The sequence below is a fragment of the Pseudomonas sp. P1.8 genome (assembly GCF_001269805.1).
Lineage (GTDB): Bacteria > Pseudomonadota > Gammaproteobacteria > Pseudomonadales > Pseudomonadaceae > Aquipseudomonas.
This window is the reverse complement of sequence record NZ_LHVM01000001.1, coordinates 1-55860: the sequence shown is the minus strand read 5'-3', so window position 1 is coordinate 55860 and position 55860 is coordinate 1. Positions and strand designations below refer to the sequence as shown.

Below are 55860 nucleotides of genomic sequence, written 5' to 3'. Positions count from 1 at the left end.
TTGGTCTTTATGACCAATGGGTGCCTGCGTTCGGCGCGCTGTTCCGTCAGGCCGACGGTGATTGGCAGAACTTCTACGCCGCCGTGGAAAAGCTTGGCGCGGTGCCGCTCAACGAGCGCAAAGCAGCACTCAAGGCGCTGTCGGGATCAGCAGGCGCCAATCAACCGAAGAACCAGTAGCAAACACCAATTGCACCCAGTACCCCTGCCAACTCCGCCAGCAACGCACAACCGACGGCATGACGCGCCCGCTGGATGCCCACGGCGCCGAAATACACGGCCAGGACATAGAACGTGGTTTCGGTGCTGCCCTGTACGGTTGCCGCCACCAACGCCGGAAAACTGTCCACGCCCGAGGTCTTCATGGTTTCAATCAGCATCGCCCGGGCGGCGCTGCCGGAGAAGGGTTTGACCATGGCGGTTGGTAGCGCATCGACGAATCTCGTATCCCAACCTGCCCATTCCACCAGATGACGAATTCCGTCCAGGCCAAAATCCAGTGCCCCGGACGCACGCAGCACGCCCACCGCACACAACATCGCCACCAGGTACGGCAGCAGATTCTTCGCAACGTCGAAGCCTTCTTTGGCGCCTTCGACGAAGGCCTCGTAGACCTTGACCTTGCGCAGCGCACCAATCAGCAAAAACAGCATGATCAGACCGAACAGCGTCAGGTTGCCGAGGATCGATGACAGACCGGCCAGCGCAGTGGCAGACATCGTGCCCAGAAGTGCCATGAACCCACCGAGGATGAGGGCACCGGGAATCATATAGGCCAGCACTACCGGGTCCCAGATTCGCAGACGCTGCATGAAGGCCACGGACAAAAAGCCGACGATGGTCGAGCAACTGGTGGCCAGCAAAATAGGCAGGAACACCAGCGTCGGGTCCGGCGCGCCTTGTTGCGCGCGGTACATGAAGATGGTCACCGGCAATAGCGTCAGAGAGGACGCGTTAAGCACAAGAAACAGGATTTGCGCGTTACTGGCGATGGTGGCGCTGGGATTGAGTTCCTGCAGCGCCTTCATGGCCTTGAGGCCAATCGGCGTGGCCGCATTGTCCAGGCCCAGGCCATTGGCGGCGAAGTTCAGGGTAATCAGGCCGATGGCCGGGTGACCGGGCGGGACTTCTGGCATCAGGCGCAAAAACAGCGGGCCGAGTGCCTTGGCCAGCCACTCGACGATCCCGGCTTTCTCGGCGATCCGTAGAAAACCGAGCCAGAGGGTGAGGGTGCCGAACAGCAGCACCATCACTTCGACCGACAGCTTGGCCATGGCAAAAATGCTCTCCACCATTGCCGCAAAGATCCCGGCGTTTCCACCGATCAGCCACTGAACCAGCGCCGATATTGCGGCTACAACGAAGAAACCAAGCCACAGGCCATTAAGCATCAGTCAAATCCCCCAAAAGATGCGCGAATGATAGCGGGGTGGCCAGAAACGACAAACCCCGGATTTCTCCGGGGTTTGTCTATGCGCTACACATCTGTAGGAGCCGGCTCGCTGGCGATTGCTGCACCGCGGTGTATCTGTCACACCGCGTTATCGTTCATCGCCAGCAAGCCGGCTCCAACGGAGGGTGTCAGCTCTTGGAAACTTCACCAACCGGCAGTTTTTCCTTGCTGCGCCAGTGCGGCAGGGAGTTCCAGTAGCGCTGGCCCTTTGCATCGTCATACATGCCTTCCCAGCGCGAGATAACCAGTACTGCCAGAGCATTGCCGATCACGTTCAGTGCGGTACGCGCCATGTCCATGATGCGGTCGACACCGGCGATGAATGCCAGGCCTTCCAGCGGGATACCGACACTGCCCAGCGTTGCCAGCAGCACTACGAAGGATACGCCCGGTACACCGGCGATGCCTTTGGAGGTGACCATCAGAGTCAGGACCAGCAACAGTTGCTGGCCGATCGACAGGTCGATGCCGTACAACTGAGCGATAAAGATCGCCGCGATGCTCTGGTACAGGGTCGAACCGTCGAGGTTGAACGAGTAACCGGTCGGGACCACAAAGCTGCAGATGGCTTTCGGTGCGCCATAGGCTTCCATTTTCTCGATCACACGTGGCAGCACGGTCTCGGAGGAGGCGGTGGAGTAGGCCAGTACCAGCTCATCCTTGAAGATGCGCATCAGCTTGAGCACCGAGAAGCCGAACAGGCGTGCGATCAGGCCCAACACCACGAAGGCGAAGAAGGCAATGGCGACGTAAACCAGGATTACCAGTTTGGCCAGCGGCAGCAGGGAAGCGAAACCGAAGTTGGCCACGGTCACCGCGATCAGTGCGAATACGCCGATCGGCGCGTAGTTCATGATCATGTGAGTGACCTTGAACATGCTTTCCGAAACGCCCTGGAACATGGTGACCAGCGGATCGCGCAGCTCTGGCTTGAGGCTCGACAAACCGAGGCCAAACAGCACGGAGAAGAAGATGATCGGCAGCATCTCGCCGCGTGCCATGGCCGCGATGATATTGGACGGGATCAGGTTGAGGATGGTTTCGATGAACGCGTGTTCATGCTGGACCTCCGCCGCCGTCGCCTGGTACTTGGAGATATCCACAGTACCCAGGGTGCTCATGTCGATACCGGCACCTGGATGGAACAGGTTGGCCAGCAGCAGGCCGACGACGATGGCAATGGTGGTGACGACTTCAAAGTAGATGATGGTTTTCAGACCGATGCTACCGAGCTTCTTCGCATCACCCACACCGGCAATACCGACGATCAGCGACGAGATCACGATCGGGATCACAATCATCTTGATCAGACGGATAAAGATATCGCCTGCCGGTTGCAGGATGTTGCTGATCCACCAGGCTTTTTCGGCACTGAAATGGTTGAGCAGCGCACCGATTGCAATCCCCAATACCAGACCGATGAGGATCTGCCAGGCGAGGCTAAGCTTTGCCTTCTTCATATCTTTACCCTTACTTCAGTTTGACTCGGACAGACGCATGGACCTCGAACGCTTGTGGCGAATCGGCCAGTGCATCTGCCCCCGTATAAGGAGCCCCGGAGCGCTTGTTAATGGCTCTCTGGCAGGCGAAAAAAGGCGCAACTATTCCGATGCAAGGAAGCGACGTCTAATGCCGTAAACGCCTACCCCATGCCGAATCGGCATGAGGTTTTTTTACTGAAAGCGACGTCGCAATCGGTTCGAATACGACATTTCGGCAGGCATAAGTGCCGTGAACCGGTCATCACAGAGCAGATAGGTTGTTTTTTGAGCAGTGTATGTGCGTGGTTTTTTCGGCAAAATCCCACGTGAAGACAAGAAAAATCACGGCAAAATAACGCTTATTTTTCTCGATATACGGTCACAGAAATCACTTCGCAAAACACGAAAGCGTTCGCAGTTGACCGGAGGAGAGGAAAAACGAGGGGAAGAATGTCTCAGGTGGATGTTCAAGCAAGCCCTTCGCAAGTCCGTCGATCCTTGATTGACCGGCGAACTTGCGACGCAGCTTTTCCTGACCCGGCCCTCACGCAGGTACTCCCTGTACCCGTAGGTCACTCCGCCCCTGACGCAGGCAGAACGTCCCGACCCCTTGGTCATGCGTCCACCTTCCTCAGGTGGCGCAATAAGAAAGCGGCGGCATGGCCCCTTTCGTGATCAATTTCAGTACCACTTTGGATCTTTTTTCAGCTGTTCCATCAACAAGTCCTGCATGCCTTGGTCCGGCTCGCCGAGAAAGCGGTAGCTGGCGTGCCGTGTCGGCGACTTGTCAGCCGGCAATCCAGCCGGCACCTCAACCAACATCGCATAGGCGTCCTTTTTGTCGAAGTCGACAGCGACAATCAAGCGTTGGTTAAGGCACGTCGTTTGCGACTCGCACAGCGGCCCTACCAGGTACTTTTTGCCATCCTCTTCAACAGCATTCATCTGGTCGGCATCGCCGGACAGGTTCATCACCCATTCCGGCAGGCGTTCTTCCTTCTTCACAACGCCTTGCCAGGTTTCACGGTATTGCGGGTCTGCATTCAACAGCTCATTAACCCGTATCTGGCCGTCGTTGGCCGCTATCGCCATGGCACTACCGCCCAACAGCAGGGCGGCTGCCAGTGTTTTGAACAAGCCGCTCATATCAGCCTCGACCGCGGCGGCCAAAGAAGAAGGAAGCAATGAACATCACCAGGAACACGACAAACAGAATCTTGGCGATACCCGTGGCGGTGCCCGCGATACCACCGAAGCCCAATACGGCAGCGACAATGGCAATGATCAGGAATGTGATTGCCCAGCTCAACATGGTGATTCTCCTTACGCTTCTATTTAAAGGTGTTGCGTTTCCCCGGCGCAGCGAACGCGACAGGTATGTTGCCTAGAACACCCAACGCTCTTGAGGGCGCATTTCATCCACAGGCTGGGCCTGGTCGACGTCCATCATTCGCATTGGGCTACTGTCGGCCTGACTGCTGCTGACAGCGCTGAAATGGGTTTGGGTCGGGTGTTGAAACGTTGTCAGCGCCGCATCCTGCTGCTGGCTCTGCTCCCAGCGCACAAACTGTTGACCGGCGATCAACGTGATCAATAGCGCCAAAACAGCAAACAAGCCTTGCTGGACATACAGCGGCGAAAGGCGCAAGACGGCGGCACGTTGACGGTTCATCCTGAAGCTCCTCCCAATCAAGTCGGGATTCTATGGCGGGCGTTTGTTCTTGAATGCCCTGGTTAATCAGACAGTTGCAGCCTGCATGCCAGCTTCTTTCTTCAAATAAATACCTTATAAATCAACATGTTATGAAATTATCAAAAACGATTTCAGGCGCATCCTGCACGATGGCGCCCGTAGGGTCGTGCGAATTGCACGATCAATCACAACGAAGTCGTAATTTTTTTGGAATTGCGGGAGGGGCGCAGATGTCAGAAATTCACGCAGGGCGTTGTCTGAAACCGGGCTTCTATTAAAAGACCCGAAAAATCAGCTCACAAACTGATCAGTAAGATGAGCGCTACCCTGCCATGGCAGGAATAGCTCAGAATCAACCATGCAACTTGCCCGATTTTTCCGGGACTAAATTCAGATCATTCATTAAGGAGCGTAGGAAAATGGAATCTGCCACTGAGCATCAAGGCCGCATTCTGCTGGTGGACGACGAATCCGCCATCCTGCGAACGTTCCGATATTGCCTTGAAGACGAAGGCTACAGCGTCGCCACCGCCACCAGCGCTGCGCAGGCGGAAACGCTGTTGCAGCGTCAGGTTTTCGATTTGTGTTTTCTCGATTTACGCCTTGGCGAAGACAATGGCCTCGACGTGCTGGCGCAAATGCGCATTCAAGCACCCTGGATGCGAGTCGTGATTGTCACGGCTCACTCGGCCGTCGACACGGCAGTGGACGCCATCCAGGCCGGCGCCGCCGACTATCTGGTCAAGCCGTGCAGCCCGGATCAGTTGCGGCTCGCCACCGCCAAACAACTGGAAGTGCGGCAACTGTCAGCGCGCCTGGAAGCGCTGGAAGGCGAAATACGCAAACCCAAGGACGGACTGGACTCCCACAGTCCGGCAATGAAAGTCGTCCTCGAAACCGCCCGGCAGGTCGCCACCACTGACGCCAATATCTTGATTCTGGGTGAATCCGGTACCGGTAAAGGCGAGCTGTCCCAAGCCATTCACGGCTGGAGCAAGCGGGCGAAAAAATCCTGTGTCACCATCAACTGCCCGTCCCTGACGGCCGAACTCATGGAAAGCGAGCTGTTCGGCCATAGTCGTGGTGCATTCACCGGGGCCAGCGAAAGTACCTTGGGTCGAGTCAATCAAGCTGACGGCGGAACGCTGTTTCTTGATGAGATCGGCGATTTTCCCCTGACATTGCAGCCAAAGTTGCTGCGTTTCATCCAGGACAAGGAATATGAACGCGTCGGTGACCCGGTGACCCGGCGGGCCGATGTGCGCATTCTTGCGGCCACCAACCTCAACCTTGAGGACATGGTACGTGACGGCCGTTTTCGCGAAGACCTCCTGTATCGCCTGAACGTCATCACCCTGCACCTGCCGCCGCTGCGCGAACGCCGCGAAGACATTCTCAACCTGGCGGACCGATTCCTGGCGCGGTTCGTCAAAGAGTATGCACGTCCGGCCCGGGCCTTCAGTGAGGAGGCGCGGGAAGCGCTGCTGAGTTACCGCTGGCCCGGCAATATCCGCGAGCTGCGCAACGTCATAGAACGGGCAAGCATCATCTGCCCGCAAGAACGTGTCGAGATCAGCCACCTGGGCATGGCCGAAACCCCGGTCAACAACGCGCCACGCATCGGTGCGGCGCTCAGCCTGGACGAGTTGGAAAAAGCTCACATCGGCGCAGTCCTTGCCACCGCCGATACACTGGATCAAGCCGCCAAGACCCTGGGAATCGATGCTTCGACGCTGTACCGCAAACGCAAACAGTACAATTTGTGAGCCGTAGCCAATGAAGCTGGCGATGAAATTGAGGACTCGGCTCTTCCTGAGTATTTCCGCACTGATTACCGTAGCGCTACTTGGCCTGTTACTGGGGCTGGTCAGCGTGATGCAGATGGCTGGCAGTCAGGAAGCCGTGATCCGCAATAATTTCGCCACCCTGGATCTGGGCCTCAAACTACGTCAGACACTTGGCGACCAACTGATCATCATGCTCAGCGAGAAACCTGACTCCCTCGCCTTTGAGACCTCAAAGCAGCAATATTTCCGATTGCTTGAACAAGGCATTGCCCAAGAGCCACAAGAGGGTAATGAATATGGGTTCAGAAAAGCCAAAGCGGATTACCTGAACTTCATTCAGGCGTATGAACAGTCGCCGGACACCACGAACATCCTCAGTAGTCACGATGATCTCACCAACAAATTCAATGCGCTGCGCAATGGCCTGATCACCGAACATAAACGCGCCCTGGACAACATCAACAACACTGAACGCCAAGCGCGTGAACGTGCGCTTCTGATTGCCGGGTTGCTCGGGCTGGTGGGGCTGGCGGTGTTGATCATCGGTTTCGTGACAGCCCATGCCATCGCTCGGCGTTTTGGTGAGCCGATCGAAGCCTTGGCCCAGGCGGCGGATAACATTGGTCAGGGGAATTTCGATGTCACGTTGCCGATCTCTTCGGCGGTGGAACTGAATCAACTGACCCGACGTTTCGGGATCATGGCCGAAGCGTTGCGCGACCATCAGGCCACCAACGTAGACGAACTGCTGGCGGGCCAGCAGCGTTTGCAAGCGGTACTCGACAGCATCGACGACGGATTGTTGATGATCGACCGCCAAGGCCGCCTGGAACACCTCAACCCGGTAGCCCAGCGTCAGCTCGGCAGAGATTCCGACCGATTGGGGCAGGGATTGGGTGCGGCGCTGGAACGCCCTGAGCTTGATGAGCAACTGCAACTGGTCTTGCGGGGCGGCACACTGGAGCGGGCGCCTGAAGATTTGAACATCGAGGTCGACGGTGAGACGCGCGTGCTGACCTACAGCCTGACCCCCGTCAGCCATACCCAGGGCCATATTCTCGGTGCGGTGATGGTGCTGCACGACGTGACTGAGCAGCGTGCATTTGAACGGGTGCGGAGCGAATTCGTATTGCGGGCATCCCATGAGTTGCGAACACCCGTCACCGGTATGCACATGGCTTTCGGTCTGTTTCGCGAGCGTGCGCGCTTTGATCCGGATTCCCGGGAGGCCGATCTGTTGGACACGGTCAACGAAGAGATGCAGCGATTGATGCAGCTGATCAATGACCTGCTGAACTTCTCCCGCTACCAGAACGGTTTGCAGAAACTCAGCCTCGCACCCTGCTCCATTGAGGATCTGCTGGAGCAGGCTCAAACACGCTTTGCCGAATCGGCCAGCGAAAAGGAAATCGACCTGCTGGTGGAGGTACAGGGACCTTTGCCTCGATTGCAGGCCGACGAGCCGCAGTTGAATAGGGTACTCGATAACCTGATCGATAACGCACTGCGCCATACAGGATCAGGTGGGCGCATTCGTCTACAGGCCCGGCGTCATGGAGATCGCGTGATCATCAGCGTCGAAGACAATGGCGAAGGTATCGCCTATGGCCAGCAAGGACGGATCTTCGAACCGTTCGTACAGGTCGGGCGCAAGAAGGGCGGTGCCGGGCTCGGTCTGGCCCTTTGCAAGGAGATCGTGCAACTGCATGGCGGGCGGATGGGCGTTTACTCACGGCCGGGGCAGGGAACGCAGTTTTATTTGGCGCTGACCGTCTAGAGCGTCGCTACGCTTCATCATCTAGCCGCCGCCCGTTGCGTCGGCGCCCTCGGGTGATCAACTCAATGAACTGTACCGCGCTCAGGGCATGGGCAAATAGCCAACCCTGACCGAACTTCACGCCCTCGCTGCTGAGCAATGCGGCTTGGGATTCATGCTCGATGCCCTCGGCAATCACCTTCAGGTGCAGTGACTGGGCCATGTGAATGATGTGCGGAGCCACGCCGCTGCTGGCGGCGTCATGGCCCAGGGCATCGATAAAGGCCTTATCGATTTTCAGACAATCCACCGGCAGCGTTTGCAGGTAGGCGAGGCTGCAATAGCCGGTGCCAAAATCATCGATCAACACCTGATGTCCGACATCTCGCAAGGCTTGCAGGTTTTCTCGGGCCACCACCACATCGATCAAACCACGCTCGGTGACTTCAAAGGCAATCTGCCGGGCCGCCACCCGATGCAACGTCAGCAAACGCTCCATGACCTGGCCGATCCGCGGGACCATCACGTCACACGCCGCAAGATTGACCGAGATATACAGCTGCGGATTGGCGCGCAGCAACTGCCCAAGCTGCTCAAGCAAGCGTTGCAGGACGAAGTCGGTCATCTGTCGAATCTGCCCGGTGTTCTCGGCCATTGGAATGAACAGATCGGGACTGGTCAGCGTACCGTCCGGCCTGCGCCAACGCAGCAGGGCTTCAGCGCCGACACAGTTACGGCTGTCGAGGTCGAAAATCGGTTGATACAGCACTTGCAACTCGCCTCGCCGAATCGCACCTGTGAGCTCCGCATCCAGCGACTGGCGCTGACGCACCAGCAGAAATACCAGACATCCCACACATATGCCCAAGGCCAGGCTGGCCGGCAGTAGCCACAACCAGACCGCGGGCACGTGCATGCCTGTACGTGGAGTGATCAGTACCAACTGGTATTCCGGGTTATCGGTCGGCATGCGGTAGATCAGGCGCGTTTGGGTAATTTGCAAGGCATCGCGATTTTTCGGCGGCCAGGCTTCGGTCGGCGGCCAGGCCTGAGAAACACCCAGCACTGGAATTGCCCGTGTGCCATGGTCGAGCACCACCAGCAGACTGCTATCCGGCGACAGATCGACCATATCGGTCAAATGCCCACGCGAGGTCGCAACGCGGAAATTGCCGCGCCCGAGCATTAGCGCGGCACGGTTTTCATCAGGTTCGGTGGTGGTGTTGAGCCAATAACTGTAGGTGGGGCCTTTGATGTCTGGCGGTCGAATCAGCGACAACCCTTCCTGGCGCGGTCGATTGGAGCAAACACGCGAAGCGTCCATGTAAACCGCTTCGTACACGAAACGATAATTGAAACTGACCGCCTGCAAGGTCGCGATCATTTCATCATCGCAACCTCGTAACGGCTGGGCTTCAAGGTCGTCGAGGCTTTCACGCAGTTGCCCGAAAAGCTGTTCCAGGCGAGCGAGAAAGCGTTCGCCCTGAGCGTTCATTTCCTGGCTTTCATTTTGCTCGACCTGATGCAGGGCAACCAACAGGCTGCCCGTCATCAGAAGCGTTGAACTCAAGACAGCCGCCAGCAACCCCAGAAACCAGGGGCGATAGAACCAACTTCGAAAGGTTTCTCGAGCAGCAGGCATTGGGAAATATCCGACGAATTACCAATGAGTTATAGCTGCTGATTGGGAAAGCGCCCGCACCGTCGGGCGGTCGTCATTATTTTGTCTGGTTTAACACCATCAAAAGCGCTGCCGTTTGCGCATCCGGTGTGCCGTCGAAACGGGTAGGGCGAAAACGCATCTGGAACGCTGCAATCACGTGGCGAGTGGCGACGTCCAGCTCACCGGTTTGTGGTGTGGAATAGCCAAATCGGGCCAATTGAGACTGATACCAGCTGATGCTCGGCAACTGTGCGGCGAACTGCAGTTGTTGACGCGCCACTGCCTGTTCGTTGGGCCAGATGCCGATGCCCTCGGCAGCCAGACGTTTCCAGGGAAACAGCGGCCCGGGGTCCAGTTTACGCAGCGGTGCGATGTCACTGTGGCCAATGATGTAGCGAGGGTTGATGGTGTAGCGTTGGCTGATGTCCTTGAGCAGTACGATCAAGGACTGAATCTGATCTTCGCTATACGGATACCAGAGGCGCCCGGTTGGAGTGTCCTTGAAGCCCGGGTTGACGATCTCGATGCCAATGGAACTAGAGTTCAGCCAGGTTCGACCGTCCCACTCACTTTCCCCGGCATGCCAGGCACGCTGGCTCTCGTCTATCAATTTATAAATTGTGGCGCCCTTGTCATCACCGATCAGGTAATGACTGCTGACCTCGCCATGGGTCAACAATTGCAGCGAACGTTCCATTGAGGCATTGGTGTAGTGCACCACCACGAACTGGATCCGGCTGTCGTAGTTGGAAGAAGCGTGACCGGTGTCGAACCGTGGCCCGCTGGCACAGCCGGCCAGCAGGATCAGAGACACAATGAGGGCAAGATATTTCATGGCAAGAGGTAATACGCACGGGACTATAATGCAACAGTGTAACGTACTGCCTCGAGACGCGTTCGCCATTGGTGGCGAATTAAATAAAATGGAACAAATGAACATCAGCCCGCTTCAACGCGATTGCGGCCCGCATTTTTTGCTCGGTATAACGCCTTGTCAGCCCGTTTCAGCACCTGATCGCTATGCTCGCCGACGCGGAATGCTGTCATGCCGATAGAAACCGTGACGGTCACCGGCTCACCCTTGAAGTGAAACGGACAGGCCTCGATGGAAGCACGTAGGCTTTCCAGCCGCGTCAGACCGGCTGCGGGTACCGTGGACGGCATCAACAGGACAAACTCTTCACCGCCGAACCGGGCGATGAAATCCGTACCCCGCAGACGCTTGCGCAATACGCTGGCAATAATTTTCAAAACCTTGTCGCCAGCCAGGTGCCCATAGTTGTCGTTGATGTGCTTGAAATGGTCGAGGTCAAGCATGGCCAGCAACAGCGTATTGCCATGTTGCTGCCACTCTTTGACTTCGTGGTCCAGCCGCTCGCTCCAGGCCGCTCGATTGGGCAGGCCGGTCAACGGGTCAATCAAGGCTTTCTGACGCTGCTCTTCAAGGTGCTCGCGATAGCCCAGGGCTTCCTGCTCCATATGGGCGACACGTTCCGCCAGGCTGTGCAGGCGCGCAGCGACTTCCTGCTCTCGTTCATCACGTTTTTTCTGGTGCTCGTCCATGGTGCCGAGCAGGCCTTCGAGATGGTTTTCCAGCACGTGCTTGAGATCGTCCAGATCTGCCGCTTCTTGCATGCTGCTCTGCAAACCGTCGACCTGTTCGCGAATTTGCGTGTCCATCGCGCGCGCTGCCGAACGGTTGTCGGCGTGGCCGGCGCTGGCCGCTTGCAGATTGCTCTGGAAAGACTCAAGGCGCTCGTTGAGTCGCTGTAAATACGCCTCGAACTCATGCTGACCACTGTCGTTAATGGCCAACATCAACGTAGCGAAATCGTCGAGAATGGGTAGCAACTCGTACCAGTTCAAACCATTTTTCAGACGATTGCGCATGGACTCGGCTTGGGGCCGATGGCGTTCCGGTAACGTCAGGTCATCAAGCAGACCAAGGAGCGTGTCTTCAATATGCCTGGCTACCGAACTGTATGAAGGCTCGGGGGAGTCTGGCAGCGCATAAAGAATGTCGTGCCGGGATGAATCCGCTTCGACAGCAGAGATCTGCGCCGTAGCAGTCGCTGACAGGGGCAAGTCCTGCGAGATCAGTTCATCAGGATTGATCATCGATTCTGCCGCTGGTGAAACAATCTCGGTTATCGGTAGCTCTGAAGGCTCAAAATCTTCGCGGTTCTCAACGTCTGGAACGTCTACAGGCTGGAGCGCACCCTCGACCAAAGGTATTTGCGAAGCCGGCGAGTCAATCGTCTCTACCGTAGCCACCTTGGCATCGGCGATGACCGCAGCAGGTATTCCAGGGTCCTGCGCAGCCGCCTCTTCCGCATCTCGATGGCCAAAGAGTCGTTGCAACAAACCCGGCCGCTCAGGCTCTGTCGGCGCCTCAAGCTGGCTCAGTGCCTTGCCCTGCAACCCGCTCAACTCACTGAGCAGTAATGGGATCTCTCGCGCTTGGCTAACCCGGGCATCCAGTTGTTTGGCGAAATTCTTGAGCGGTCGACTCACTTCCCGTGGCAACGGCAATGTTTGTAACTGAGTGACCAGTGCGGTCAGGGCCGCGCTGGTCTGGTTGATCCGGGTTTCGCGTCGCTGCTCAGAGTCGAGCACGGCCTTCTCCAGACGCGGAATCAGAGCAGCCAGGCCCGCATCCATGTCATCGGTGCGCACCACTTCGCGCATTTCCTTCATGCACTGGTCCACAGCGCGATCGGTACCCTCCGCCGCCAAGGTGCTGCGCACCAGCCCGCGACGCAGCAAGTCGAGTCGCGCGTCCCAGCGATGTTCGAGTTTTTCCTGTTGTTCGATGCTTTTGAGGTATTTCTCTTTCCAGCGCTGTACGTCGTCGCTCATTCAGGGCTTCCGCGAAGGGCAGGACTCAACGCGGGCAATGCATCGGCCGTGAGCGAACCCGGCAGACGAATCTCTACCGCGACCGGCAGGTGATCGGAAATGGGCTGGGCCAGTACCTCGACCTTTTCAAGGGTCAGGGTCGGACTCAGGAGGATATGGTCCAGGCAGCGCTGGGGGCGCCAGCTGGGGAACGTCGCTTCCAGTTGCGGGGCGAGCAGGCCGAGATCGCGCAATGGAGAGCTTTGCAACAGATCACTGGCATGTGTATTCATGTCCCCCATCAGCACCTGGTGCTTATAGCCACCAATGAGCTCGCGGATATAAGCCAACTGCAAACTGCGTGTGCGTGCACCGAGCGCGAGGTGCATCATGACCACCACGAGCGCTTCCGGACCTTCACCGAAGCGCACCAGGATCGCTCCACGGCCTTTTGGCCCCGGTAACGGATGGTCTTCGATGGCCCACGGGCGCAAGCGACTGAGCACGCCATTGCTGTGCTGGCCTAGACGACCGAGATTTCGATTGAGTTGCTGATACCAGTAGGGAAAAGCGCCGAGCTGGGCCAGGTGTTCGACCTGATTGACGTAGCCTGAACGCAGGCTGCCGCCATCGGCTTCCTGCAAGGCCACCAGATCGAAGTCACCGAGCAGATTGCCGATCTTTTGCAGATTGCCGGCCCGACCGGTATGGGGCAGCAGATGTTGCCAGCCCCGCGTCAGGTAATGCCGGTAGCGCTCGGTACTGATGCCGACCTGAATATTGAAACTGAGCAGGCGCAAACGACTGTCTGCGGGCAGGCCCGTCGACTCCAGATGGTGCTCGTTGACCTGCGGATCATGCAGGCCAACGATGCGTTCAGTGCCCCAGCGGCGCATGGGAAGTGATGCCCTTAGTTGGCGGCAGCCTTGTTAGCCGCTCGCTCTTTGTCGACCAGTTTATCGGCCAGTTGCAAGGCTTGTTCGGCACCGCCGGCAGAGCCTACGTCGAAGCGATACTTACCGTTGACGATAATGGTAGGCACGCCGGAAATTTCATATTTCTTGGCAAGTTCCTTGGCTTTGTTGACCTGGCCCTTGATGGCGAAGGAGTCAAAGGTGGCCAGAAACTTTTCCTTGTCTACGCCCTGAGTGGCCAGGAAGTCCGCCATGTCATTCTTGTCAGTCAGTTTTTTGTGTTCTTTCTGAATGGCTTCGAAGACAGCCGCGTGCACCTTGTGCTCGACGCCCATGGCTTCAAGGGTCAGAAACATTTGGCCGTGGGCGTCCCATGGGCCGCCGAACATGGCTGGAATGCGAACGAAGTTCACATCAGAAGGCAGTTTTTCGACCCAGGGATTGATCACCGGCTCGAACGCGTAGCAGTGCGGGCAACCGTACCAGAACAATTCCACCACTTCGATCTTGCCAGGCACGGCAACCGGAACCGGATTGCTCAGTTCGACATAAGGCGCAGCGGGGGCTTCGGCGGCCTGGGCAGTCATGCCGAACAGGCTGGCAGCGGCAAAAACGGCGCTGATGATCAGATTACGCATGCTTCACTCCTGGACAATTTTATCGCCTCGCGCGACCTGTTTTCAGACAGGTCATGGCGGGCTTGAGTTCTGTAGTGTAACGGCAGCGGCCACAAAAAAGGGCGGCCAAAGCCACCCTTTTTATACTTGCCGCAACGGATTAATCGAGCGTTAACGTTGCAAGAGATAATGCAACCGCGTCACGCCCGATTCGCCGGTCTTAGTGCAAGCCCTGGATATAGCTGGACACTGCAGCGATATCTTCGTCGCTCAGGCGCTTGGCGATGGTCTGCATGGTTTTTGCGTCGCCATCGTTGGTACGCCCGCCTTCTTCCTTGCGGAAATCGGTCAGTTGCTTGGCGACGTATTGAGCGTGCTGGCCACCCAGGTGCGGGAAGCCGGCCGCAGCGTTACCTGTGCCGTTTGGCGAGTGGCAGCCGGTGCAGGACGGGAGGCCCTTGGCCATGTCACCACCACGGAACAATGCTTCGCCTCGTGCCACAATTTTCGGGTCCGCGGCACCGACGCTGCCTTTCTGGCTGGCGAAGTAAGCGGCGATGTCCGCCAGATCCTGATCGCTCAGGTTGGTCAGCAGACCGGTCATTTCCAGAACGGTGCGCTTGCCCGACTTGATGTCGTGCAGCTGCTTGGTCAGGTAACGCTCACCCTGGCCCGCCAGTTTTGGAAAGTTTGGCGCCATGCTGTTGCCATCCGGTCCGTGGCAAGCGCCACATACGGCGGCTTTTGCCTGGCCTGCGGTGGCGTCACCGGGTTTTACTGGCTCACCTGCAGCATTGGCAATGCCGGAGATCCCCACGGTCAACAGCAGACTCACGATCAATTTGTTCATCAGCTAATCCAACTACGGCTAAGGGTTAAAGAGTTATGGACCGGGCTTACTCGCTCATCCAGTGGATGATGGCTTGGTAATCCTCGGCACTGCAGTCCATGCACAAACCACGCGGCGGCATCGCCTTGAAACCCTGGGTCACGTGTTGCACCAGCGTCTCCATACCTTTCGCCAACCTCGGCGTCCAAGCTTCCTGATCGCCTTTTTGCGGCGCCATGGGGAGTTGGCCGGAATGACAGGCACCACAAACACGGTTGTACACAGCTTCCGGATCCTGTGTAGCCTGAGCGCCGTAAAGCGGCATCAAGACACCGGCAGCTAGCAGCCATTTCGTCATAAAACGACCTTTTCAGGGTTGAGAGCGTGCTGCGTTCTAATGCGCAATCAAGGTCTGTCGCTCTCGTGAACTTCATCCTACGCTGGGACAAAGCGCACACAAAATCTGCGGCATTATATACTGGCGTCACTGAAACGGAAGCGACACTGCTTGCCGCACCCATTCCTGGCGCCGCCCACATCGGAAATCTCATGCAACTCAAGAATCCCATCCTCGGTCTGTGCCAACAGTCCACCTTCATGCTCAGCGCCGCCAAAGTCGACCAATGTCCGGATGACGAGGGCTTCGAAGTCGCCTTCGCCGGGCGTTCCAACGCCGGCAAGTCGAGTGCACTGAACACCCTGACCCATGCCAGCCTGGCGCGGACCTCGAAAACCCCAGGTCGCACGCAACTGTTGAACTTCTTCAAGCTAGACGATGAACGCCGTCTGGTCGACCTGCCGGGCTACGGTTATGCAAAAGTACCGATCCCGCTCAAGCAACACTGGCAGCGTCACCTGGAAGCCTACCTCGGTGGCCGCGAGAGTTTGAAGGGGTTGATCCTGATGATGGACATCCGCCATCCGATGACCGATTTCGACTTGCTGATGCTCGACTGGGCCGTTGCTGCGGGCATGCCAATGCATATTTTGCTGACCAAAGCGGACAAGCTGACTTATGGCGCCGCCAAGAACACACTGCTCAAAGTCCAGGCTGAAATTCGCAAGGGCTGGGGCGATCTCGTGACCATTCAGCTTTTTTCGGCCCCGAAACGCATGGGCCTGGAAGACGCCTACACTGTATTGGCAGGGTGGATGGAATTGGCGGACAAGGGCGCCGAAACACAAGCCCAGTAAACGTAGGAAACTGCCTGAACCGCGCTCAGGCAGTTTCCTGCGGGCAAAAAAAACCCCGGGCTTCTTATGGGGAGGGGGAAGTTCCGGGGTTCAAGTTCTAGACCGCTAGGGCGGGGTCCAGATATCTGCCAACACTTAACACAACATAGGAGCATCGAAGGGCTTCACCAGCCATTCAGTAACTCTGAGTGCCTGAATCGACAATTAGTTCAGATTATTTTTAATTCGCTTTGGAATAATCCCAAGAACGTTTCGAACTAAACAGCCCTCGCCCCCTCTGCCGCGGCATTTCGCCGCACACAAACGATGATCTCTCTGTAGGAGCGAGCTTGCTCGCGATGGAGTGTCATCCAAGTCAATGTGGCTGATACACCTTCACGAGCAGGCTCGCTCCTACAGGGGGTCGTGGCCTTTTCAGACGGGTTAGTGAGCCTCATCCCAGTTATTTCCGACACCGACTTCCACCAAAAGCGGAACATCCAGCTTCGCCGCTTCACTCATGTGCACGCGAATTTCTTCGCGGACCTGATCGACTAGATCCTCACGCACTTCCAGCACAAGTTCATCGTGCACCTGCAGGATGACTTTGGCGTCCAGGCCCGAGACCGTCAGCCAGTTATCCACCGCAACCATGGCTTTCTTGATGATGTCTGCGGCGGTACCTTGCATTGGCGCGTTGATAGCGGTGCGCTCGGCAGCGGCGCGTTCCTGCGGCTTGTTGGAGTTGATGTCCGGCAGGTACAGCCGGCGCCCAAAGAAGGTTTCCACGAAACCCTGCTCAGCTGCCTGCGCGCGGGTGCGATCCATGTACTGGCGCACGCCGGGATAACGGGCGAAATACGTATCGATGTAAGCCTTGGCGGTTTTGGTATCAACGCCAATGTCCTTGCCGAGCTTTTGCGCACCCATGCCGTAGATCAGGCCGAAGTTGATCGCCTTGGCGCTACGACGCTGGTCGGACGTCACGTTCGCCAGGTCTTCGACCTTGAAGACTTCGGCGGCGGTGGCGGTGTGCACGTCCAGATTGTGGCGGAAGGCGTTCATCAACCCTTCATCCCTGGACAGGTGCGCCATGATCCGCAATTCGATCTGCGAATAGTCCGCTGCCAGCAATTTGTAACCGGTCGGTGCCACGAAAGCTTGACGAATACGACGCCCTTCCGCGGTGCGCACCGGAATGTTTTGCAGGTTCGGATCGCTGGAAGACAACCGCCCGGTAGACGCCACCGCCTGATGGTACGACGTGTGAATCCGCCCGGTACGCGGGTTGATCTGCTCCGGCAAACGGTCGGTGTAAGTGCTCTTCAGCTTGCTCATGGAACGGTATTCCATCAGCACCTTGGGCAGCCGATAGTCGTCCTCGGCCAGTTTGGCCAACACCTCTTCGGCGGTGGACGGCTGGCCCTTGGCGGTTTTCTTCAGCACCGGCAGACCCAGTTTTTCGTAGAGAATCACGCCCAATTGCTTGGGTGATCCAAGGTTGAACTCTTCACCGGCAATCTCGAAGGCTTCACGCTCCAGCGCGACCATCTTGTCCCCCAGCTCGATGCTCTGAATGCCAAGCAGCGCGGCATCAACGAAAGCGCCCTGGCGCTCGATGCGCGCCAGTACCGGCACCAATGGGATTTCGATGTCGGTCAGCACCCTGGCGAGGCTCGGGATCGCAGTGAGTTTTTCGAACAGCGTCTGATGCAGACGCAAGGTGATGTCCGCGTCCTCGGCGGCATAAGGGCCTGCCTGCTCCAGGGCAATCTGATCGAACGTCAGCTGTTTTGCGCCTTTGCCGGCGATGTCCTGAAAACTCACGGTAGTGTGGTCCAGGTATTTCAGCGCCAGGCTGTCCATGTCATGGCGCGTGGCCGTTGAGTTGAGCACGTACGATTCGAGCATGGTGTCGAAAGCGATGCCGCGCACGGTGATGCCGTTGGCTTGATCACCGCCGATGGCGCAGTTGGCCAGGATGTTCATGTCGAACTTGGCGTGCTGGCCGACCTTGAGCTTGTTCGGGTCTTCCAGAATCGGCTTGAGGGCGCGCAGCACGGTGTCGCGATCCAGCTGCTGGGGCACGCCGATGTAGGAGTGGGTCAGCGGGATGTAGGCCGCTTCGTTGGCCTGCACGGCGAAAGACAATCCCACCAGTTGCGCCTGCTGCGCGTCGATGCCGGTGGTTTCGGTGTCAAAGGCGAACAGCTTGGCGTTGTTCAGCTTTTCCAGCCAGACATCGAAACGCGCTTGATCGATAATGGTTTCATAAGCGGCTTCAGCAGCGGCGGCCGATGCCTGGACCTCGGGCTCGCTGAACAGATCGGCGGCCGGCGCAGGCTCGGCAGCTGCACTCAGCTCCAGGCGTTTGGCGTCACGATCAAGGTCGTTCAGCCAGCTCTTGAACTCCAGCAGGGTGTACAACTCGTAGAGTTTCACCGGATCTTCAGGACCCATTTTCAGGTCATCGAGACCAACGTCCAACGGCACGTCGACCTTGATGGTCGCCAGCCGATAGGAAAGGAAAGCCATTTCCTTGTGCTCTTCGAGCTTGGCCGGCAGGGTCTTGGCGCCGCGAATCGGCAGGGTCGGCACGATGTCGAGCTGTGCATAGAGCTCGGTGAGGCCGCCATTCACACCAACCAAAAGGCCCGAAGCGGTCTTCGGGCCGATACCTGGAACACCCGGAATGTTGTCGGAAGAATCGCCCATGAGCGCCAGATAATCGATAATCTGCTCCGGAGCGACGCCGAATTTCTCCTTCACGCCCTCCACGTCCATGCTGCTACCGGTCATGGTATTGACCAAGGTAATGTGGCCGTCGACCAGTTGCGCCATGTCCTTGTCGCCGGTGGAGATGATTACCGGGCGATCGGCGGCCGCGCTGCTGCGGGCCAGGGTACCGATCACGTCATCGGCCTCGACGCCTTCGACGCACAGCAACGGGAACCCGAGGGCGGTCACGCTCTGGTGCAGCGGCTCGATCTGCACGCGCATGTCGTCGGGCATACTCGGACGGTTGGCCTTGTATTCGGCGTACATGTCATCGCGAAAAGTCCCACCCTTGGCGTCGAACACCACGGCGAACGGACTATCCGGATATTGCTTGCGCAGGCTCTTGAGCATGTTCAACACGCCCTTGACCGCGCCGGTCGGCAGGCCTTTGGAAGTGGTCAGCGGTGGCAGCGCGTGAAAAGCGCGGTACAGGTAAGAAGAACCGTCCACCAGGACGAGGGGGGCTTGGCTCATGAGCAGGATCAACCTTTTCGGCGGGTCCGGCGCTAGAATAGCGGGACCGTTGACGACAAAGGGACAAGGTTATCATGCGCACACTAAATCGCCTGTTGCTGGCTGGCTTGTTTGCAATCACACCACTGGCCGTCATGGCGGCGGACGATGCGCCATCGGCGGAACCGGAAGTCACGATCCGCACGGAAGGGGACAAGGTCATTCAGGAGTATCGCCAAAATGGTTTTCTGTATGCGATCAAGGTCACTCCGAAGGGCGCACCACCGTATTTCCTGGTGCGCTCCGACGGGACGGATGCAAACTTTATCCGCTCGGATCAGCCAGATATGCTGATTCCCGCGTGGAAAATCTTTGAGTGGAAGTAGTTTCTTAATTTCAATCGGCGCTGGCCCAACAGCGGCGCCCGTACTGGCAGTTTAAACATGTCTGTGTTCACCCCCCTGGCTCGGCCCGAGCTGGAAGCTTTTCTCGCCCCTTATGGCCTCGGCCGCCTGCTTGATTTCCAGGGGATTGCCGCGGGTAGCGAAAACACCAATTTCTTTATCAGCCTGGAGCAGGGCGAATTTGTCCTGACCCTGGTCGAGCGCGGCCCGGTCCAGGAGATGCCATTCTTCATCGAACTGCTCGACGTCCTGCATGAAGCCGATCTGCCGGTGCCTTACGCCATCCGCACCACCGACGGCGTGGCCTTGCGCGAACTGGCCGGCAAGCCTGCACTGTTGCAACCGCGCCTGGCCGGCAAGCACATCAAACAAGCCAACGCGCAACATTGTGCACAAGTGGGCGAGTTGCTCGGCCACCTGCACCTGGCGACCCAGAAGAACATGATCAAGCGCAAAACCGATCGTGGCCTGGACTGGATGCTCGAGGAGGGCACAGAGTTTCTGTCGCACGTTAATGCCGAGCAAAAAGATCTGCTGCAAAGGGCGCTGGATGAGATCGCGCACCAGAAAGAGAAAATTCTGGCACTGCCACGCGCCAACATCCATGCCGACCTGTTCCGCGACAACGCGATGTTCGAAGGCACGCACCTGACCGGGTTGATCGATTTCTACAACGCCTGTTCGGGCCCGATGCTCTACGACGTGGCGATTGCCTTGAACGACTGGTGTTCGGACGACGACGGTTTGATCGACGGACCGCGAGCGCGGGCCTTGTTGGGCGCTTATGCTGCGCTGCGTCCGTTCACTGCTGCCGAAGCCGAACTGTGGCCGACCATGTTGCGGGTAGCGTGTGTGCGATTCTGGTTGTCGCGCTTGATCGCGGCGGAGTCGTTTGCCGGGCAGGACGTGCTGATTCACGATCCGATGGAGTTCCAGCTGCGGCTGGCGCAGCGGCAGATGGTCAATACCCCGTTGCCTTTCGCACTCTAAAAGCAAAAGATCGAAGCGTTCGGCAGCTCCAGAGATATGCGTAACTCTGTAGCTGCCGGCTTGCTGGCGATGGTCGTTAACGATAACGCGCTTGGCATGGTTAAACACGGTGCCCTTGAGTCCATCGCCAGCAAGCCGGCTCCTACAAGGGGCTGCAATCTTTTTATGGGTTACAACGACTCCAGGCACCCCGCCAAATCATTCCCCAACTTCTCCAGCACCTGCTCATACCCCTGAGCGGTCGCTGGCGTGTACCCGCCCAATGCATCCAGCTCCGCCAGTTTCACTGGGAGTCCTGCCACCAGGGTTTCCGCCAAACGTGGGCGCAACGGTGGCTCGCTGAATACGCAAGTTTTGCCGACGTCCTGCAGTCGTGTGCGCATCGCCGCCACGTGCTGCGCACCGGGTTGTACTTCCGCAGCGACACTGAATACACCAGCGTGCTTGAGGCCATAGGCGTCTTCGAAGTAGTCGAAGGCTTCGTGGAACACGAAGTAGGGTTTGCCCTCAATGCCGGCCAGACGCGTCTTCAGCCGAAGGTCGAGCGCATCGAGACGCTCATCGAACGCCTTGAGGTTGCTCTGATAGCGCGTGGCATTGGCTGGATCGGCAACGCTGAGGTCGGCAGCCATTTTACCGGCGATAACCCGGGCGTTGACCGGAGACAGCCACAAGTGCGCGTCCAGGCTGCCTGGACGATGATCGTGGTCATGTTCGTCGGCTTCTTCGGCGTGGGAGTGATTATCTTCGGCGAAATGTCGAAGTTTCAGCCCCGGAAGGTCCTGTACGGCAACGCTCGGCAGCGTACGGCCATTGAGTACGCGAGGCAGGAAACCTTCCATGTCCGGGCCAATCCAGTACAACAGATCCACCGATTGCACCTTCCGTACGTCGGAAGGGCGCAAGGCATAGTTATGCGGGGAAGCGCCCGGGGGCAGTAGGACTTCAGGAATGGCCACGCCATCCTGTACGGCAGCGGCGATCAGCTGGAGCGGCTTGATGCTGGTGAGGACCTTGACCTCGGCTTGCGCCGGACCGATCAGCAGAAAACTTGCGATAAATGCGACAAAGATAGAAAAAAGTCGGGACACGATGACCACTCGAAGAGGCGAGAACGGGTAACATAATAACGTCTCTCACAAACCTCGTCGCCGCTCATGCCTAAAACACCGATTGCCAGCCGCCCCCACGACCACTCTCATTGCGTTCACAGCGCTTTGTCCGAGGCCGATGCCCTGTGCGCGCGCCAAGGCCTGCGCCTGACCGCGCTGCGTCGGCGGGTGCTGGAACTGGTGTGGCAAAGCCATAAGCCATTGGGCGCGTACGACATACTCGCGGTACTCAGCGAACAGGACGGCCGCCGCGCCGCGCCGCCAACCGTGTACCGCGCGCTGGATTTCCTGCTGGAAAACGGCCTGGTCCACCGTATCGCTTCGCTCAACGCCTTTATCGGTTGCAATCACCCGGGGCATGCTCACCAGGGCCAGTTCCTGATTTGCCGTGAATGCCACGCCGCCATCGAGCTCGAACAGCTATCCATCAGCGACGCGATCATCACCAGCGCCAAAGATGTCGGGTTTGTCGTCGAAGGCCAGACCGTCGAAGTGGTCGGTCTCTGCTCGGGTTGCCAGGGGGCTTGATGAGCAACGCGCTGATTCGCCTGGAGCAGGTTACCGTCAGGTTCGCCGGACAGCCCGTGCTGGATAACATCGAACTGAGCGTCGAACCAGGGCAAATCGTCACCCTGATCGGCCCGAACGGCGCCGGCAAGACCACGCTGGTGCGCGCGGTGCTCGGGTTGTTGAAACCCGACAGCGGCAGCGTTTGGCGCAAGCCGAAATTGCGCGTTGGCTACATGCCGCAGAAACTTCACGTCGACCCCACGTTGCCGCTGTCGGTGCTGCGCTTTTTGCGTCTGGTGCCGGGCGTGGACCGTGCGATGGCGTTGGCAGCGCTCAAGGAAGTCGGCGCTGAGCAAGTCATCGACAGCCCGGTGCAAAGCGTTTCCGGTGGTGAGATGCAGCGCGTGCTACTGGCCCGCGCCTTGTTGCGTGAACCGGAATTGCTGGTGCTCGATGAACCGGTGCAAGGCGTCGACGTGGCTGGCCAGGCCGAACTCTATAGCTTGATCACCCGTCTGCGTGACCGTCACGGTTGCGGCGTGCTGATGGTTTCTCACGATCTGCACCTGGTGATGAGCACCACCGACCAAGTGGTCTGCCTGAATCGCCACGTCTGCTGCTCCGGCCATCCCGAGCAAGTCTCAGGCGATCCGGCTTTCGTCGAGCTTTTCGGAAAAAACGCACAAAGCCTGGCGATTTATCACCACCATCACGACCACGCCCACGATCTGCACGGCTCTGTGGTCAAGGCGCCCGCATCGGGCCAACCCCATGTTCACGGAGATAGCTGCAAGCATGGCTGATTTTCTGCTCTACGCCCTGCTTGCAGGCCTGGCCCTGGCCGTCGTTGCAGGCCCGCTGGGGTCTTTCGTGGTCTGGCGGCGCATGGCCTATTTCGGCGACACCCTGTCCCATGCGGCATTGCTGGGTGTGGCGCTGGGCTTTCTGCTGGATGTCAGCCCGACCGTTGCCGTGACCGTAGGCTGCCTGCTGTTGGCGGTGCTGCTGGTAACCTTGCAACAGCGCCAGCCACTGGCGTCCGACACGCTTTTAGGAATTCTCGCACCCAGCACGCTCTCTCTGGGGCTGGTGGTACTAAGCTTCATGCACGAAGTGCGGATCGACCTGATGGCCTATCTGTTCGGCGACCTGCTGGCGATCAGCCCGACCGACCTGGCCTGGATCCTCGGCGGCAGCGCGGCGGTGCTGGCGTTACTGGTAACGTTGTGGCGACCGTTGCTGGCGATCACCGTGCATGAGGAGCTGGCCAGGGTTGAAGGGTTGCCGGTAGCGGGGCTGCGCATGGCGCTGATGTTGCTGATCGCCGTAGTGATTGCCGTGGCGATGAAAATCGTCGGCGTGTTACTGATCACTTCGTTGCTGATCATCCCGGCGGCGGCGGCACAACGTCACGCCCGCTCACCGGAACAGATGGCACTGGGCGCGAGTCTGCTGGGCATACTCGCTGTGTGTGGCGGGCTGGCGCTATCCTGGTTCAAGGACACACCGGCCGGACCGTCGATTGTGGTGGCGGCCGCCGCGCTATTTCTGCTGAGTTTTGTTCTGCCCCGCCGAGGGGTGTAGACTTGCTCGTTTTTTGCGCAAATAGAGAGTCGCAGGAATGAAGTCGTTCGCCTCCCGTTATCTGCTCCTTGTCGCATTTTCTGTGCTGCTGGGAGCCTGTCAAAGCACGCCCCCGGCAGCCACCCAGGCCTCCGATGCGCGGGCCACGGCCATCGCGCAACTCGAACAAAGCCTGGCCAGCAACGAGTTGGCCACCGCCGAAGATCAATTGGCTGCCTTGCAGGCCGAATCGCCAAACGATCAATCCCTTGAGCAGTACCAGCGGCAACTGGCTGAAGCCTATCTGTTGCGCAGCCAGATCGTGCTGCAAAAGGGTGATGTCAATGCAGCCGCCACCGCGCTGGCTCGTGCTCGCGCCTTGATGCCCAAAGCGCCGGCGCTGACCGGTGGGGTAAACGGCCCTATTGCTGAAGCTCGCAAGGCTGAACTGGAAAAAGCCGAAGCCGCCCTGAAAGCCGCTGAAGCAATGCCAAAAGCCAAAGTCATCGATCCAACCGCTGAAAGCACCACGGTTGCACTGAACATCAACGATATTGCCAAACTGCGTCGCCAAATGGATGCGATCGCCGCCGATGTGGTGAATTATCAGTGTGATGTGAGCATTCAGGCGCCGCGTACTGACGACTATCCATGGCTGTCGACCTTGCTGACCAAGCGCGTGACGAAGCTCGATCCGGAATTTGATCTGAAGCTTGAGCGGCAGATTTTGCGTAGCGTGCCGGCGCAGATGGTTTTGAGTCCGCGCAAACCGTAAAAGAAAAGATCGCCTGCGGCAGCTCCTGCGTAGGAGCTGCCGCAGGCTGCGATCTTTTGCCTCAGGCCGGAATCGCTTTGGCCTTCGCCTCCCGATCCCATACCCGATGCTGCCCGATTGCGGCAAAAAACGCCTGGGCCAACTTCGCATCGGTGCCGACGATCAATCCCGCATCAGCCTCCAGTTTCAACACGTCCAGTAACTGCTTCGCTTCGCCGTGCAAGGCAATGGCCTTGAGGTGTTTGTAGGCTTCGAGCACGTAGTGCAGCGCCACGCCATCCGTACTCAACGCCTTGATCGACGCCGCGCCTCCAGGCACGAACACCGCATCGAACGCTACCGAAGGCAAACCTTCCATGGACGCATCCACGGGCAACGCTTTGCCATCGACTGTCGTCACCGGTGCAGACGTTGGCCCAAGCAGTTTGGAATGAGCGCCCTCGGCTTCCAGCGCTTTCTTCATCGCATCAATGGCCGCGCCATCGACACCATTGGCCGCCAAAATCGCGACCTTGCGGGTCTTGATGTTCTCCGGCAGCAGGTTTACCTGACTCAGGGCGGGAGAGTGATCCAGTGAGATTTTTGGTACCTCGACCGTTCCCGCCGTCGGCGCTGGCAATCCCAGGTTCTGCGCCACACGTTTGGCCAGTTCCAGATCAATGTTGGCCAGAATCTCATTCACTTCCCGTGCACGAATGGTTTCCCGCTCGACTTTCCCTAATTCAAAGCTGTAGGCCGAGATGATGTGCTCCTGCTCATGCTTGCTCATGCTGTGGAAAAACAGGCGAGCCTGGGAGAAATGATCACTGAACGACTCGCTGCGCTGGCGAATCTTGTTCGCGTCGATGCGCTCCGGATAGCTCTCGAAACCGCCGTCCTGAGCTGCTGGCGGGGCTTCCTTCGGCCAGCCGCCGTCGATGGAGTTCGGCTCATAGGAAGCGCGCCCCTTGTCGATGGTGGTGCGGTGTTGCGCGTCCCGCTGTCCGTTGTGGAATGGCGCAACCGGACGATTGATCGGGATTTCGTGAAAATTCGGCCCACCGAGTCGGCTGATTTGCGTATCGGTGTAGGAAAACAACCGGCCTTGCAGTAAGGGGTCGTTGGAGAAATCAATCCCCGGCACAATATGCCCAGGGCAGAAGGCGACCTGTTCGGTTTCGGCGAAGAAGTTGTCCGGGTTGCGGTTTAGAACCATTTTGCCCAGGGGGGTAATCGGTACGATTTCTTCAGGAATGAGTTTGGTCGGGTCGAGAATGTCGAAATCGAAGGCGTGCTCGTTTTCCTCCTCCACCACCTGAACGCCCAATTCCCACTCAGGATAATCACCGGTCTCAATCGATTCCCAGAGATCACGACGATGATAGTCGGTGTCCTTGCCCGCAAGCTTTTGCGCTTCGTCCCACACCAATGAACAAGTGCCAGCCGTAGGGCGCCAATGGAATTTGACGAAGCGTGATTTGCCTTCGGCATTGATCAGGCGAAAGGTGTGTACACCGAAGCCCTGCATGCTACGCAGGCTTTTCGGGATCGCCCGGTCAGACATTGCCCACATCACCATGTGTGCCGACTCCGGCACCAGGGAAACAAAGTCCCAGAAGGTGTCGTGGGCCGAGCCACCGGTGGGCATTTCGTTGTGAGGCTCAGGTTTTACCGCGTGCACGAAGTCGGGAAACTTGATCGCATCCTGGATAAAGAACACCGGCATGTTGTTGCCGACCAGATCGAAATTGCCTTCATCGGTGAAGAATTTAACGGCGAACCCTCTTACGTCCCGAACAGTATCGCCGGAGCCTCGAGGACCTTGCACTGTGGAAAAGCGCACGAACACCGGTGTTTTCTTCGACGGATCCTGTAGGAAACCGGCTTTGGTCAGCACCGAATGGTTTTCGTAACTCTGGAAAAAACCATGGGCACCCGTACCGCGAGCGTGAACGATGCGCTCGGGAATGCGTTCATGGTCAAAATGCGTGATCTTTTCACGCATGATGAAATCTTCCAGCAGTGACGGCCCGCGCGCTCCGGCCTTCAGGGTGTTCTGGTTGTCCGCCACTTTCACGCCCTGGTTGGTGCGCAAGGCTTGCGCGGTGGCGTCGGAGCGGAAACTTTCCAGGCTATCCAACTTGGTGTTGGTGTTATTGCGGTCCGGGGTATCGGTCCCGGCCATTGCGCTCTTGGTGACGGCAGGCTTCTTGGTACTCATCAGGCTTGAACTCCTCGGGCGGATTGCAGTGACCTAAGTAGTGACTGACGGGTGTCTTTAGCCGTTCCTTTTTTCTGACCTTTGATCGCGTTATTGCCAAATGACAGGACAAATGCGAAATAAATGCTAAGAACCTCTATACGGACAGGCTAAAATGCGCGCCCGGCTATCCGCTGATCCTTTTCTAACGCGCCCCACAAGGTTCGCTACGTGATCGAGTTTCAAAACGTCCACAAAACCTACCGCGTCGCCGGTAAGGAAATTCCCGCCCTGCATCCGACCAGTCTGACGATTGAGAACGGGCAGGTTTACGGCTTGATCGGTCATTCCGGCGCAGGAAAAAGTACCCTGCTGCGTCTGATCAATCGCCTGGAAAACGCCAGCGGCGGCAAGATCATCGTCGACGGTGAAGAAGTCACCGCCCTCGACGCCAACGGCCTGCGCCGCTTCCGTCAGCAGGTCGGGATGATTTTCCAGCACTTCAACCTGCTGGCTTCCAAGACTGTTGCCGACAACGTGGCGCTGCCGCTGACCCTGGCCGGCGAACTGTCGCGCAGCGAGATCGACTCGCGCGTGGCCGAATTGCTGGCGCGGGTCGGTTTGTCCGATCACGCCAAAAAATACCCGGCGCAACTGTCCGGTGGGCAAAAACAGCGTGTGGGCATTGCCCGTGCCTTGGCGACCAAGCCGAAAATCCTGCTGTGCGATGAAGCCACCAGCGCCCTCGACCCGCAAACAACGGCATCGGTCCTGCAATTGCTGGCCGAGATCAACCGCGAGCTGAAGCTGACCATCGTCCTGATCACCCACGAAATGGACGTGATCCGTCGCGTTTGCGATCAAGTGGCGGTGATGGATGCCGGCGTGATCGTCGAGCAAGGTTCGGTGGCCGAAGTGTTCCTGCATCCCAAGCATCCGACGACCAAGCGCTTCGTGCAGGAAGACGAGCAGATCGACGAAAGCGAACAGCGTGACGACTTCGCTCATGTGCCGGGCCGCATCGTGCGTCTGACGTTCCAGGGCGAAGCGACCTACGCGCCGCTGCTGGGTACGGTCGCCCGCGAAACGGGTGTGGACTACAGCATCCTCGCCGGTCGCATCGACCGCATCAAAGACATCCCTTACGGGCAACTGACCCTGGCCGTGACCGGTGGTGACATGGAAGCGGCCTTCGCCCGTTTCACCGCAGCCGACGTCCACATGGAGGTGCTGCGCTAATGGAAGCCCTGACGAGTTTCTTCGCCAATATCGACTGGTTCGAAATCTGGCTGGCCACCGGCGACACGATGCTGATGCTCGGCGGTTCGCTACTGTTCACCGTGTTGCTCGGCTTGCCGCTGGGCGTTCTGCTGTTCCTGTGCAGCCCGCGCCAGTTGCTGGAAGCCAGAGGTGTCTACGCGATGTTGTCGCTGGTGGTGAACATCCTGCGGTCGCTGCCTTTTATCATCCTGTTGATCGTGATGATTCCGTTCACCGTGTTGATCACCGGCACCTCCCTGGGTGTTGCCGGTGCGATCCCGCCACTGGTGGTCGGTGCCACGCCGTTCTTTGCACGTCTGGTGGAAACCGCCCTGCGTGAAGTGGACCGCGGCATTATCGAAGCGACCCAGGCCATGGGCGCGACCACGCGGCAGATCATCACCAATGCGTTGCTGCCGGAAGCTCGCCCGGGGATTTTCGCAGCGATTACGGTGACAGCAATTACACTGGTTTCCTACACGGCGATGGCCGGTGTCGTGGGTGCCGGTGGTTTGGGTGACCTGGCGATCCGCTTCGGATACCAGCGTTTCCAGACCGATGTGATGGTCGTGACAGTGGTGTTGCTGCTGGTACTGGTCCAGGTCCTGCAAACCGTTGGCGACAAACTGGTTGTGCATTTCTCCCGTAAATAAGACATGAGCCGGCCATTCGCTGGCAGGCGCCGGAAACCGGCGCCGCACAAGGAGTTAGCTGAATGAAAAAACTACTCGTGGCCTTCGCGGCCGTTGCCGCGTTCTCTGCTCACGCTGAAACCCTGACCGTCGCGGCCACGCCAGTGCCGCACGCCGAGATCCTCGAATTCGTGAAGCCGACCCTGGCCAAAGAAGGCGTGGACCTGAAGGTCAAAGTCTTCACCGACTACATCCAGCCGAACGTACAGGTTGCGGAAAAGCGTCTGGACGCCAACTTCTTCCAGCACCAGCCGTACCTGGATGAGTTCAACAAGGCCAAGGGCACCAGCCTGGTTTCCGTGGCTGGTGTACACCTTGAACCCCTGGGCGCTTACTCCAGCAAATACAAAACACTGGAAGAGCTGCCAAGCACCGCCACCGTAGTGATCCCGAACGACGCTACCAACGGCGGCCGTGCGCTGTTGCTGCTGCAAAAGGCCGGTGTGATCCAGTTGAAGGATGCGAACAACATCCTGTCGACCGTCAAGGACATCACCGCGAATCCTAAAAACCTCAAGTTCCGCGAACTGGAAGCCGCGACCATCCCGCGCGTGCTGACTCAGGTCGACCTGGCGCTGATCAACACCAACTACGCGCTGGAAGCCAAGCTTGATCCAGCCAAGGACGCACTGTTCATCGAAGGCAGCGATTCGCCGTACGTGAACATCCTCGTGGCCCGTCCGGACGACAAGGACAGCGACGCGATGAAGAAGCTGGTGGCTGCCCTGCACAGCCCGGAAGTGAAAGCCTTCATTCTCGAGAAGTACAAAGGCGCGGTCGTGCCGGCGTTCTGATCTATTGCTGAAATGAAAAAAGGAGCTCCTCGGAGCTCCTTTTTTTATGCCTGGAATTCGGGCTCCGTAGGAGCCGGCTTGCTGGCGATTGCGATTCACGGGCGCCAGCGCCAGCAAGCCGGCTCCTACAAGGGTCGTGTGCTAGTTACGTTTGAGCATCACCGGCAACTGCGCCACCAGTTTCACATTATTCAACGGCGCCCGAATAAACCCGCGCTGCGTGCCGTCCGGTCCGATCACGGCGAGGTTGCCGCTGTGGTCGACGGTGTAGTTCGGTTTGCTGGTATCGGCCGGGATGAACGGAATGCTCAGCGAATTGGCGACTTTTTGCAGCTCCTCGATCGAGGTAGGAGTCAGGCCGATGAATTGCGGGTCGAAGTAGCCCAGGTACTGCTTGAGCTGCTTGGGCGTATCTCGGTTGGGGTCGACACTGACCAGAACGATTTGCAACTTATCCACAGCTTCGGGCGGCAACTCGCTCTTGATCTGCCGCAACTGCGCCAGGGTTGTCGGGCAGATGTCCGGACAGAAGGTGTAGCCGAAGAACACCAGGGTCCACTTACCTTTCAACTCGTTGATCGTGACCGGTTGCCCATCCTGGTTGGTCATCGTCACGTCCGGAAGGCTACGGCTTTGCGGCAGCAGAATGATGCCGGCGTCGATCAGTGCCGTCGGGTCGCCCTGGCCCTTGCCGGAGAGCACTTTGTTGATGGTCAGGCCCAGGACCAGTGCGATCAGGGCCACAAGGATGAAGACGGTTTTCTGGGTTCGAGTCATAGGTTCAACATTAAGTAGTGATCTACGAGCAGGGCGATGAACAGCAGGAACAAGTAATAAATAGAGTACTTGAACGTGTTGATCGCCGCGTGCGGCCGAGTGCCACGGTACAACACCACGGCCCATTGCAGAAATCGCGCACCCAACCCGAGCGCACACACGAGATAGAGCGTGCCGCTCATGTGGATCACATACGGCATCAGGCTGACGGCGAGCAAGGCAAAGGTGTAAAGCAGGATATGGACCTTGGTGTAGTGCTCGCCATGGGTGACCGGCAGCATCGGGATGTCGGCCTTGGCGTATTCCTCTTTGCGATGAATCGCCAGCGCCCAGAAATGCGGGGGCGTCCAGGCGAAGATGATCAGCACCAGCAGCAGCGGTTCGGCACTGACATGACCGGTGGCCGCAGTCCAGCCAAGCAGCGGTGGCGCGGCACCGGCGAGGCCGCCGATGACGATGTTCTGCGGGGTCGCACGTTTCAGGAACCCGGTGTAGATCACCGCGTAGCCGAGCAGCGAAGCAAGGGTCAACCACGCGGTCAGCGGGTTGGTGAAGGCCAGCAGCATGGCTTGCCCGAGGGCGGCCAGCACCAGCGCGAAGGTCAGCGCCGCCGTCGGCGAGACCCGGCCTTCGGCCAAAGGCCGTTTATGGGTGCGCGCCATGATCGCGTCGATGCGTCTGTCCACCACGTGATTGACCGCCGCCGCGCCGCCAGCGCACAGGGCGATGCCCAGGTTGCCGAAAATCAGCACCGTCCACGGCACCCCGGCGCGGGTCGCGAGGAACATCCCCACCAGCGAAGTGATGAGCATCAGCACCACAACCTTGGGTTTGGTCAGCTCCAGGTAGTCGCGCCAAATCGCCTGACTGGGACGTTCGCCGATCAGAGTCGCCATGGCATCTCTCCTTTTATTGTTATAGGTCCGGCCGTGTGTTTACGCGGGCTGAAGCGCCAGCGTGCCTGCTGCTTGACCCGGACCAGGCTGGTCCGGGCGTGATAATTGACCAGCACCATGGTCAGCAACAACGCCGCACCACCCGCGTTGTGCGCAACGGCCACCGGCAATGGCAAATGGAACAGCACGTTGCTGATGCCCAGGGTGATTTGGCTGGCGAGGGCGATCAGTACCAGGCCTGCCAAACGCGTCATACCGACCGCTTTGAGTTGCCACGCAAGGCCGAGCAATACCAAAGTCACCAGCAGAGCGCCGATGCGGTGAGTCAGGTGGATCGCGGTACGGGCATCGCTGTCCAGTTGCCCGCCAAGGTAATTCGGACCGATGTGCTGGGTCAGGTGAAAGCCGTTAGCGAAGTCCGCCGCCGGCATCCACTGGCCGTGGCACGTCGGGAAGTCGATGCAGGCCACGGCGGCGTAGTTGGAACTGACCCAGCCACCGAGGGCAATTTGCCCGATCACCAGCACCAGCCCCGCCGTCGCCCAGTGCTGCAAGCGACGCGGCACTGTCAGCGCCGGCAATACACCGGACAGGCGCAAGGTCAGAAGAAACAACAGGCTCAAGGTCGCAAAACCGCCGAGCAAATGCCCGGTGACCACTTGCGGCCAGAGCTTGAGCGTCACCGTCCACATACCGAACGCGGCTTGGGCGATCACCACCCCCAGCAGGAACAATGGTAACTTCACCGGTTGCCCCGGATGGCGGCGATGCACCCAGGCGCGACCGGCCAGCACCGCGATCAACATCCCCAGGGTGCCGGCGAAGTAGCGGTGAATCATCTCGTTCCAGCCCTTGTGGGCTTCGACCGGTGCGTCCGGAAAGTGCAGTTCGGCATGGGCCAGCTGGGCTTCGCTTTTCGGCACGCTGATAAAGCCGTAGCAGCCTGGCCAGTCCGGGCAGCCGAGGCCGGCGTGGGTCAGGCGAGTGTAGGCGCCGAGCAACACCACAATCAGTGCCAGCAAGGTGGCAAACAGCGCGAGGCGAAATCCAGGTTTGGCCATGACGATGCCCTTATCCGATGTTCGACAGTTTCAGCAGGTGGCGCAGGTCGTTGAGCAGATCTTTGCCCTTCACCGACGGGTCGTAGCGCAGCACCAGATTGCCGTGGGGGTCGATGATCCACAGTTGCGGTACGGTCTGGTCGCCGGTGGTGCGACTGAAGGTGGTCAGGTCCAGTGGATAACGTTGCAACTGTGGATATTCGCGTTGCAGCTTGGCGTCGTATTCGGCGCTCAGCGGTTGCGCGGCGGCCAGGGCATGGCTGGCGCGAGACGCGTCGCGACTGAGGCCGATCTGAACCTGCCGCGCCAGATATACCAATTGTTGGCAGTCCACCGCGCAATCCTTGGGCGCCGTCACCAGCATCTGCCAACGATCCTCCGCCGCCGGTACGCCAATGTCGGCACGGGTCTGGCCGTTGCCAATCAGTTCGCCGTGGTAACTACGGCCCTCGGGCACCCAGAACTGCAATTTGTACATGCCGGTGGCGAGGATCATCGGCCCGATCACTCCGAGCAGTATCAACAACAACTGCCAGCGGCCCTTGCGTCGGTTCACCGACGGTTTTGACTCAGACATGCTGGGTGGATTCATGGCCGCTCCCATGGTGTTTCTCCTTTGCGTTGTGCCAGCCGAGATAAAGATAGAGACCGAACAGGGCGATCGACATGGCGAACCACTGCACGGCATAGGCGATGTGTTTTTCCGGCCCCATGGCCACTACCGGCCAATCGACCTGATAGGTCGCGGGGCCGGTTTCGGCGCGTAACTCGTAGGCAAACCCTTCGCGATTGAGCGCATCCCAGAGCCTGGCCGGACCCACCGCTGTCACCAGTTGCGGCCAGGTGTCGCTATCGGGGTCGGCATGTAGCTGGAAGGTGGCACCCGGGGAAACGTAGACCCAGACGTCGAGGTTCAGGGCTTGTGTGGGTGTAGTGAATTGCGGCGGGGTGCGCCGGTCCGGCCAGGGCAGCCAGCCACGATTGATCAGCAGCCAGAGCCCGGTCGCGTGATCCTGGAACGGTTGCAGTAACTCGACCCCGACCTTGCCGTCGCGCTGGCGATTGTCCAGCAGCACGCTGTGCGCAGCGTCGAATTCGCCCTGCAGATGAAACCGGCGGAACGCCGGATCCTGAGTGTGTTGCAATTCGGTGCTGGCCACCGGTTCGGCAGCCCGGCGCTCGGCGTAGTTTTGCAGCAGTGCGCTTTTCTCCGCGCCCCGGCTCAACTGCCAGAACCCCAGGGACACCAACAGCGGCAGCAACAGCGCCACGACCACTGTCGGCACGACGCCCGGCCGGAAACGCTTCATGGCGTCGCCCGCAAATCGGTCGGTGCGATAGCTATACTCAAGTGCATCGCTTGTCCCCCCCGGAGTCTCACCATGCTCAAAGCAGCCATCGTCCTGATGCTGATTGCCACGGTTGTCAGCCTGTTCAGCGGCCTGTTTTTTCTGGTCAAGGACGACAGCAGCTCAAACCGCCTCGTCATTGCCTTGAGTGTGCGAGTGACGCTGGCCGCCCTGACCCTCGGTCTGATCACTTGGGGTTTTTTCAGCGGCCAACTGGTCTCCCACGTGCCTTGGTAAAAGGTTTAGAGCACGTAGACAAAAACAAACAGCCCGATCCACACCACGTCCACAAAGTGCCAATACCAACTCGCCGCCTCGAAAGCGAACTGGTGCTCGTTGTCAAAGTGCCCGCGCATGATCCGCATCAGCATCACGAACAGGATGATGGTGCCGATGGTCACGTGTGCACCGTGGAACCCGGTGAGCATAAAGAAGGTCGCGCCGTAGATGCCGGAGCCCAGAGTCAGGCCCAGCTCGTGGTAGGCGTGGATATATTCTTCAGCCTGAAAGCCGAGGAACGCGCAGCCGAGCAGCACCGTGATCGCCAGCCAGATTTTCAGCGCGCCGCGATGGCCTTTCTTCAAGGCATGGTGGGCGATGGTCACCGTAACGCTGGAACTCACCAGCAGCACCGTGTTGAGCAACGGCAGGCCCCAAGGGCTGATGACGTCCTTGGGTGGTGGAAACAGTTTCGAGTCGGGGTTGTTCAGCAGCGGCCAGGTGAACTGGAAGTTCGGCCACAGCATATGGGCCATGCCTTTGGCGCCTTCACCACCGAGCGCCGGCCCGGAAATGTGACGCACATAAAACAGCGCCCCGAAGAAGGCGATGAAGAACATCACCTCCGAGAAGATGAACCAGCTCATGCCCCAGCGGAACGAGCGATCCATCTGCGCACTGTACAAGCCGCCGCGACTTTCCTTGATCACCGTGCCGAACCAGCCGAACAGCATGTAAGCCACCAACAGCCCGCCAATGAAAAAGATCAGAGGGCCGTGCGATTCCGGACGTGCTGCCTTCAGATCATTGAACCAGGTGGCCAGACCAAACACCGTGACGAACATCCCGACCGTGGCGATGATCGGCCATTTGCTCTGGGCCGGGACGTAATAATGTTCATGAGTTGCCATTTATTGTTCTCCTTATCGGGCACGCTCAGCCGCCAGTGTTTACAGCTACCGGTGGATGTCGGGCGGTGATATCGAACAGCGTGTAGGACAGCGTCAGGTGCTTCACATCCTTGGGCATGTCACGGTCAACGATGAAACGTACCGGCATCTCGATCCGTTGGCCGGGCTGCAGCACTTGCTGGGTAAAGCAGAAACATTCGGTCTTGTGGAAATACGCCGCCGCGTTGCTGGGCGCGATGCTCGGCACAGCCTGGGCGCTCATCGGTTTATCGGTGGGGTTGTGGGCGATGAAGATCATCTCGTTCACTGCCCCCGGGTTCGCGGTCAATTCGTCATGTTTTGGGTAAAAGTCCCATGGCATGTCGGCGGTGTTGGTCGACAGAAACTGCACACGCACCTGGCGCGAGGTGTCGACCGTTTGCTCACCCTCATACTGCCCCGCGGTCTTGCCGTTAATGCCGAATGCCCTGCACATCACGTCGTAGATCGGCACCAGGGCGAATCCGAATACAAACATCGCCACCACCACCAGCAACAGGCGCGAGACCAGCTTCTTCATCGAAATCGAATCAGCCATGATTTTTTGACTCCACCGGAGCCCCTGTAGGAGCGAGCCTGCTCGCGAAGAACCTGAAACCACCGCGGGGTGTCAGGCTTCCAGCGTGCGTTCTGACAACCATCGCGAGCAGGCTCGCTCCTACAGGGAAGACCGTGTTCATTTCACTTCCGGCGGCGTGGTGAAGGTGTGATACGGCGCTGGTGACGGGATGCTCCACTCCAGGCCCTCAGCCCCATCCCATGGTTTGGCCGGTGCAGGCGGGCCGCCGCGAATGGTCTTGATCACGATGAACAGGAAGAAGATCTGCGTGGCACCGAACATGAATGCGCCGATCGACGACACCATGTTGAAATCGGCGAATTGCAGGTTGTAGTCCGGAATCCGCCGAGGCATGCCCGCCAACCCCACAAAGTGCATCGGGAAGAAAGCCATGTTCATGCCGATGAACGACAGCCAGAAATGCAGCTTGCCGAGGGTTTCGTCGTACATGTGGCCGGTCCACTTCGGCAACCAGTAGTAGGCCGAGGCGAAAATCCCGAAGATCGCTCCCGGCACCAATACATAGTGGAAGTGCGCAACCACGAAGTAGGTGTCCTGGTACTGGAAGTCCGCCGGGGCGATGGCCAGCATCAACCCGGAGAACCCGCCGATGGAAAACAGGATCACGAACGCCACCGCAAACAGCATCGGCGTCTCGAAGGTCAGCGAGCCTTGCCACATGGTGCTGGCCCAGTTGAACACCTTCACACCCGTGGGCACCGCGATCAGCAGCGTGGCGTACATGAAGAACAGTTCGCCCACTAGCGGTATGCCGACCACGAACATATGGTGCGCCCAGACGATGAACGACAGGAACGCGATGCTCGCGGTGGCGTAGACCATCGAGGTGTAGCCGAACAGCGGTTTGCGCGAGAAGGTCGGGATGATCGAGCTGACGGCGCCGAAGGCCGGCAGAATCATGATGTACACCTCAGGGTGACCGAAGAACCAGAACACATGCTGGAACAACACCGGATCACCGCCACCGGCGGCACTGAAGAAGCTGGTGCCGAAGTGGATGTCCATCAGCATCATCGTCACGCACCCGGCCAGCACCGGCATTACCGCGATCAGCAAGAACGCAGTGATCAGCCAAGTCCAGACGAACAGCGGCATTTTCATCAGCGTCATGCCGGGGGCGCGCAAGTTGAGGATGGTGGCGATCACGTTGATCGCGCCCATGATCGAACTGATCCCCATCAAGTGGATGGCGAAGATGAAGAAGGTCACGCTTTCCGGCGCATACGTCGTCGACAACGGTGCGTAGAACGTCCAGCCGAAGTTCGGTCCGCCACCGGGGGTGAACAGGGTCGAGACCAGCAGGATGAACGCCGCCGGCAATAGCCAGAAACTGAAGTTGTTCATGCGCGGCAGCGCCATGTCCGGCGCACCGATCATCAGCGGGATCATCCAGTTGGCGAGGCCGACGAAGGCCGGCATCACCGCACCGAAGACCATCACCAGACCGTGCATGGTGGTCATCTGGTTGAAGAATTCAGGCTGGACGATTTGCAGCCCTGGCTGGAACAGCTCGGCGCGAATCACCATCGCGAACGACCCACCCAGCAGGAACATGGAGAACGCAAACCACAGGTACAGCGTACCGATGTCCTTGTGGTTGGTGGTCAGCACCCAACGCATCAGGCCTTTGGCGGGGCCGTGGGCGTGGTCGGCATGACCATGGTCATCGATGACGGCGCTCATGGTTTGTCTCCTGCAAAGAGAGGGGCGGGGCAGGCCGGGGCGCTCTGCCCCGACCGGTTCCTTATATGCGCAATAGACTGGGTCATTTGCTTTCCGCCTGTTTCAGCTCCAGCACTTCTTTAGGCGTGACCATGTCGCCCTTGTTGTTGCCCCAGGCGTTGCGTTCATAGGTCACGACCGCTGCGATATCGACTTCCGAGAGCTGTTTGCCGAATGCCGCCATCGCTGTGCCAGGCTTGCCATGGAAGACAATGCCCAGGTGAGCGTCTTTCGGTCCTGTGGCGATTTTCGAGCCCTTGAGTGCCGGGAACATTGGCGGCAGGCCCTGACCTTCGGCCTGGTGACAGGCCACGCAGGTGGTGTGGTAGACCTTGTCGCCGCGTTCTTTGAGCTCGTCGAGGGTCCATTCCTTGCTGGTCAGCTCTTTGAGTTGCGCGGCTTCAGCCTTGCGTTCGGCCAGCCATTTTTCGTAATCGGCCTTTTCCTTGACCTCGACCACAGTCGGCATGAAGCCGTGATCCTTGCCGCACAACTCAGCACACTGGCCACGGTAGATGCCGGGCTTGTCGATGCGAGTCCAGGCTTCGTTGACGAACCCAGGGATCGCGTCGCGCTTGACGGCAAAGGCCGGCACCCACCAGGAGTGGATCACATCGGCAGAGGTCACCAGGAAGCGCACCTTGGCGCCGACCGGCAACACCAGGGGTTTGTCGACCTCAAGCAAGTAATGCTCGCCCTTGGCTTCCTTGTTGTGAATCTGATCGGCGGGAGTGGCCAGGTTGCTGAAGAACTCGACGTCCTGGCCCAGATATTTGTAGTGCCACTTCCACTGGTAACCGGTGACCTGGATATCAATCTCCGGCTCACTGGCGTCGTACATCTTGATCAGGGTCGCGGTAGCAGGAATTGCCATCGCCACCAGGATCAGGAAGGGCACGATGGTCCAGAGGATTTCGACGGTGGTGCTTTCATGAAATTTGGCGGCCACCTGCCCGGTTGAGCGGCGGTGGAGGATCATCGACCAGAACATGGCACCAAAGACGATGATGCCGATCACCACACAGATCCAGAAAATGGTCATGTGCAGGTCAAACACAGCGTGACTGATTTCAGTCGCTCCAGGCGCCATATTCACAGTCCAGGCCGCTTGCGCCTGACTGAAAATCGACCACAACAGGAGGCCCATCCAGACATGTGGATGTCGCATCATTGCGGGTTCCCCTTATCGTTCTTGTTATCCCGCCGGCTTTCACCTGCGGCAAGGGAGCGGCTGCATCAGACTACGAACTTGAGCACCGGGCCTTGCTGCATATGCAGTCGGGCGTCATCAGCTAACTCCATTCCAACCCGAGTATAGCCAGCACCTTCGACCTCGCAACGTGAAGGCGTAAATGATCTGAAACAGCATTAACTTGCTTTGCAGGCCACGAATGGAGAAGGATGCAGACGAGTGGTGGCAAACCGATATAACGGGGCCGTCTCAAGGATGAAATAATTATGACAAATGCGTCTTAGCATTTTTCGTAAGCCAGCTAAGTTATGTCTTCCCTATTTCATTGCCTTGTTCCCTGGAGTTTTCATGAACACCGCCGCATTGCGCGAGCAGATCCAAAAAGCCCAACAACACGAAGCCGAGACCGGCCTGCTGACACGTCAGCTGGAAAGCAAACTGCCTCATCTGCACCCGGCAATCCAACTGCCGCAAACCGATACCAACGGCGTGCTGACCCGATTTGTCGCCGCCTACATTGAAGAAGTGCCTGATCTGCTGGATGCAGCCAATGAAGTCGCCAGGGAAGCGGGCATTGAGTCACAGATCAAACCGGTGCTGAAAATCGCCGAACAGTACTTCGTTCAACCGCCCGACATCATGATCGGCCACGTCGGGCTGGACAGTTTGCTGGACGAAGCCTATCTGGCGCACCGTTTTGTCGAAGAGGTCAACGACCTGTACATCAAGCATCTCGGCCAGCCACTGATCCCCCTGGACATGACTGTCGCCAACCTGATTGCTCACCAATTGATCGGTGAGTCGTTCGCCAACCAACTGGATGAAGTGGTGCACCACGCCATCGACGAGATGCTCGACGACGAAAGCTTCGCGCTGGAATCGGTGGAAACCTATCGCGAGAAACTCGCCAGCCCGGACACCGGCGCCGCGTGGAAACGCTGGCCGTGCATGGGCCGTCGTCTGGGTGTAGGCCTGGAACTGGATCAGCCGGCGGCTTGATCAACCGGTAACCACAACCCCCTGCAGGAGCGAACTTGCTCGCGATGAGGCCATGTCATTCAACATCAACGTTGAGTGATCCGCCACCATCGCGAACAAGCTCGCTCCTGCATTGTTTTTTAGCCAGCAGCGCCGATGCCGGTGGTGGTACGAACCCTGCCTTCAAGCCTGCGCTTCAATCCCCGCGACTCAATCAACAGTTTCGACCCCTTTGCCGAGTTCGCCCGTCCCCATTCCTCCAGCAACTCCAGACACGAGTGATCGATGTAGCTCAGGTTATTGAGCGGCACATGCACCGTCGTACCCGCAGGGATGCTGCCCAGCACCTGGGTCAGCGCCGGCACTTTGAGAAAGGTTGCCGCGCCCACCAGACGCAGTTCCATTTCCCCTTGCTTAGGCAGGTCGATCAAGCTGATTTTCAAGCGCGAAGCCTTTAATGCCAACTTCACCAGCGTCAGGCCGAAGCCAATCAAAACACCCGTGAGCAAGTCCGTAAGTACGATGGCGAGGGCGGTAGCCGCATAGGTGAACATCGGCGCCCGCCCATAGCGGCCCAACCCCCGAAAGACCTTGAGGTCTACCAGCTTGAAACCGGTGTACACCAACACGCCCGCCAGGCTCGCCACCGGAATGCTCTGCAGCACGCTGGACAGCAACAGCACGAACGCCAGTAACCACAACCCGTGGAATATGGTCGAGAAGCGGGTTGTGGCGCCCGCCTGCACGTTGGCCGAACTGCGCACGATAACGCCGGTCATCGGCAACGCCCCGAGCAAGCCGCACAGCATGTTGCCGATTCCCTGAGCAGACAACTCCCGGTCGAAGTCAGAGCGCTGACCGCTGTGCATGCGATCAACCGCTGCAGCCGAGAGCAGCGTCTCGGCGCTGGCGATGAAGGCCACGGCAATCGCGGCGACCAACAAGGTCGGATCAGCCAGGTTGAGCAAGTCCGCCGGCTTCAACCAGTCGATGGCTTCCGTCAGATTGGCCGGCACCTCGACCCGTTTGACCTGCAATGCCAACACCAGACTGGCAAGGGTTGCCAGGCCGACACCCAGTAGCGCACCCGGAACAAAACGCAGGGATTGCGGGCGGAATTTTTCCCACAGCCACATCACGGCAATCGTCGACAACCCGAGTAATCCGGCTTGCCAGCCCAGTGTCGGCAATGCCTGTGCCAGCGCTTGCGGGAAACCGGCCAGATTCTCCAGGCCCGAGGGTTTGGGCACGGCATCCAGCATCACGTGTACCTGAGACAGAACGATTAACACACCAATCCCGGCCAGCATGCCGTACACCACCGCAGGCGCCGTTACGCGGAACCAGCAGCCCAGCTTTAAACGACCGGCCACCAATTGAAGAAAACCGGCGAGCAACAGAATCGGCCCGAGCATGGCGATACCGTGCTGGCGCACCAGCTCGAACACCAGAACCGCCAGACCCGCCGCCGGACCGCTGACTTGCAGCGGCGAACCCGCCAGCCAGCCGACCACCAATCCGCCGATGATGCCAGTGATCAGGCCTTTGGCTGGCGGCAATCCCGAGGCAATCGCGATGCCCATGCACAAGGGCAGGGCGACCAGAAACACAACCACCGAAGCCAGCAGCTCCCGTGGCAGAACAGCTTTGAGTTGAGCAGCACGCATGGTGACTCTCCCGAAGTTTTCTTCAGGCATGGCAAAGCCGGGCTGCCTGATCGGCAGCCTCGGCTAAACCACACAAGGATTTAGGAGGATTTAGAAGCGCGCTTTGGGCGTCGCCACGGGAATCGGCAGGCTGCCATTGAGCGGCAGGAAACAACCTTGATCGGCATCGTAGGCTTTGATTTCGCTGGTTTCGATGTTGTAGACCCAACCGTGGATAAACAACTGACCATTGGCCATGCGCGAGGCCACCGACGGATGCGTGCGCAGGTGCTGTAATTGGGCGATGACATTCTCTTCGGTGAGGATGTGCATACTTTCGCTTTCGTTAGCGCAGTGGCAGTTGTCCTGGACCATGGTCTTCGCCACTTCGGCATGCCGCAGCCAGGCTTTGACCGTGGGCATTTTTTCCAGGCTCTGGGGGTTGAGGACCGCGCGCATCGCGCCGCAATCGGAATGCCCACAAATGATGATGTGATGCACGCCAAGCGCCAGCACCGCGTACTCGATAGCGGTGGAAACACCACCGTTCATTTGCCCGTAGGGCGGCACAACATTGCCCACATTACGGGTCACGAACAGGTCGCCGGGGGCACTTTGGGTGATCAATTCCGGAACGATGCGCGAGTCGGCGCAAGCAATGAACATCGCGCGCGGCCGCTGAGCCGTGGCGAGTTTCTTGAAGAGTTCTTCCTGCTGGGGAAAGATCTCATGATGAAAATGCAAAAAGCCTTCAACGATATGCTGCAGCGCTGCATCGGCGGTTTCCGCCTCAGGTTCGGCGGACGCCGACGCAGCCAACGGCTGTTTATCCTTGTCACTCATGATTCATCCTCTTTATCGGAGTCATGGAATCTTCCCGTGTTGTCCGGTCTGAAGCCAGTGCCTGTGTAAAAAACATCCAGGTCGAAACACCTCGACCCGTCAGTCACTCGATGAACAAGGTAGCGGCCGAATCTTAACTCAAACTGAATAAACCGCTCTGGAATGCGTGTTCCAGGTCACAAAAAACGTGACCAGCTTAATGGCAAAATGAAATTGCCCGTACTCAACGATAGGCCAATTGTCCTCAAATCAACGACATCTGGCGACCGGGCGGACAAAAGGCATCGCAGTCCAGATTGAAGCCTTCGCGATGATTGAGTCCCAGGCGCTTGATCGCTTTGGCGAAGCGCTGCGCCAGCAGGTCGGCAAAAGGACCTTCGCCACGCATTCGTGAACCAAAGCGACTGTCGTAAAGCTCGCCACCCCGGCTCTGGCGAATCAGGCTCAGCACGTGCGCGGCCCGTTGCGGGTAGTGGGCAGCCAGCCACTCTTCAAACAACGGTGCCACTTCCAACGGCAGGCGCAACATCATATAAGCAGCGCTTTGCGCCCCGGCCGCCTGAGCCTCGGTGAGCAGGCTTTCGAGTTCGCTGTCGTTGATCATCGGAATCATCGGTGAACACAACACACCGACAGGAATGCCTGCGTCGCGCATCACCCGGATCGCGCGCAGCCTGGCCTTTGGCGCCGCAGCGCGGGGTTCAAGGATGCGTTTGAGTTCGTCGTCCAGGCTGGTCAGGCTGATCATCACCGCCACCAGCCTGTGCCGGGCCAGCTCGGTCAACAGGTCGAGATCGCGCAGAATCAGCGAGCCCTTGGTGACGATGGTCACCGGATGCCGATAGCGCAACAACACTTCGAGGGTTTGCCGGGTGATCTTGTATTCGCGCTCGATCGGCTGATAAGGATCGGTGTTGGACCCGAGGTTGATCGGCGCGCATTGGTAGCCGCGCTTGGACAGCTGTTGCTCCAGCACATCGACAGCGTTGGTCTTGGCGATCAGTTTGGTTTCGAAATCCAGCCCCGGCGACATATCCCAATAAGCATGGCTCGGCCTCGCGTAGCAATAAATGCAGCCGTGTTCACAGCCCCGGTAGGGATTGATCGAACGATCGAAGGGCAAGTCCGGCGAGGTATTGCGGGTGATGATGGTTTTCGCCGCCTCGATGCTTACCACGGTGCCTTGTGTGGTCGGCACCTCTTGGTACCAGCCGTCGTCCTCGGCCACCGACCGATTGGGGGCGAAACGATTATGGGGATTGGTCGCGGTGCCGCGGCCACGTAGGGGCAATGGCGTGTGCATGGAAGAAAACCCTTTGCGCTGTATGTGCATACAGTATATCGATGACATCCATCGCACCAGTACCGCTCAGCATCTTCTTGATTCGGGATAGTGCAAAGCAATTAAGTGATACATATGACGACTGGCTAAAAAATTTGCAATTCCGGTATCGTTACTTCCGTTGCACACAGGGACATTTATATTAATTAAAAGGATTTGATTATGTCGTTTTTCAACCGCCGCGGTATCTTTCTACAAAAGCTTGGCCCAACAATTGTCGACCAAAGCGAAGTACTCGTTTCCCTGCAATTCGCATTGAAAGAGAACGGTCGGAATGCTGAAAACTCGCTGGAGACCACGGCCTTACTGGACTCCACAGTCCTCATCGCATCGTCTAATGATGGCGGCAGAACCTTCAGTCTCGGCAATATCAACAAAGACATCGATGGTGATGGCGATATCGACGCCGATGACAAGGCCAAACTTCTGGCACTGGCCAAAGCCTATGCCAATATTTCCACGCCTTGATTAAAAACATATAAAAAAAGCCCCCACTGCATAACGCAACGGGGGCCTTTTTTGACTTGTTTATTACTCGTCCGAGTTTTTCTTTAGCTTCGGATTCGGGAAGAACTGAACAGCCTGAACCTTGGTGTCTGCAGCCTTGGGCGCGGTGATGTTGACCCGCGTTCCCAGTTCCTTGGGCACCGATAACCCTTGTTCATTGAGCGTGTCGGAGTAACCACAGGCCACGCACTCGCGATGCGGCACGTCGTTTTCACTCCACATCATCAGCTTGTCCGGCTCGCTGCATGCCGGGCAGACCGCTCCGGCGATAAAGCGTCTTTTGGTAATCACAGGTCCCTCACTCATGCTGCCGCGTCCTCACTCAGGCCGCTATGGCGCAAGAGTGCGTCAATCGAAGGCTCACGGCCACGGAAGTCGACGAACAGCACCATCGGCTCCTGAGAACCACCCCGTGCCAGGATCGCCTCGCGGAAGGCGCGACCGGTGTCGGCGTTGAGCACGCCTTCTTCCTCAAACCTGGAGAAAGCATCCGCCGACAACACTTCCGCCCATTTGTAGCTGTAGTAGCCCGCCGCGTAACCGCCGGCGAAAATATGCGCAAAACTGTTGGGGAATCGGTTGTAGGCCGGTGGACGCATCACCGAAACCTCGTCACGCACGCCTTCGAGCACTTGCAGCACGCTGCGGCCATCGCCGTGGGTGGCGTGCAGTTCGAAGTCGAACAGCGAAAATTCCAGTTGGCGAACCATCATCAGGCCGGACTGAAAGTTTTTCGCCGCGAGCATTTTTTGCAACAGATCTTGCGGCAGTGGTTCGCCAGATTCGTAATGACCGGAAATCAGCGCCAGACCTTCCGGCTCCCAGCACCAGTTTTCCATAAACTGGCTCGGCAACTCGACCGCATCCCAAGCCACGCCGTTGATGCCGGATACGCCGGCGTGCTCGACGCGGGTCAGCAAGTGATGCAAACCATGACCGAACTCGTGGAACAGGGTGGTGACTTCATCGTGGGTCAACAGCGCAGGCTTGCCGCTGTCGGCCGGGGTGAAGTTGCACACCAGGTTGGCCACAGGGCTTTGCAAAACGCCCTCGGCGGTACGGCGACGGTCGCGGGCCCCATCCATCCAGGCACCGCCGCGCTTGTTTGCGCGGGCGTAGAGGTCGAAGAAGAAGCGACCGACATGCTGGCCATTTTCCTTGATTTCGAACAGGCGGACATCAGGGTGCCAGGTGTCGAAGCCTTTTTGCTCAGCAATCTCGATGCCGTACAAACGCTGAACAATGGCGAACAGACCGCTCAATACCTTATCGATCGGGAAGTAGGCGCGCAGGGCTTCCTGGGCCACGCTGTAGCGTTGTTCACGGAGTTTTTCACCGTAGAAACCGCTGTCCCAGCTTTGCAGATCCGGGCAACCCTGCTCAGCAGCGTAAGCCTTGAGCTGCTCCAGATCCTGCGCGGCGAACGGCTTGCTGCGCTTGGCCAGGTCACGCAGGAAACTCAGCACCTGATCGCTGGATTCTGCCATTTTGGTTGCCAGGCTCAGCTCCGAGAAACTGGCGAAGCCCAAGAGCTTGGCCAGTTCCTGACGCAGGTCGAGGATTTCTTCCATCACCGGGCCGTTGTCGTTCTGGCCGGCATTCGGGCCTTGGTCCGACGCACGGGTACAGTACGCGGCGTAGACTTCTTCACGCAGCGCACGGTCGTGAGCGTAGGTCATCACCGCGTAGTAACTCGGGAACTCCAGGGTGATCAACCAGCCATCCAGGTCCTTGGCTTGCGCGGCGGCCGCCATTTGCGCCTTGGCCGAATCAGTCAGGCCGGCGAGGGTGGCTTCATCGGTGAGGTGCTTGGTCCACGCCTGGGTAGCGTCGAGCAACTGATTGGAAAAGCGGCTGCCCAACTCGGACAACTTGCTTTGCACTTCGGCGTAGCGCTTCTGCTCGGCTTCCGGCAGGTCGATACCCGACAGACGGAAGTCACGCAGGGAGTGTTCCAGGATAGTTTTCTGCGCCACGTCAAAACCGGCGGCTTCAGGACTATTGGCCAAGGCTTCGAAGGCCTGGAACAATTCGCGGTTCTGGCCCATCTCGGTGGAGTAGGCGCTCAACGCCGGCAGGCACGACTCGTAGGCTTCACGCAGTTCGGCGCTGTTGCACACAGCATTGAGGTGGCTGACCGGGCTCCAGGCAGCGCCGAGACGATCATTGAGCTCGTCCATCGCCAGCACCAGCCCGGCCCAGGTCGGCTGCTTGCCCTGGGTCTTGAGGATCTCGATGATGGCGGCGCGGTTGTCCGCCAAAATCTGGTCAATGGCCGGTTGCACGTGTTCGGCACGGATCGCAGAGAACGGCGGCAGGTCGTAGGACTGCAAAAGAGGGTTGTTCACGCTCACAGTGGGCACCTTGGCTGGAGAAACATGCGGCCATCTTAATTACAATCGACGCTCACCGCAGCTATCAGCAACAGAGAGAAACCCTATCGTGAACCTGCGCAAGTATCAGAACCACACGCCGCTGCTGGGCCCAAGGGCTTTTGTCGACCGTTCAGCGGTGGTAATCGGCGACGTCGAGATCGGCGAAGACAGTTCGGTATGGCCATTGACGGTAATCCGCGGCGATATGCACCGCATCCGCATCGGCGCGCGCACCAGCGTGCAGGACGGCTGCGTGTTGCACATCACCCACGCCGGGCCGTTCAACCCGGACGGTTTCCCGCTGTTGATCGGTGATGATGTGACCATTGCCCATAAAGTCATGCTTCACGGTTGCTCGGTGGGCAGCCGGGTGCTGATCGGCATGGGCAGCATTGTCATGGACGGTGCCGTGGTCGAAGACGACGTGATCATCGGTGCCGGCAGCCTGGTGCCACCGGGTAAACGCCTGGAAAGCGGTTTCCTGTACGTGGGTAGCCCGGTGAAACAGATCCGGCCGCTGACGGACAAGGAACGCGCCTTTTTCACCTACAGCGCGGCGAACTACGTGAAGCTCAAGGATCTGCATCTGGCCGAAGGCTACGACCAGCTCTGAACCGGCGCACCAACATCCAGGAATTTTCATGCATTACCAAACCGTTTTGTTCGACCTCGATGGCACCCTGACCGACCCGCGCGAAGGCATCACCCGTTCGATCCAGTTTGCCCTGAGCAATCTGGGGATCGATGAGCCGGACCTGACCAAACTCGAACACTTCATCGGCCCGCCACTGTTGCAGGCGTTCATGCAGTTCTACGACTTCGACGAAACGAAGGCGTGGGAGGCGGTGAATTTCTACCGCGAGCGCTTCAAGGTGACCGGCCTGTACGAAAACCGCGTGTTCGACGGCGTCACCCCGCTGCTCGAAACCCTGGGCGGGCAAGGTCGACAGCTGTATATCGCAACTTCGAAACCGTGGATTTTCGCTCGAGAAATCGCCCGGCACTTCGACTTCGCCAAACACTTCAAAGTGATTTACGGCAGCGAACTGGACGGCACCCGGACCAACAAGGTCGAGCTGATCGCCCATTTGATCGCTGAAGAAGGCCTCGATCCGGCCAATACCCTGATGATCGGTGACCGCAAACATGATCTGATCGGCGCACGCAGTAATGGCCTGGACGCGGCAGCGGTGGGTTACGGCTTCGGCAGCCATGAAGAGTTGAGCGCGGAAGCTCCGGCGTATCACTTTGAAACACTGGAAGCGCTGCATCAAGCGTTTTTGCGCCGCTGAAAGCACCTGTAGGAGCAAGCTTGCTCACGACGACGGTCGCACATTCAAAATCAATGTGTCTGACACACCGCCATCGCGAGCAGGCTCGCTCCTACAGGGGACCGCATCAAGGTCTGGGTGGCGGGGCGAGTCTCTGCCCTTGTTCAACCGCCCAGTTCACCACCTGCACCGTCAGTTGGTCATTCGCCTGACCAAACCCTGCGACCACCGCGGGCACCTGCACATCACTCAGCGGCTGGCGCACTTCAAAGCGGCGACTGGCGAGGATGCGCTGGTCGTAACCGCGCACCAACAAGGCGTCCAGGCGCACGACCACGTTCGCCGAGCTGCCCTGGTACTCCGTCTGGAAGGCCTGCAAATTGCCACCCAGCTCCAGATCGCCATGAAAAAGACTGTCATCGGTGCTCAACAGCGCGACCCGTCCATCACGCTGAAAGCCGTCCAGCAGGCGATTGCGCAACAGCACCGGCGCCGGATCGCTCCAGCGCGAGCCTTTGTAATGGCTGATCACGTCGCCTTGAGGAATCACCGCGATGTTCGGACTGTTCAACGCTTCGCTGCTCTGCAACTTGGTCAGGCGTAGAGACCATTGTTGCGGCCTGCCATGACTGGCTGAACCGCTGTTCTGTGTCGCAGCAGGCAATCGATAGACATCGAACGGCTCAGGCTTGGGCAGGATCGAGCACGAACTGATCAGAGTAACGCTCGCGAGCAAGGCAATTCGGGAAAGCTTCATGGCGTGAATTCCTTGGTCTTGTCGCTGCCCAGCAGGTAACCGCTGGGGTTGGCTTCCAGGCGTTGGGAGATGGTGCGTAACGACGTCAGGGTTTCGCGCAGTTCGCGCACCGCCGGGGCCAGGCCGTTGAGACCCTGCATGCCGTTGTTCAGCGATTGCTGATTGGCGGTGAGTAGTGTGTTGATGGTGGCGCTGCTCTGCTCCAGGGATTTCATCGCCTGCTCGGCGCTGCTGAACATCTGCTTGCCGTTGTCATTGAGCAGGCCGTTGGCATTGCGCATCAACGCCGTGGTCTGCTCGAGCATGCTGTTGGCTTGCTTGCCGACCGACGCCAGTTGCTTCATGGCCTGACGAATATCGTCACGCTGATCGGCAATGGCCCCGGTGGTTTGCTCCAGATGCTCCAGGGTCTCGCTGATGCGCTCAATGTTTTCCGTGGAGAACATCAGGTTAGCGTTACGCATCAGCGAGCTTACCCCGGCCATCAGGTCTTCGCTGTCATTGAGCAGGCGGGCGATGGGCGAGGGCGAAGCGACGATGGTCGGCAGGTGGCCATCCTTTCCCTTAAGCGTCGGGCTCTGTGGCGTACCGCCGCTGAGCTGGATGATCGAGGTTCCGGTGACGCCGGTCAGCGCCAGTTTGGCCTGGGTGTCTTCCTTGATCGGGGTATCGCCAGCCAGACGAATCCGGGCAAGCACCCGGCGCGGGTCTTTCGGGTCCAGGCGCAGCGTCACCACGTCGCCGACCTTGATTCCGCTGTACTGCACCGAACTGCCCTTGGACAGGCCGCTGACCGCCTCGTTGAACACGACCTCGTAATCCTTGAATTCGGTATCGACGCTGGACTTGGCCAGAAAGAGTCCGAAGAGCAGGGCGCCTGCCACCACGATCACAGTGAACAGGCCGATCAACACATGATGTGCTCGGGTTTCCATGTCAGACCTCGTGAAGCTGTTGGGCGGCTGTCAGCGCCGCGCGGCCGCGAGGGCCATGGAAATATTCGTGAATCCACGCGTCGTCGGTTTCCGAGACCTTGTCGATGGCGTCCGCCACCAGCACCTTTTTCTGCGCCAGCACGGCCACCCGGTCGGTGATGGTGTAGAGCGTGTCGAGGTCGTGGGTCACCAGAAACACACTCAGGCCCAGCGCATCGCGCAGGGTCAGGATCAATTGATCGAACGCCGCGGCGCCAATCGGATCGAGGCCGGCAGTGGGCTCGTCGAGAAACAGGATGTCCGGGTCCAGCGCCAGCGCCCGGGCGAGTGCAGCACGCTTGATCATGCCGCCGGACAGGGACGCCGGGTATTTGTCCGCCGCTGACAACGGCAACCCGGCCAAGGCCATCTTTACCGCCGCCAGGTGCTCGGCGTCGTTGCGGCTCAAGCCGGCGTGCTCGATCAAAGGCAGTGCGACGTTCTCGGTCACCGTCAACGACGAGAACAATGCGCCTTTCTGGAACAGCACGCCAAAGCGCCGTTCCACCAATGAACGCTCGTGCTCAGACAGGGTTGGCAGGTTCTTGCCGAAGACTTTCACTACGCCTTCGCTGGGCTGACGCAAACCGACGATGCTACGCAGCAGCACCGATTTACCGCTGCCGGAACCGCCGACCACAGCGAGGATTTCGCCCTTGTACAAATCCAGGTCAAGGTTCTCGTGCACGCTCTGGCGGCCAAAGCGATTGCACAGGCCACGCACTTCAATCACCGCCTCGCAGGGCGCTCGGGGTACACGGTTCACCAGCCCATCTCCATGAAAAACAGCGCAGCCACCGCGTCGAGCACGATCACCACGAAAATCGACTGCACCACACTCGATGTGGTGTGGGCACCTACGGACTCGGCGCTGCCGCTGACCTTGAAGCCTTCGAGGCAACCGATGGCGGCGATCAGGAAGGCGAAAATCGGCGCTTTGACGATGCCCACCAGAAAGTGCTGAACGCCGATGTCCGATTGCAGCAGCGACAGGAACATCGCCGGTGAAATATCCAGCGATACTGCGCAGACCACCGCGCCGCCGATGATTCCTGAAATCATTGCCAGAAACGTCAGCATCGGCAGGGCGATCAGCAAGGCCAGCACGCGTGGCACTACCAGCAACTCCATCGGGTCGAGGCCCAAGGTGCGGATGGCGTCTATTTCTTCGTTGGCCTTCATCGAACCGATCTGCGCCGTGAACGCACTGGCGGTGCGCCCGGCCATCAGGATCGCGGTGAGCAACACACCAAATTCGCGCAGGAAGGCAAACCCCACCAGATCCACGGTAAACACACTGGCACCGAACGTCGCCAGTACCGTCGCCCCGAGAAACGCCACCACGGCGCCGACCAGAAAGGTCAGCAGGGCTACGATGGGCGCAGCGTCGAGCCCTGTTTGTTCGATGTGCGAGACCATCGGCGTGATGCGCCAGCGCTTGGGTCGAAACAGGCCGCGGGCGATGGTTTCGATGATCAGCCCTACGAAACCGAGCAGTTGCAGGGTGTCCTGCCAGACGGTATCCACGGCGCGACCGATGCGAGTCAGCAATTGAATGCTAACGCTGATTTCCGGCTCCTTGATCGGCACGCAGAAATCGGTCAGCGAGCAGTACACCGTTTGCAGTAACGCGCGGTCGGCGGAGGAAAGAGTGCAATCGGGATGCTGGGCGGTGCGGCCAATGCGCTCGGAACCCAACAGTTCCACCAACAACGAGGCGCCAGCGGTGTCAAGGGCGCCGAGACCGTTGAGATCGACCTGGGTGTCGGCGTCGTACTGGCCGTAAAGGCTTTCGCTCAGCAGCTTGAGGCCGGCGTAATGGGCAAGCGTCCAGTCGCCCGTCACCCGCAACCGCGCAGGGGTGAGCGAAGTGTCCAGTCGGGCATCGCCGGCCATTGTGCTGCTGATCATAAGCTCCTTGCTTGTTCGGCTATTAGGCAGACCTACGTAATAGCACGAACCCGGTTAGTTTTCTTTGATCGCTGTGCTGTCCTTGACCACGAAGCGCAGCACGCCGATGACCTGGCCGTCTTCGGTCAACACCCTAACTTGCCATTTGCCGGCGGGGTTGCCGGGGAAATTCTGTTTGTGGGTCCACGCCCGGTAACCTTCCTTGCGCCCGCCATGGATATCCAGCGCAATACGGTCGACCTCTTTGCCGTTGAATTTCCAGACATGGTAAATCCGCTCGTCCAGGCCACGCGGGGCGTTGATTGCGGTGTAGGCGTAAAGGCCGCCACCGCGGATCTGCTCGACGCTCACTTCGTCGAGGCTGGCGCCCGGGGTGCGGTCCTGCATCTGCGTGCTGATGGCCACGTCGGTCATCCACAAAGTCGCCGGCGGCACCCATGAACGCAGCGCCCAACCGACGCCGCCGATGCCGACGGTGATACTCAGGATCGCCAGGGCGTTGCGAATTGTACGGATCGGGAAGATCGACGCCAGGCTCGGGAACGACAGCAGCACGGCGATGCCCAGCGCCCATTTGAAACTCTGCGAGGTGGTCAGGTGCATGATCACCGGCAATGCCGTGAGCAAAGCGGCGAACAGGGTCAGGGTGTGCAGCGCCAGGAACGCCCAGCGTCGTGGCGCCAGCCACTTGTAGTAGAGCGGATCGATGATCGAGATCAGTGCCGCGATGCTCAACAGGCCGGTGAAAAACAGTTGGCCGCTGTTCCAGGTCGTGGTGATGAAAAAGAACGGCAGAACGAAGAACAGACTTTCCTGGTGGATCATCTGCGTTGCATAACGCAACAGCGGTTGTGGGATTTCGCGCTTGAAAATACGCGCGAACAGCTTGGTCAGGCTGTTTTCCAGCATCAACCAGATCCAGCTGATCAGCATGATGGTGGTGATCCAGCTCGCCAGACCTTGCTGACGGTCGACCAGGATGAAGCTGCCGACCCCGGAGACAAAACCACCGAGCGCAATGACCCCCGGATAGCGCTTCATCAGTTCGAGGATGCGCTGTATGAAAAGGGTCAGTTTCGACATTGGGCGTTTCACAGTAGTCGTGGGAAAAATCCTCGACAGGGTACCTCTGGCGCGACCCCGTGGCGAGGGGGCTCGCCTCAGCGAGTAACCCGCCACAAGGAATGTTTATTTTCTGCGGTGCAAACGCCATCCCACCAGCATCAAGACGATCAACCCCACCCCCCCGGCAATCGCCCAAACCAACTGATCATCACTGAGCAAAGGCTTCTCGATTCGCAGATATCCCGGCTGCAAGAGCAACTCACGCATCGCCTTGTTCGCCTCTTGCAGCGACACCGCCTGCAGTTCTCTGGCCGGATTGGCGAACCGGTCATCCTCGTAGTCGCCAATGGCGCTCCAGTAATAATCAGCCAGCGCGCTGTTTCCCTGCACAGCCCAGGCCTGCCGGGCAATGGCGGCCTGCTTGAGGCGATTGAAGGTTTCTGCGTTGAGGCCGTCCTTGAGCAACTGGGCCTTCAATTCTTCCAGTACCTGTTCCGCCTCGGCCACATCGTCGCGCTCAAGGTCGGCATTGAGGCTCAGGAAGCCCACACCACCGAACACCTCGCGCTCGGCCCACGGGCCATAGGACAAGCTGTGCGCCAGGCGTAACTGGCGATAGAGCGCCCAGTCCAGGTAATCCTTGAGCAAATCGAAGGTCTGGTCGTGCTGATCCTCCAGCACCGGCTCCGGCACCAGCCAGTGCAACTTGGCACCGTCTCCAACAAACCCACGCGTCAGGGTGCGCTCATGAGCAGCGCTGGCCTGGATCTGCGGCAGCGGTGGATGTTCGCTGGGGTTGATCGCTTCCAGTTCGCCATAGGTGCGGTCCAGATAGGCAGGTAGCAATTTGTCGAGGTCGCCGACCACGATCAGGGTCATATTGTTCGGCGCATACCAAGCCTTGCGCACACTTTCCAGTTGCTCGCGGGTCAGGTGATCGACCTGCGCCCGCTCTGGGCATTTGAGGCCCAGCTCCACGGCCAGTTGACTGCTGGCGGTATGGCCCAGGTCCTGTCGATCGAGCCAGCGTTGCAGGTGCGTGTAGTGACCGCCATCCTCGCGCTCGACCACTTGCTTGGCGGCGTTGATGGCGTTGTCGTCGAAGCGGGTCTGGGTCAGCAGCGCCAACAACAGGTCGAGTACCTTGCGCTGGTTTTTGGCTGGGGCTTCGATCACGAACGTGGTATCGGCGTTGCTGGTGAAGGCGTTCCACTCACCGCCCAGCGACTGCATGCGCTCTTCCAGCCCTCCTTCGCCACTGGCATCGATGCCGCTGAAAAGCAAATGTTCGAGCAGGTGCGGCAGCTCTTTTTCTCCACAGCTGAAATCATCCAGGCCCACGCCTACCACCAGGCGAATCGCCACATGCCCGCGCTCGGTGCCGGGTTTGAGCAACAATTGCAAACCGTTGCGCAGCGTATAGCCCTCGACCTGGAAGCGATCCAGGGCAAACGAAGAAAAAGATCCCAGCAACAGGCAGGCGAACAACAGACAACGCATAACGAGCTTCCATACGGCTAGCGTGAGTTCAACAGACTTCAGGCCACTGTGGACGTTCAGGGAGAATGCGTGATGTCAGCAAATTCGTCGACCACCAGCGCGCCGGTGTCGTGCGTTTCCAACACCACATACGCACTGCTGCAAAACAGCGAATTCAGGCGCTTCATGTCGGCAATCAACTCCAGGTGCAAGGAACTGGTTTCGATACTTTGCACGATCTTACGTTGCAAACGGCTGACATGAGCGTGAGCCAGGCGGCGTTCCTGCGCGCGAAAACGACGTTTCTCACGCACTAACTGACGGGCGCTTTCCGGGTCGGCGCTGAGAAACACCGACATGCCCAGCCGCAGGTTGGAAATCAGCTGAGTTTGCAGACCGGTCAATTCGTCCAGCCCGACTTCGGAAAACGACCGACGTTGCGAGGTTTTCTGTTGCTGGACCTTGCGCAGCATGCGCTCGATCAGGTCGCTGGCGAGTTTCAGGTTGATCGCCAGTTCGATGATTTCCGCCCAGCGCCGGCTGTCCTGGTCGCTGAGGTCTTCTCGGGGCATTTGTGCCAGATACAATTTGATCGCGCTGTAGAGCGCTTCGACATCGTCGGTCAGGCGGCGCATTTCCTGGGTGACGGCGGTTTGCTTGCCCTGCAAAACGTCGAGCATGGCTTCGAGCATGCTGTCGATCAAGTCGCCCATGCGCAGGGTTTCCCGGGCCGCGTTGGCGAGTGCCAGACCAGGCGTGACCAGCGCAGTCAGGTCAAGGTGCCGGGGTTTGGCCGTGCCGTTGGCCAGTGGGTGCTCCGGCAGCGCCCAGGCACAAAACCTGGCCATCGGCGCGGCAGTGGGCAACAGAATCAGGCAGCGCACGGTGTTGTAGAGCAAATGGAAGCCAATCACCAGCTCCTGCGGGCTGAAGTCGAGGCCATCGAGCCAGCGCACCAGCGGACCGAGTACCGGGATGATCAATAAAAGACCAATGAGTTTGTACAACAGGCTGCCCAGTGCCACTTGGCGCCCGGCAGCGTTCTGCATGCTGGTGCTGAGAAAGGCGAGCACACCGCTGCCGATATTGGCGCCGATCACCAGCCCGATGGCCACCGGCAGGCTGATCACGTTGGCCCCGGCCAGGGTCGCGGTCAGCAGCACGGCAGCCAGGCTAGAGTAAGAAATCATCGCGAACAGTGCGCCAACCAGGGCGTCGAGCAGGATATCGCCGGTGAGCGAGGCGAAAATCACCTTCATACCTTTGGCATGGGTAATCGGGTGCGCCGCTTCGACAATCAGTTGCAGCGCCAGAATGATCAGCCCCAACCCAATGGCGACACGGCCCATCTGCCCCAGGCGGGTCTGCTTGCGCGACAGAAAGAAAATCACCCCGACAAAAATCAGCAGCGGCGACAACCACGACAGATCGAACGTCAGCACCCGCGCCATCAGGGCCGTACCGACATCGGCACCGAGCATGGTGACCAGCGCCGGGGTCAGCGCCATCAGGCCCTGGCCGACAAACGAGGTGACCAGCATGGCGGTAGCGTTGCTGCTCTGGACCATCGCCGTCACGGCGATCCCGGAGAGGAAAGCCAGCCAGCGGTTGGTCATGTTATGGCTGATGACGTGGCGCAAATTGGTGCCGTAGACCCGCAGGATGCCGGTTCGGACGATATGCGTGCCCCAGATCAACAGGGCCACGGCGGAAAGCAAATTGAGCAGGGTGAGCATACAGACCCCCTGTGATGTAGCGCCCCAAAGGAGCAAGTTGACAGTGCCGCGCGACGTTCTACGTTCTGATACTTAAGCTGTAGTTGGCTAACGGTCTGAGCGCCAGCATCGCATAGCTAAAGAAGGGTTTGAAACAAAAGTGTCATGAAAAACCGTTCATGGAACACACCCAAAACAAAGTGGGAGCGAGCCTGCTCGCAATGAGGTCATCAGCTTCAACATTGATGTTGACTGACAGACCGCCATCGCGAGCAGGCTCGCTTGTATGTTTAGACTTGAAGGGGTGGGTGGGACTAAAGCTCGTCATCTGACTCTGACCAGTACAGACCGTGGGAGACTTCGTCCCACCCCTTCACCTAATGCGCCGATAAGGAATGCATCGGCTCGGACCGACGATAGAAACAAGCCAGCGCAACGGTGAACCCCGACAAGTCTTTAAACCCTAGCTCGGAGGGTGGGCCATGACAATCCTTGATTCGCAGGTGGTCGTTGGTGTGGATGTGGCGAAGGACGAGAT

General features: G+C 58.8%; 54 protein-coding genes (1 of these 54 only partly in view). 18 read left to right on the top strand and 36 right to left on the bottom strand.

From position 1 onward, the window contains the following. A protein-coding gene (locus tag AD668_RS00265) for an aminopeptidase (RefSeq protein WP_053152924.1) crosses the window boundary here: on the top strand, positions 1-179 show its end. The gene continues 925 nt to the left of window position 1, outside the view; the window shows 179 of its 1104 coding nt (coding positions 926-1104); its start codon lies beyond the left edge, outside the window; the stop codon is at positions 177-179. Here AD668_RS00265 and AD668_RS00260 read toward each other — a convergent pair. The 5 genes from AD668_RS00260 to AD668_RS00245 all read right to left on the bottom strand — a co-directional run bounded on the left by AD668_RS00260 (position 161) and on the right by AD668_RS00245 (position 4605). Next, complete coding sequence (locus tag AD668_RS00260; protein ID WP_053152921.1) at positions 161-1390, bottom strand: nucleoside recognition domain-containing protein; 1230 nt, start codon at positions 1388-1390, stop codon at positions 161-163. The two genes, AD668_RS00265 and AD668_RS00260, sit on opposite strands and share 19 nt — an antisense overlap. A 190-nt stretch (positions 1391-1580) precedes the next feature. Beyond that, on the bottom strand, positions 1581-2912 hold the full coding sequence (gene gltP / locus AD668_RS00255; RefSeq protein WP_053152918.1) for a glutamate/aspartate:proton symporter GltP: 1332 nt from the start codon (positions 2910-2912) through the stop codon (positions 1581-1583). A gap of 702 nt (positions 2913-3614) precedes the next feature. Continuing rightward, a complete protein-coding gene (locus AD668_RS00250; RefSeq protein ID WP_053152914.1) occupies positions 3615-4079 on the bottom strand; it encodes an inhibitor of vertebrate lysozyme family protein in 465 nt (154 codons plus the stop codon). Between the two features lies 1 nt (position 4080). Next, positions 4081-4245: a DUF1328 domain-containing protein gene (locus tag AD668_RS28390; protein ID WP_003170804.1), complete on the bottom strand. Its 165-nt coding sequence runs from the start codon at positions 4243-4245 to the stop codon at positions 4081-4083. A 72-nt stretch (positions 4246-4317) separates the two neighbouring features. Next, the gene (locus tag AD668_RS00245; RefSeq protein ID WP_053152912.1) at positions 4318-4605 is read right to left on the bottom strand and encodes a hypothetical protein; all 288 of its coding nucleotides are present in this window, start codon (positions 4603-4605) and stop codon (positions 4318-4320) included. Positions 4606-5045: 440 nt separating this feature from the next. On the opposite strand from AD668_RS00245, the gene algB reads away from it, so the two are divergent. Together algB and AD668_RS00235 are read left to right on the top strand one after the other, a co-directional pair. Beyond that, positions 5046-6392: a sigma-54-dependent response regulator transcription factor AlgB gene (gene algB / locus AD668_RS00240; RefSeq protein WP_053152909.1), complete on the top strand. Its 1347-nt coding sequence runs from the start codon at positions 5046-5048 to the stop codon at positions 6390-6392. 10 nt (positions 6393-6402) lie between these two features. Further along, positions 6403-8190 (top strand): KinB sensor domain-containing domain, encoded by a 1788-nt coding sequence (locus AD668_RS00235; RefSeq protein ID WP_053152906.1) that lies wholly within the window; start codon positions 6403-6405, stop codon positions 8188-8190. 7 nt (positions 8191-8197) lie between these two features. Here the strand turns inward: AD668_RS00235 and AD668_RS00230 are convergent, their stop codons facing one another. The 7 genes from AD668_RS00230 to AD668_RS00200 all read right to left on the bottom strand — a co-directional run bounded on the left by AD668_RS00230 (position 8198) and on the right by AD668_RS00200 (position 15388). Beyond that, complete coding sequence (locus AD668_RS00230; RefSeq protein WP_053152903.1) at positions 8198-9811, bottom strand: EAL domain-containing protein; 1614 nt, start codon at positions 9809-9811, stop codon at positions 8198-8200. Between the two features lie 76 nt (positions 9812-9887). After that, entirely contained in the window at positions 9888-10667 is a 780-nt protein-coding gene (locus tag AD668_RS00225) for an N-acetylmuramoyl-L-alanine amidase (RefSeq protein WP_053152900.1), read from the bottom strand. A gap of 104 nt (positions 10668-10771) precedes the next feature. Beyond that, positions 10772-12691 (bottom strand): GGDEF domain-containing protein, encoded by a 1920-nt coding sequence (locus AD668_RS00220; protein ID WP_053152897.1) that lies wholly within the window; start codon positions 12689-12691, stop codon positions 10772-10774. Next, positions 12688-13566, bottom strand: a complete 879-nt coding sequence (locus AD668_RS00215) for an endonuclease/exonuclease/phosphatase family protein (protein ID WP_053152894.1) — start codon at positions 13564-13566, stop codon at positions 12688-12690. Before AD668_RS00215 ends, AD668_RS00220 begins: the two co-directional genes overlap by 4 nt. Before the next feature lie 14 nt (positions 13567-13580). Beyond that, positions 13581-14222 (bottom strand): thiol:disulfide interchange protein DsbA/DsbL, encoded by a 642-nt coding sequence (locus AD668_RS00210; RefSeq protein ID WP_053152891.1) that lies wholly within the window; start codon positions 14220-14222, stop codon positions 13581-13583. A gap of 199 nt (positions 14223-14421) precedes the next feature. Further along, positions 14422-15051 carry a cytochrome c gene (locus AD668_RS00205; RefSeq protein ID WP_053152889.1) on the bottom strand — a complete coding sequence of 210 codons (630 nt, stop codon included), beginning with the start codon at positions 15049-15051 and terminating at the stop codon, positions 14422-14424. Between the two features lie 46 nt (positions 15052-15097). Continuing rightward, a complete protein-coding gene (locus AD668_RS00200) occupies positions 15098-15388 on the bottom strand; it encodes a cytochrome c5 family protein (protein WP_053152886.1) in 291 nt (96 codons plus the stop codon). A gap of 191 nt (positions 15389-15579) precedes the next feature. Between AD668_RS00200 and yihA the strand changes: the two genes are divergently transcribed. Next, on the top strand, positions 15580-16224 hold the full coding sequence (gene yihA, locus AD668_RS00195; protein WP_053152883.1) for a ribosome biogenesis GTP-binding protein YihA/YsxC: 645 nt from the start codon (positions 15580-15582) through the stop codon (positions 16222-16224). 423 nt (positions 16225-16647) lie between these two features. On the opposite strand, the gene polA is transcribed toward yihA, so the two are convergent. After that, a complete protein-coding gene (gene polA, locus AD668_RS00190) occupies positions 16648-19455 on the bottom strand; it encodes a DNA polymerase I (protein WP_053152880.1) in 2808 nt (935 codons plus the stop codon). Between the two features lie 74 nt (positions 19456-19529). Between polA and AD668_RS00185 the strand changes: the two genes are divergently transcribed. After that, entirely contained in the window at positions 19530-19820 is a 291-nt protein-coding gene (locus AD668_RS00185; RefSeq protein WP_053152877.1) for a DUF2782 domain-containing protein, read from the top strand. 57 nt (positions 19821-19877) lie between these two features. Continuing rightward, complete coding sequence (locus AD668_RS00180) at positions 19878-20828, top strand: homoserine kinase (RefSeq protein ID WP_053152875.1); 951 nt, start codon at positions 19878-19880, stop codon at positions 20826-20828. 170 nt (positions 20829-20998) lie between these two features. On the opposite strand, the gene AD668_RS00175 is transcribed toward AD668_RS00180, so the two are convergent. Then, positions 20999-21919, bottom strand: a complete 921-nt coding sequence (locus AD668_RS00175; RefSeq protein ID WP_053153006.1) for a zinc ABC transporter substrate-binding protein — start codon at positions 21917-21919, stop codon at positions 20999-21001. A gap of 66 nt (positions 21920-21985) precedes the next feature. Here AD668_RS00175 and zur point away from each other — a divergent pair, with 66 nt between their 5' ends. From zur to AD668_RS00155, 4 genes are read left to right on the top strand one after another with little or no spacing between them, the layout of a single operon-like run. Then, positions 21986-22468: a zinc uptake transcriptional repressor Zur gene (zur, locus tag AD668_RS00170; protein WP_053152872.1), complete on the top strand. Its 483-nt coding sequence runs from the start codon at positions 21986-21988 to the stop codon at positions 22466-22468. Further along, positions 22468-23253: a zinc ABC transporter ATP-binding protein ZnuC gene (znuC, locus tag AD668_RS00165; RefSeq protein ID WP_053152870.1), complete on the top strand. Its 786-nt coding sequence runs from the start codon at positions 22468-22470 to the stop codon at positions 23251-23253. The genes zur and znuC overlap by 1 nt, the downstream gene beginning before the upstream one ends. After that, a complete protein-coding gene (gene znuB, locus AD668_RS00160) occupies positions 23246-24034 on the top strand; it encodes a zinc ABC transporter permease subunit ZnuB (RefSeq protein ID WP_053152867.1) in 789 nt (262 codons plus the stop codon). The genes znuC and znuB overlap by 8 nt, the downstream gene beginning before the upstream one ends. A gap of 37 nt (positions 24035-24071) precedes the next feature. After that, positions 24072-24788, top strand: a complete 717-nt coding sequence (locus AD668_RS00155; protein ID WP_053152864.1) for a PA5502 family lipoprotein — start codon at positions 24072-24074, stop codon at positions 24786-24788. A 61-nt stretch (positions 24789-24849) separates the two neighbouring features. On the opposite strand, the gene katE is transcribed toward AD668_RS00155, so the two are convergent. Then, entirely contained in the window at positions 24850-26988 is a 2139-nt protein-coding gene (katE, locus tag AD668_RS00150; RefSeq protein WP_053152861.1) for a catalase HPII, read from the bottom strand. Between the two features lie 210 nt (positions 26989-27198). Here katE and AD668_RS00145 point away from each other — a divergent pair, with 210 nt between their 5' ends. The 3 genes from AD668_RS00145 to AD668_RS00135 all read left to right on the top strand — a co-directional run bounded on the left by AD668_RS00145 (position 27199) and on the right by AD668_RS00135 (position 29713). After that, positions 27199-28206 carry a methionine ABC transporter ATP-binding protein gene (locus AD668_RS00145; protein ID WP_053152858.1) on the top strand — a complete coding sequence of 336 codons (1008 nt, stop codon included), beginning with the start codon at positions 27199-27201 and terminating at the stop codon, positions 28204-28206. Beyond that, positions 28206-28880 carry a methionine ABC transporter permease gene (locus tag AD668_RS00140; RefSeq protein WP_053152855.1) on the top strand — a complete coding sequence of 225 codons (675 nt, stop codon included), beginning with the start codon at positions 28206-28208 and terminating at the stop codon, positions 28878-28880. Before AD668_RS00145 ends, AD668_RS00140 begins: the two co-directional genes overlap by 1 nt. Positions 28881-28942: 62 nt before the next feature. Further along, the gene (locus AD668_RS00135) at positions 28943-29713 is read left to right on the top strand and encodes a MetQ/NlpA family ABC transporter substrate-binding protein (RefSeq protein WP_053152854.1); all 771 of its coding nucleotides are present in this window, start codon (positions 28943-28945) and stop codon (positions 29711-29713) included. 141 nt (positions 29714-29854) lie between these two features. Here the strand turns inward: AD668_RS00135 and AD668_RS00130 are convergent, their stop codons facing one another. Genes AD668_RS00130 through AD668_RS00110 form a run of 5 tightly spaced genes read right to left on the bottom strand, consistent with a single transcriptional unit; the run spans position 29855 to position 33757 of the window. Next, complete coding sequence (locus tag AD668_RS00130; protein ID WP_053152851.1) at positions 29855-30490, bottom strand: SCO family protein; 636 nt, start codon at positions 30488-30490, stop codon at positions 29855-29857. Then, complete coding sequence (gene cyoE, locus AD668_RS00125; RefSeq protein ID WP_053152848.1) at positions 30487-31386, bottom strand: heme o synthase; 900 nt, start codon at positions 31384-31386, stop codon at positions 30487-30489. Before cyoE ends, AD668_RS00130 begins: the two co-directional genes overlap by 4 nt. Beyond that, positions 31374-32447: a heme A synthase gene (locus AD668_RS00120; protein ID WP_053152845.1), complete on the bottom strand. Its 1074-nt coding sequence runs from the start codon at positions 32445-32447 to the stop codon at positions 31374-31376. The genes cyoE and AD668_RS00120 overlap by 13 nt, the downstream gene beginning before the upstream one ends. A 10-nt stretch (positions 32448-32457) precedes the next feature. Continuing rightward, on the bottom strand, positions 32458-33051 hold the full coding sequence (locus AD668_RS00115) for a hypothetical protein (protein ID WP_053153003.1): 594 nt from the start codon (positions 33049-33051) through the stop codon (positions 32458-32460). Further along, positions 33017-33757 carry an SURF1 family protein gene (locus AD668_RS00110; RefSeq protein ID WP_053152842.1) on the bottom strand — a complete coding sequence of 247 codons (741 nt, stop codon included), beginning with the start codon at positions 33755-33757 and terminating at the stop codon, positions 33017-33019. Before AD668_RS00110 ends, AD668_RS00115 begins: the two co-directional genes overlap by 35 nt. A 72-nt stretch (positions 33758-33829) precedes the next feature. On the opposite strand from AD668_RS00110, the gene AD668_RS00105 reads away from it, so the two are divergent. Continuing rightward, complete coding sequence (locus AD668_RS00105; protein WP_053152840.1) at positions 33830-34033, top strand: twin transmembrane helix small protein; 204 nt, start codon at positions 33830-33832, stop codon at positions 34031-34033. Between the two features lie 5 nt (positions 34034-34038). Here the strand turns inward: AD668_RS00105 and AD668_RS00100 are convergent, their stop codons facing one another. The 4 genes from AD668_RS00100 to coxB form a co-directional block, all read right to left on the bottom strand. Next, the gene (locus AD668_RS00100; protein WP_053152837.1) at positions 34039-34926 is read right to left on the bottom strand and encodes a cytochrome c oxidase subunit 3; all 888 of its coding nucleotides are present in this window, start codon (positions 34924-34926) and stop codon (positions 34039-34041) included. Positions 34927-34951: 25 nt separating this feature from the next. Then, entirely contained in the window at positions 34952-35503 is a 552-nt protein-coding gene (locus AD668_RS00095; protein ID WP_053152834.1) for a cytochrome c oxidase assembly protein, read from the bottom strand. A 138-nt stretch (positions 35504-35641) separates the two neighbouring features. Continuing rightward, positions 35642-37228 carry a cytochrome c oxidase subunit I gene (gene ctaD / locus AD668_RS00090; protein WP_010465663.1) on the bottom strand — a complete coding sequence of 529 codons (1587 nt, stop codon included), beginning with the start codon at positions 37226-37228 and terminating at the stop codon, positions 35642-35644. A gap of 82 nt (positions 37229-37310) precedes the next feature. Continuing rightward, positions 37311-38438, bottom strand: coding sequence for a cytochrome c oxidase subunit II (coxB, locus tag AD668_RS00085; protein ID WP_053152831.1), 1128 nt, complete (start codon positions 38436-38438; stop codon positions 37311-37313). 369 nt (positions 38439-38807) lie between these two features. On the opposite strand from coxB, the gene AD668_RS00080 reads away from it, so the two are divergent. Beyond that, on the top strand, positions 38808-39458 hold the full coding sequence (locus AD668_RS00080) for a hypothetical protein (protein WP_053152828.1): 651 nt from the start codon (positions 38808-38810) through the stop codon (positions 39456-39458). Between the two features lie 119 nt (positions 39459-39577). Here the strand turns inward: AD668_RS00080 and AD668_RS00075 are convergent, their stop codons facing one another. From AD668_RS00075 to AD668_RS00065, 3 genes are all read right to left on the bottom strand, one after another. Continuing rightward, a complete protein-coding gene (locus tag AD668_RS00075) occupies positions 39578-41104 on the bottom strand; it encodes a SulP family inorganic anion transporter (RefSeq protein ID WP_053152825.1) in 1527 nt (508 codons plus the stop codon). A 90-nt stretch (positions 41105-41194) separates the two neighbouring features. Continuing rightward, complete coding sequence (locus tag AD668_RS00070; protein WP_053152822.1) at positions 41195-41926, bottom strand: carbonic anhydrase; 732 nt, start codon at positions 41924-41926, stop codon at positions 41195-41197. A gap of 244 nt (positions 41927-42170) precedes the next feature. After that, positions 42171-43229: a PA0069 family radical SAM protein gene (locus AD668_RS00065; RefSeq protein ID WP_053152999.1), complete on the bottom strand. Its 1059-nt coding sequence runs from the start codon at positions 43227-43229 to the stop codon at positions 42171-42173. A 201-nt stretch (positions 43230-43430) separates the two neighbouring features. On the opposite strand from AD668_RS00065, the gene AD668_RS00060 reads away from it, so the two are divergent. Further along, on the top strand, positions 43431-43736 hold the full coding sequence (locus AD668_RS00060; protein ID WP_053152819.1) for a hypothetical protein: 306 nt from the start codon (positions 43431-43433) through the stop codon (positions 43734-43736). A gap of 63 nt (positions 43737-43799) precedes the next feature. Here the strand turns inward: AD668_RS00060 and AD668_RS00055 are convergent, their stop codons facing one another. Further along, positions 43800-44081 carry a YheV family putative zinc ribbon protein gene (locus AD668_RS00055; protein ID WP_053152816.1) on the bottom strand — a complete coding sequence of 94 codons (282 nt, stop codon included), beginning with the start codon at positions 44079-44081 and terminating at the stop codon, positions 43800-43802. Further along, positions 44078-46129 (bottom strand): oligopeptidase A, encoded by a 2052-nt coding sequence (gene prlC / locus AD668_RS00050; protein WP_053152813.1) that lies wholly within the window; start codon positions 46127-46129, stop codon positions 44078-44080. Before prlC ends, AD668_RS00055 begins: the two co-directional genes overlap by 4 nt. Before the next feature lie 88 nt (positions 46130-46217). On the opposite strand from prlC, the gene AD668_RS00045 reads away from it, so the two are divergent. Beyond that, the gene (locus AD668_RS00045; RefSeq protein WP_053152809.1) at positions 46218-46763 is read left to right on the top strand and encodes a gamma carbonic anhydrase family protein; all 546 of its coding nucleotides are present in this window, start codon (positions 46218-46220) and stop codon (positions 46761-46763) included. Between the two features lie 28 nt (positions 46764-46791). After that, positions 46792-47442, top strand: a complete 651-nt coding sequence (locus AD668_RS00040; protein ID WP_053152806.1) for an HAD family hydrolase — start codon at positions 46792-46794, stop codon at positions 47440-47442. Positions 47443-47548: 106 nt separating this feature from the next. Here AD668_RS00040 and AD668_RS00035 read toward each other — a convergent pair whose 3' ends face one another. From AD668_RS00035 to AD668_RS00005, 7 genes are all read right to left on the bottom strand, one after another. Then, complete coding sequence (locus tag AD668_RS00035) at positions 47549-48178, bottom strand: ABC-type transport auxiliary lipoprotein family protein (RefSeq protein WP_053152803.1); 630 nt, start codon at positions 48176-48178, stop codon at positions 47549-47551. Further along, positions 48175-49113 (bottom strand): MlaD family protein, encoded by a 939-nt coding sequence (locus tag AD668_RS00030; RefSeq protein ID WP_053152800.1) that lies wholly within the window; start codon positions 49111-49113, stop codon positions 48175-48177. Before AD668_RS00030 ends, AD668_RS00035 begins: the two co-directional genes overlap by 4 nt. 1 nt (position 49114) lies before the next feature. Continuing rightward, a complete protein-coding gene (locus tag AD668_RS00025; protein WP_053152797.1) occupies positions 49115-49918 on the bottom strand; it encodes an ABC transporter ATP-binding protein in 804 nt (267 codons plus the stop codon). Then, a complete protein-coding gene (locus AD668_RS00020; protein WP_053152794.1) occupies positions 49915-51063 on the bottom strand; it encodes an ABC transporter permease in 1149 nt (382 codons plus the stop codon). Before AD668_RS00020 ends, AD668_RS00025 begins: the two co-directional genes overlap by 4 nt. A 54-nt stretch (positions 51064-51117) precedes the next feature. Then, positions 51118-52146: a DUF5924 family protein gene (locus AD668_RS00015; protein ID WP_053152791.1), complete on the bottom strand. Its 1029-nt coding sequence runs from the start codon at positions 52144-52146 to the stop codon at positions 51118-51120. 105 nt (positions 52147-52251) lie between these two features. Beyond that, positions 52252-53628, bottom strand: coding sequence for a pitrilysin family protein (locus AD668_RS00010; protein WP_053152789.1), 1377 nt, complete (start codon positions 53626-53628; stop codon positions 52252-52254). A 56-nt stretch (positions 53629-53684) separates the two neighbouring features. Further along, positions 53685-55343, bottom strand: coding sequence for a Na/Pi cotransporter family protein (locus tag AD668_RS00005; RefSeq protein WP_053152786.1), 1659 nt, complete (start codon positions 55341-55343; stop codon positions 53685-53687). Positions 55344-55860: the final 517 nt, after the last annotated feature.

What these genes read in the sequence shown, in the direction of transcription:
- AD668_RS00260 (WP_053152921.1), bottom strand. Translation starts at nt 1,390, where the DNA reads ATGCTTAATGGCCTGTGGCTTGGTTTCTTCGTTGTAGCCGCAATATCG.
- gltP (WP_053152918.1), bottom strand. Translation starts at nt 2,912, where the DNA reads ATGAAGAAGGCAAAGCTTAGCCTCGCCTGGCAGATCCTCATCGGTCTG.
- AD668_RS00250 (WP_053152914.1), bottom strand. Translation starts at nt 4,079, where the DNA reads ATGAGCGGCTTGTTCAAAACACTGGCAGCCGCCCTGCTGTTGGGCGGT.
- AD668_RS28390 (WP_003170804.1), bottom strand. Translation starts at nt 4,245, where the DNA reads ATGTTGAGCTGGGCAATCACATTCCTGATCATTGCCATTGTCGCTGCC.
- AD668_RS00245 (WP_053152912.1), bottom strand. Translation starts at nt 4,605, where the DNA reads ATGAACCGTCAACGTGCCGCCGTCTTGCGCCTTTCGCCGCTGTATGTC.
- algB (WP_053152909.1), top strand. Translation starts at nt 5,046, where the DNA reads ATGGAATCTGCCACTGAGCATCAAGGCCGCATTCTGCTGGTGGACGAC.
- AD668_RS00235 (WP_053152906.1), top strand. Translation starts at nt 6,403, where the DNA reads ATGAAGCTGGCGATGAAATTGAGGACTCGGCTCTTCCTGAGTATTTCC.
- AD668_RS00230 (WP_053152903.1), bottom strand. Translation starts at nt 9,811, where the DNA reads ATGCCTGCTGCTCGAGAAACCTTTCGAAGTTGGTTCTATCGCCCCTGG.
- AD668_RS00225 (WP_053152900.1), bottom strand. Translation starts at nt 10,667, where the DNA reads ATGAAATATCTTGCCCTCATTGTGTCTCTGATCCTGCTGGCCGGCTGT.
- AD668_RS00220 (WP_053152897.1), bottom strand. Translation starts at nt 12,691, where the DNA reads ATGAGCGACGACGTACAGCGCTGGAAAGAGAAATACCTCAAAAGCATC.
- AD668_RS00215 (WP_053152894.1), bottom strand. Translation starts at nt 13,566, where the DNA reads ATGCGCCGCTGGGGCACTGAACGCATCGTTGGCCTGCATGATCCGCAG.
- AD668_RS00210 (WP_053152891.1), bottom strand. Translation starts at nt 14,222, where the DNA reads ATGCGTAATCTGATCATCAGCGCCGTTTTTGCCGCTGCCAGCCTGTTC.
- AD668_RS00205 (WP_053152889.1), bottom strand. Translation starts at nt 15,051, where the DNA reads ATGAACAAATTGATCGTGAGTCTGCTGTTGACCGTGGGGATCTCCGGC.
- AD668_RS00200 (WP_053152886.1), bottom strand. Translation starts at nt 15,388, where the DNA reads ATGACGAAATGGCTGCTAGCTGCCGGTGTCTTGATGCCGCTTTACGGC.
- yihA (WP_053152883.1), top strand. Translation starts at nt 15,580, where the DNA reads ATGCAACTCAAGAATCCCATCCTCGGTCTGTGCCAACAGTCCACCTTC.
- polA (WP_053152880.1), bottom strand. Translation starts at nt 19,455, where the DNA reads ATGAGCCAAGCCCCCCTCGTCCTGGTGGACGGTTCTTCTTACCTGTAC.
- AD668_RS00185 (WP_053152877.1), top strand. Translation starts at nt 19,530, where the DNA reads ATGCGCACACTAAATCGCCTGTTGCTGGCTGGCTTGTTTGCAATCACA.
- AD668_RS00180 (WP_053152875.1), top strand. Translation starts at nt 19,878, where the DNA reads ATGTCTGTGTTCACCCCCCTGGCTCGGCCCGAGCTGGAAGCTTTTCTC.
- zur (WP_053152872.1), top strand. Translation starts at nt 21,986, where the DNA reads ATGCCTAAAACACCGATTGCCAGCCGCCCCCACGACCACTCTCATTGC.
- znuC (WP_053152870.1), top strand. Translation starts at nt 22,468, where the DNA reads ATGAGCAACGCGCTGATTCGCCTGGAGCAGGTTACCGTCAGGTTCGCC.
- znuB (WP_053152867.1), top strand. Translation starts at nt 23,246, where the DNA reads ATGGCTGATTTTCTGCTCTACGCCCTGCTTGCAGGCCTGGCCCTGGCC.
- AD668_RS00155 (WP_053152864.1), top strand. Translation starts at nt 24,072, where the DNA reads ATGAAGTCGTTCGCCTCCCGTTATCTGCTCCTTGTCGCATTTTCTGTG.
- katE (WP_053152861.1), bottom strand. Translation starts at nt 26,988, where the DNA reads ATGAGTACCAAGAAGCCTGCCGTCACCAAGAGCGCAATGGCCGGGACC.
- AD668_RS00140 (WP_053152855.1), top strand. Translation starts at nt 28,206, where the DNA reads ATGGAAGCCCTGACGAGTTTCTTCGCCAATATCGACTGGTTCGAAATC.
- AD668_RS00135 (WP_053152854.1), top strand. Translation starts at nt 28,943, where the DNA reads ATGAAAAAACTACTCGTGGCCTTCGCGGCCGTTGCCGCGTTCTCTGCT.
- AD668_RS00130 (WP_053152851.1), bottom strand. Translation starts at nt 30,490, where the DNA reads ATGACTCGAACCCAGAAAACCGTCTTCATCCTTGTGGCCCTGATCGCA.
- cyoE (WP_053152848.1), bottom strand. Translation starts at nt 31,386, where the DNA reads ATGGCGACTCTGATCGGCGAACGTCCCAGTCAGGCGATTTGGCGCGAC.
- AD668_RS00120 (WP_053152845.1), bottom strand. Translation starts at nt 32,447, where the DNA reads ATGGCCAAACCTGGATTTCGCCTCGCGCTGTTTGCCACCTTGCTGGCA.
- AD668_RS00115 (WP_053153003.1), bottom strand. Translation starts at nt 33,051, where the DNA reads ATGGGAGCGGCCATGAATCCACCCAGCATGTCTGAGTCAAAACCGTCG.
- AD668_RS00110 (WP_053152842.1), bottom strand. Translation starts at nt 33,757, where the DNA reads ATGAAGCGTTTCCGGCCGGGCGTCGTGCCGACAGTGGTCGTGGCGCTG.
- AD668_RS00105 (WP_053152840.1), top strand. Translation starts at nt 33,830, where the DNA reads ATGCTCAAAGCAGCCATCGTCCTGATGCTGATTGCCACGGTTGTCAGC.
- AD668_RS00100 (WP_053152837.1), bottom strand. Translation starts at nt 34,926, where the DNA reads ATGGCAACTCATGAACATTATTACGTCCCGGCCCAGAGCAAATGGCCG.
- AD668_RS00095 (WP_053152834.1), bottom strand. Translation starts at nt 35,503, where the DNA reads ATGGCTGATTCGATTTCGATGAAGAAGCTGGTCTCGCGCCTGTTGCTG.
- ctaD (WP_010465663.1), bottom strand. Translation starts at nt 37,228, where the DNA reads ATGAGCGCCGTCATCGATGACCATGGTCATGCCGACCACGCCCACGGC.
- coxB (WP_053152831.1), bottom strand. Translation starts at nt 38,438, where the DNA reads ATGATGCGACATCCACATGTCTGGATGGGCCTCCTGTTGTGGTCGATT.
- AD668_RS00080 (WP_053152828.1), top strand. Translation starts at nt 38,808, where the DNA reads ATGAACACCGCCGCATTGCGCGAGCAGATCCAAAAAGCCCAACAACAC.
- AD668_RS00075 (WP_053152825.1), bottom strand. Translation starts at nt 41,104, where the DNA reads ATGCGTGCTGCTCAACTCAAAGCTGTTCTGCCACGGGAGCTGCTGGCT.
- AD668_RS00070 (WP_053152822.1), bottom strand. Translation starts at nt 41,926, where the DNA reads ATGAGTGACAAGGATAAACAGCCGTTGGCTGCGTCGGCGTCCGCCGAA.
- AD668_RS00065 (WP_053152999.1), bottom strand. Translation starts at nt 43,229, where the DNA reads ATGCACACGCCATTGCCCCTACGTGGCCGCGGCACCGCGACCAATCCC.
- AD668_RS00060 (WP_053152819.1), top strand. Translation starts at nt 43,431, where the DNA reads ATGTCGTTTTTCAACCGCCGCGGTATCTTTCTACAAAAGCTTGGCCCA.
- AD668_RS00055 (WP_053152816.1), bottom strand. Translation starts at nt 44,081, where the DNA reads ATGAGTGAGGGACCTGTGATTACCAAAAGACGCTTTATCGCCGGAGCG.
- AD668_RS00040 (WP_053152806.1), top strand. Translation starts at nt 46,792, where the DNA reads ATGCATTACCAAACCGTTTTGTTCGACCTCGATGGCACCCTGACCGAC.
- AD668_RS00035 (WP_053152803.1), bottom strand. Translation starts at nt 48,178, where the DNA reads ATGAAGCTTTCCCGAATTGCCTTGCTCGCGAGCGTTACTCTGATCAGT.
- AD668_RS00030 (WP_053152800.1), bottom strand. Translation starts at nt 49,113, where the DNA reads ATGGAAACCCGAGCACATCATGTGTTGATCGGCCTGTTCACTGTGATC.
- AD668_RS00020 (WP_053152794.1), bottom strand. Translation starts at nt 51,063, where the DNA reads ATGATCAGCAGCACAATGGCCGGCGATGCCCGACTGGACACTTCGCTC.
- AD668_RS00015 (WP_053152791.1), bottom strand. Translation starts at nt 52,146, where the DNA reads ATGTCGAAACTGACCCTTTTCATACAGCGCATCCTCGAACTGATGAAG.
- AD668_RS00010 (WP_053152789.1), bottom strand. Translation starts at nt 53,628, where the DNA reads ATGCGTTGTCTGTTGTTCGCCTGCCTGTTGCTGGGATCTTTTTCTTCG.
- AD668_RS00005 (WP_053152786.1), bottom strand. Translation starts at nt 55,343, where the DNA reads ATGCTCACCCTGCTCAATTTGCTTTCCGCCGTGGCCCTGTTGATCTGG.